A 57,671-nucleotide genomic window follows, 5' to 3' on the forward strand; every position below is an offset into this window, starting at 1 on the left:
GTCCAACAGGTCCAACAGGTCCAACAGGTCCAACAGGTCCAACAGGTCCAACAGGCCCAACAGGTCCAACAGGCCCAACAGGTCTAACAGGTCTAACAGGTCCAACAGGTCTAACGGGTCTAACAGGTCCAACAGGTCCAACAGGCCCAACAGGTCTAACAGGTCCAACAGGTCCAACAGGTCCAACAGGTCCAACAGGTCCAACAGGTCCAACGGGTCCAACAGGTCCAACAGGTCCAACAGGTCTAACAGGTCCAACGGGAGCAACTGAAGGTTGTCTTTGTGATTGCTGTGTTTTCCCTATGCAGGAGGTTTTGCAACAACTTGTCGGGCAGACTGTGATTCTTGCCACTATTGCAGACGCACCAAACGTAGCCCCTCGTTTCTTTTTATTCAATATTACTTCCGTGAATGATTTTTTAGTTACAGTTACAGATCCAGTTAGTACCACAACCTTCGTGGTCAATATTTCTGATGTAATAGGGGTAGGGTTTTCACTAACAGTACCACCTCTAACATTACTTCCACCTGCCGATTTAGGGTGCGAATGTGATTGTCGTGAACGACCAATTAGAGAATTACTAGATACACTGATTGGTTCTACAGTGAATCTTTTAGTAAGTAATGGTTCTATTGCAACAGGCTTTAATGTGGAACAAACAGCTCTTGGTATAGTGATAGGTACTTTGCCAATACCTATAAATCCACCTCCACCTACACTCTTTAGATTCGCTATTTCAACTTGTAAAATTACAGCTGTGGATATAACTCCTACTGGGACATAGTTCATTTCTTTCAAGAGGTCCCGTTGTAATTTTTCTAAACTTGAGGAAAAATATATAATAGAAGAAAAATGAAAAATTCATTAGCTTTGTTATCACCCTGTTGGTAACAACCTCATGCGCTTAATGGCCACAAAAAATATCTATTTCGTCCCATTCGGTCAAGATGCGCCAGAGAAAAAACCGAACTCAATGGTAGCTCGTATGGAGTTACTGGAAGATACAGTATTAGAAGCGCTGCAAGGAAAGCAATTGCAACCGGTGGTCGTAGAAAAATTCAGATATATGAATTAAAAAACGAAAAAAAACGGACAATTTTTGATGAAACCATCATTCTTACTGTAGAATATGATAAAATTAACGTTATTAAGATTAGAAGGGGTATTGTATACTCCTTCTGATTCTAAGTTATAGAAGGATTGGTATCTAGAAAGGGGCATAGTGATGGAAAAGCAAAAAACTTTTCATGTCGCTGTAGTTGGAGCAACCGGCGCAGTTGGTGAACAAATGTTAAATACTTTAGAGAAACGAGAATTTCCAATCGGGAAATTAACGTTACTTTCATCTAAACGATCTGCAGGTAAGAAACTTGTATTTAAAGGCGAAGAATTTACAGTTCAAGAGGCAACTCCTGAAAGCTTTGAAGGAGTAGATATCGCACTATTTAGTGCTGGTGGATCTGTATCGAAACAATTAGCGCCAGAAGCAGCAAAACGCGGTGCGATTGTTGTTGATAATACAAGTGCATTCCGTATGACAGAAAACGTGCCACTTGTTGTACCTGAAGTAAATGAAAACGACTTAAAAGAACATAATGGTATTATTGCAAATCCAAACTGTTCTACAATTCAAATGGTAGTAGCTCTTGAGCCAGTTCGTCAGCAATATGGTTTAAAACGAGTAATCGTTTCCACATATCAAGCTGTATCAGGTGCTGGTGCGGCAGCTATTGAAGAACTTCATGAACAATCACAAGCAATCTTAAATGGCGAAGAAGTTAAGGCAAATGTTCTTCCTGTATCAGGTGATAAGAAGCATTTCCCAATTGCTTTTAATGCGATTCCACAGATTGATAAGTTCCAAGATAATGGATTTACATTTGAAGAAATGAAAATGATTAACGAAACAAAAAAAATTATGCATATGCCTGAATTAGAAGTAGCGGCAACATGTGTACGTTTACCAGTTGTATCAGGACACTCTGAGTCTGTTTACATCGAAGTAGAAAAAGAAGGCGTAACAGTAGCAGAATTAAAGAGCTTACTTGCAAATGCGGAAGGTATTGTTCTGCAAGATAATCCAGAAGAGCAGTTATATCCAATGCCAGCTACTGCAGTAGGTAAAAACGAAGTATTCGTTGGAAGAATCCGTAAAGATTTAAATAACGATAAAGGATTCCATCTTTGGGTCGTATCTGATAACTTATTAAAAGGCGCTGCATGGAATTCTGTTCAAATTGCAGAGCGCTTAGTAAAATTACAATTAGTGTAAACGGCTAAGAGAAGGTGCAAAATATGAAAATAATTGTTCAAAAATTTGGTGGCACATCAGTACGTGATGACAATGGACGTAAGCATGCGCTTCATCATATAAAGAAATCATTAGCTGCTGGTTATAAAGTAGTTACTGTCGTATCTGCTATGGGTCGTAAAGGTGAACCATATGCAACGGATACGTTATTAAGTCTTGTAAATCAAGAGGAATCTACTATTTCTAAACGTGAGCAAGATTTATTATTATCGTGCGGAGAGTTAATCTCTGCAATTGTTTTCTCTAATATGTTGAATGAGAACGGTATAAAAGCAGCAGCATTAAATGGTGCACAAGCTGGTTTTGTAACGAATGATGACTTTACGAATGCAAAGATTATTGAAATGAATTGCGATCGTATACATGAAGAGTTAGAAAATGTAGATGTAATCGTCGTTACAGGATTCCAAGGGCAAACGAAAAAAGGTGATACGACAACACTTGGACGCGGAGGTAGTGATACTTCAGCTTCAGCATTAGGTGTTGCACTTCATGCTGAATACATCGATATATTCACTGATGTAGAAGGTGTTATGACTGCGGATCCTCGTATTGTAAAAGATGCACGTCATCTTCAAACTGTAACGTATAACGAAATTTGTAACATGGCTTATCAAGGTGCGAAAGTCGTTCATCCACGTGCAGTTGAAATTGCGATGCATGCAAAAGTGCCACTTCGTGTACGTTCTACGTATTCTGATAGTGAAGGTACGCTTATTTCAGCATATGACGGTGCTACAAGAGGTCGTGATGTAGAAGAACGACCTGTTACAGGTATCGCCCACGTATCAAACGTAACGCAAATTAAAGTGCTTGCAAAAGAAACGGCATATGATTTGCAACAACATGTGTTTAAAGAGATGGCGAACGAAGGAATAAGTGTCGATTTAATTAATATTTCACCTACTGGTGTAGCATATACGGTGAGTGATAATGTATCAAGTCATGCAGTTAAATTATTAAAGAACCTTGGATATGAGCCAATTGTGACAGAGCATTGTGCGAAAGTATCTATCGTTGGAGCTGGAATGGCAGGATACCCAGGGGTTACTGCGAAAATCGTTACAGCTTTAGCAGAAAAAGGTATTCAAATCCTGCAATCGGCAGATAGTCATACAACAATTTGGGTTCTTGTAAAAGAAACTGATTTAGTGGAGGCTGTAAATGCATTACATAGTGCGTTTGAGCTTTCAAAAGAAAAGCAACTGGAACAATAAGGAGTGAGACCATGATAGATTTTGGGACAATTGCAACCGCGATGGTAACACCGTTTGATATAAACGGGAATATCGATTTTGCAAAGACAACGAAATTGGTAAATTATTTAATTGATAACGGTACAACAGCAATCGTGGTAGGAGGAACGACAGGAGAATCTCCTACATTAACTTCAGAAGAGAAGGTAGCGTTATATCGCCATGTCGTATCTGTTGTCGATAAAAGAGTGCCCGTAATCGCTGGAACAGGTAGCAATAATACGCATGCTTCTATTGACTTAACTAAAAAGGCAACAGAAGTTGGTGTGGATGCAGTAATGCTAGTAGCACCGTATTATAATAAGCCGAGTCAAGAAGGAATGTATCAGCATTTTAAAGCAATTGCTGAAAGTACGCCGCTTCCGGTTATGCTATATAACGTTCCAGGACGATCTATTGTACAAATCTCCGTTGATACAGTTGTTCGTTTATCAGAAATAGAAAACATTGTTGCTATTAAAGATGCCGGCGGCGATGTGTTGACAATGACAGAAATCATTGAAAAAACAGCGGACGACTTTGCGGTATACAGCGGTGATGACGGTTTAACGTTACCGGCTATGGCAGTTGGGGCTAAAGGTATCGTTTCGGTAGCATCTCATGTTATCGGAAATGAAATGCAAGAAATGATTACAGCATTTCAAGCAGGAGAGTTTAAAAAGGCACAAAAATTACATCAATTACTTGTAAGAGTAACTGATTCGTTATTTATGGCGCCAAGTCCAACTCCAGTAAAAACAGCGTTACAAATGGTTGGATTAGATGTAGGTTCTGTACGTTTACCACTTCTTCCATTAACAGAAGAAGAAAGAGTAACGTTACAATCTGTAATGCAATCTATTCCTCGTTAATAAAAATGACCTAGTGTGAAACTAGGTCATTTTTTTATTGATATGAAAATGTTTGAATCTGTTTTAAAGTGAATCTTTTGTAAAATGATTTTAGGATCGCCTTTCTCGTCTGTATATGCCCCTATAATATAGAAAACATTTTATGTTGAAAACGAGTATATTACGCTACGCGTTCTCTACTTGTTAAAGTATGATATTGTTCTTTCATTAATTTGGTTCCAACATCTTTTTCTCGATAATGGCTGTCAAATCCTGCTAAAAATTTAACCTTATTAAATTTCTATTAGATTTTGTAATTCATAGCCTTTTGTCATGTAATGCAATGTTTATAAGAAAAGGATCTTACATCTTTAATTTTGTTGAAAAGTATTTGCTAGTACAGAAAATACTTTCGATTATGTTTTTATAGGAATTGCCTCAAATATGACGTAATCTATAAAAAAGCTTCATTTTATAAGTGTTTTTGTGCAATTCAAGAAAAAAATCTAGGAAATCCATCAAATGAAAGTAATTTAAAGTGTTTAAGTTTTTTTTCAAATAACATGGAGTATAAAAGCAGCGGAAATAAGCCATATACTTTTAGTGCTGTTCCTTTCTTTTACTTTTTCTTTCGCACGATTTAACTTGTGTTCTATTTCTTGTATCAGGTATAATATGGCTAAGTAGCTTAGTACGGGTATGCTTAGCAAAATTGGGAAAAATTATAATTTAATTAAATTTTCATATCATATCGAATAAGATATTTGATTTATATAATGAAAGAGAGGTGAAACCTGGTTTAAAAAATAAACAAGGACATGATATCGCATAACGGTAAGGACATTCGTCTTGGACGGTGAAAATATGGTGGTTGTAGAGTTTCCCCTGGTGTCTCTGCAATTTTAGTGAAATCAGTGTTTGCAAGATTTTTAAACCAGGCAACAACATGAAGAGAAAAGAGAATGAGTCTGTTAAAGTATTTGCTCTTGGTGGAGTAGGTGAAATCGGGAAAAACATGTACTGTGTTGAAATTGATTCTGAAATCTTTATCGTAGATGCGGGGTTAATGTTCCCGGGAGATGAAATGTTTGGAATTGATATCGTTATTCCTGATATTACATATTTAGTGGAAAATGAAGAGCGAGTAAAAGGTTTATTTATTACTCACGGTCATGAAGATCATATTGGTGGAATTGTGTATGTGCTTCGTAAATTATCTATTCCAGTCTATGCAACGAAATTAACAGTAGGACTTATACAAGAAAAACTTGGTGAAGCGGGCATGTTAGGCCGTGTAGACCTAAAAACAATCGATTCAAATTCAACAGTAGAGTTTAACACTACAACAGTGTCATTCTTCGGAACGACACATAGTATTCCGGATTCTGTTGGCGTTTGTTTCCATACATCAAAAGGTGCAATCGTATATACGGGAGACTTTAAATTCGATCAAACTCCAATTGGAAATAGTGGAGCAGATCTTGGGAAAATGGCGCAAATCGGAAATGAAGGTGTACTTTGCCTATTATCTGATAGTACAAATGCAGAGCGTCCAGGGTATACAGGTTCAGAAAAAGAAGTTGGTGTAGAAATTTCTAAAGTGTTCTACGGTGCAGAAGGTCGTATTATCGTTGCTTCATTTGCATCGAATGTACATCGTATTCAACAAGTATTTGATGCAGCTGCCGAAACAGGGCGAAAAGTAGCCGTAGTAGGACGTAGTATGGTGAAAGTAGTAGACATTGCAAGACGTCTTGGTTATTTAGATGTTCCAGAAGGTATGGTTATTTCATTACAAGAAGTAGACAACTTCCCAGAGAAAAAGGTAGCTATTTTAACGACAGGTAGTCAAGGTGAACCGATGGCTGCTCTATCTAGAATGGCAAAACAAGCACATAAACAAATTTCAATTCGTAAAGGTGATACTGTTATCATTGCTGCTTCGCCAATTCCGGGTAATGAAATATCTGTATCAAAAATTATTGATTTGTTATTTAGAGCTGGAGCTGAAGTTGTTTATTACGGCGAAAGAAAAGTTCACGTTTCAGGTCACGGTAGCCAAGAAGAATTAAAATTAATGTTAAATTTAATGAAACCGAAGTACTTTGTACCCGTACATGGCGAGTTTCGTATGCAAAAAGCACATGCGTATTTAGCTGAAGATGTAGGTATTACAAGAGAAAATATCTTTATCGTAGAAAAAGGCGATGTAATTGCTTTTGGTGACGATGAAGCGAACTTAGTCGGTAAAGTACAAGCTGGTAATGTTTTAATTGATGGATTAGGTGTAGGTGACGTTGGTAATATCGTTCTTCGAGATAGAAAGATGTTATCTCAAGATGGAATATTAGTAGTTGTTGTAACACTTGGTAAAGATGAAAAGAAAATTATCTCTGGTCCAGAAATCATTTCACGTGGTTTCGTATATGTTCGTGAATCAGAAGCGTTAATTGAACGATCTACAGAGATTGTACGTATGATTGTTGAGCAGTCAATTAAAGAATATTCGATTGAATGGTCAATGTTAAAACAAAATATTCGTGAATTATTAGGACAGTTCTTGTACGAAGAGACAAAGAGAAAACCTATGATTTTACCGATTATTATGGAAGTATAAAAAAGATCACCCTTATGGGTGATCTTTTTTTCTTTTTAACCCTATCGAATGAAATTTATAACTTAAGAAATAATAGTTATATACGAGTGAAAGGGGATGCGAAATGACAGAACGTGATCGATATACAAATGAAGAAAAAGAAGCTGAGCCAAAAGAAGCTGGAAAAGAGGCTTCAATAGTAGAAAAAATTCAACAGCTTGGACAGACAAATGTACCACAGATGAATGAATCACGTATTCATTGTTTAACGATTATCGGACAAGTGGAAGGTCATGTTCAATTACCGCCGCAAAATAAAACAACAAAATACGAGCATATCATTCCGCAAATTGTTGCGATTGAACAAAATCCAAAAATTGAAGGTTTGCTGTTAATATTAAATACGGTTGGAGGTGACGTTGAAGCTGGACTAGCAATTTCTGAAATGGTAGCTTCACTCTCAAAGCCAACAGTATCTTTAGTTTTAGGTGGGGGACATTCCATTGGTGTACCGATTGCTGTTTCTACTGACTATTCGTTTATTGCGGAAACTGCGACGATGACAATTCATCCAATTCGTTTAACAGGTCTTGTCATAGGTGTGCCACAAACATTTGAGTATTTGGATAAGATGCAAGAAAGAGTCATTCGTTTTGTGACGAAGCACTCGAAAGTAACAGAAGATCGTTTTAAAGAGCTTATGTTTGCGAAAGGAAATTTAACGCGAGATATTGGGACGAATGTAATTGGTGGGGATGCAGTAAAGTACGGTCTTATAGATGATGTTGGTGGTATTGGAAATGCAATTCGAAAATTAAACGAATTAATCGATGTTCGCGCGGAAGGTAGTGCAGAAGGGACAATGTTACAATGATTTTATATACAATTATGCCAGAGCAACTAGTGTATCCGGCCGATTATTCACAATGTGAAAGTCAAAAAGTTGTAAATATAAATGGTGTGGAATTAATGGTTTCTGAAGAGGAACATGGGTGTTATTCTATTGTACGTGTGCTAAGTACGGACCCACTTCACTATTTAGAGTTTGAGCCAGGTCAGAAAATAACCTTTTAGCAAAAAGAAGGATTTTGTTTAGAAGCTATGGTATAATATAAAAAACAAGACGGTTGAGCAGCCATGAGTAGGCTGCTTTCTTCTGTTTATTTAGCATTTTACAAGAAGTGTAAAAATAGAAGATATAAAGACCTGAAAAATAGAGAAAACAGACATATAAATAGAGCGTTTTTAGGAGAGCTTTACTTATATGTAGAACACGAGGTGAAGAAATGGCAAAACAAAAGCAAAGAGGGACGAAGGCAAAGGCAAGACGTACGATAAAGCCAACTTTGTATTATGAAATCGTCGGTTTAACTCTTTTTGCACTTTCAATCATTACGATTTTACAGCTAGGCGTTGTAGGGAAATCGTTTGTGTTATTTTTTCGCTTCTTCTTTGGTGAGTGGTACATAATTGGTGTGTTAGGTGTAATAGCTTTATCGGTTTCCTTTGTTATAAAACGCGGATGGCCGAACCTTTTAAATAAACGGTTAATTGGATTTTATTTAATTGTATTGGCAATATTAATGTTTAGTCATATTACATTATTTAACCTTCTTACAAAAGATGGAGCAGTGCAAAATACTTCTGTTATTGTGAGTACGAAAGATAACTTCTTTCTTGAAATGAAAAAAGGGCCAGATAGCGTTCATTTAGGTGGTGGTATGTTTGGTGCGCTTATGTTCGCGACATGTTACTTCCTATTCGACGAAGTAGGAGCCTATATCATTGGAATTATTTTAGTTATTCTCGGGGTACTCTGTATAACAAATAAACATATTGGAGAAGTGTTAGCTCCAGTTGGTAGAATTCTTAGAAGTCAATTTCAAGTGATACAAGGGGATTATAAAGATTGGAGATCCAAAAGAACGGCTGAACAAACAGAAAAGAAAAAAACAACAAGAAGTACAAGAAGCAAACGTGCTGCAGAACAAGAAGAAGTTATTGAGCCGATGGAAGAAATCCAAATTGATCCGCCAATTATTTCAAATTTCACTGAGAATTATCCTGTAAATGAAGAAGAGGATAAACGAATTGAAGTAGAGCAAGAAGATTTGATCACTTCACCGTTTATTGAAGAGACTCCACCAATTGAAGAATCAAAGAAAAAGCGTGGAGAAAAAATCGTTGAATCGTTAGAGAGTGAAGCGCAAGCACCTCCTATGCAATTTTCAAATGTAGAAAATAAAGATTACAAGCTTCCTTCACTTGATATATTAAAATTTCCAAAGAATAAGCAAGTTACAAATGAAAACGCGGAAATTTATGAGAATGCTCGTAAATTAGAACGTACATTCCAAAGTTTCGGAGTGAAAGCGAAAGTAACCAAAGTGCATAGAGGTCCTGCAGTTACAAAATATGAAGTGTATCCTGATATGGGGGTAAAGGTAAGCAAAATTGTCAGTTTAAGTGATGATTTAGCCCTTGCTTTAGCTGCAAAGGACATTCGTATTGAGGCGCCAATTCCCGGGAAATCAGCTGTAGGGATCGAAGTTCCGAACTCAGAAGTTTCGATGGTAACGCTGAGGGAAGTTCTTGATTCTAAGGCTAATAATCATCCGGAAGAGAAGTTGTTAATTGGTCTTGGCCGAGATATTACAGGTGAAGCTGTATTAGCCCGTTTAAATAAAATGCCCCATTTACTCGTAGCTGGTGCGACAGGTAGCGGGAAAAGTGTATGTATTAATGGTATTATTGTTAGTATTTTAATGCGTGCAAAACCGCATGAAGTAAAATTAATGATGATTGACCCGAAAATGGTAGAGTTAAATGTATATAACGGTGTGCCTCATTTGTTAACGCCAGTTGTAACTGATCCGAAAAAAGCATCGCAAGCATTGAAAAAAGTTGTGAGTGAGATGGAACGTCGTTATGAATTATTTGCTCATAGTGGTACACGTAACATTGAAGGATACAATGATTATATAAAAGAACATAATAGTCAATCAGAAGCGAAACAACCCGAATTACCGTATATTGTAGTAATTGTGGACGAGTTAGCAGATTTAATGATGGTTGCTTCGTCTGATGTAGAGGATGCGATTATGCGTCTAGCGCAAATGGCTCGTGCTGCTGGTATTCATTTAATTATTGCAACGCAACGTCCGTCAGTTGACGTTATTACGGGTGTTATTAAAGCAAATATTCCATCACGTATTGCATTCGCTGTATCTTCTCAAACAGATTCTCGTACAATTCTTGACGGTGGTGGTGCAGAAAAGCTACTAGGTCGTGGCGACATGCTGTTTATACCAATTGGTGCATCGAAACCTGTACGTGTACAAGGCGCATTTTTATCAGATGATGAAGTTGAGAGAGTTGTAGAATATGTTATTGGACAGCAAAAAGCACAATATCAAGAAGATATGATTCCGCAAGATGTTCCTGATACGAAGCAGGAAGTAGAAGATGAATTATATGATGAAGCGGTTCAACTTGTAGTGGAAATGCAAACAGCATCTGTTTCTATGCTACAACGTAGGTTTAGAGTAGGTTATACGCGAGCTGCTCGTCTAATTGATGCAATGGAAATGAATGGTGTAGTAGGTCCATATGAAGGTAGTAAACCGAGAGAAGTACTCATTAATGATGTACAAGAAAAAAGTTCTTAAAAAAAGCCTAATTGTTTTTACAATTAGGCTTTTTTATATAGTGTTTTTGTTATATACTATACTCAGCAATAAAGAAAGGGCTTACATTTATAGGGTCCCTATAGAATACGAATACTTTGAGTATGTTTTATGTAAATGTTCGATATTTAATGCAGAAAAATGTTGGATTTTGTTGACACGTATGAGAGCAAGTGGTAAGATTACTTCGAAAAGAATCACTGCCTCATATAATCTTGGAGATAAGGTCCATAAGTTTCTACCTGGCAACCATGAATTGCTAGACTATGAGGGGAAAAGTGTGTAACAAAGGATGTAAAGGATCTTTGTGCCGAACTTTTTCTCGAAATGAGGAATGTTTATGGTGCAAAGTTTTTTTTATACAGTAAAGAGTGAAAATTTCATCTTAAAAAATTATTATTATTTATTCGACAATTGCGCTTATTTTTAGTAGTTAGTCATTTGTACTATGTTGTAAGTTGAAAAAAGAGAAAAGAAGTCTTACATCAGAGGTCGAATAATTGAAATGCGGGGGAGTCTTATGTCAGTAAAATCCGATAGTCGTCACCTATATTTACGGGTGATTGATCACATCAAAGAAAAAATTAAAGATGGGGCTTATAAAGAACGACAAAAGTTACCATCAGAGTTTGATTTAGCGAAAGAACTTGGCGTAAGTAGAGCGACTTTAAGGGAAGCATTACGTATTTTAGAAGAAGAAAATGTTGTCATTCGTAGACATGGTGTAGGGACATTTGTAAATGCAAAGCCATTATTTTCTTCTGGAATAGAACAACTTTCTAGTATTACAGATATGATTTCTAGTGTGGGGAAAACACCAGGAACAATCTTTTTATCATCATCTACTACAACTTTAACTGAAGAGGAAAAAGAGAAGTTTAATAGTGAAGATGGTTTTAATGCAGTGATGATTGAACGCGTGCGTACAGCAGATGGGGAACCTGTTGTGTATTGTATCGATAAACTTGCAAAAGAAATATTGCCAGATTTATCGGGTTACAATGAGGAATCATTATTAACGGTGATACATAATAACACGCATAAGCGCATAACATATGCGGTTGCTCACATTGAGCCAATTGGCTATCATCCGAAAATCTCACCGATTTTAGAATGTGAGCCTGAAACAGCACTGCTTGTATTAAAACAAATGCACTATGATCAAAATGATGAGCCAATCTTATATTCTATCAATTACTTTAGAGCTGATAAATTTAGCTTCCACGTATTAAGAAAGCGTATGTAGGTAAATTCCTTTTTAGGGAGGTGACAGCAAGAAGTAAGGGACAGCAGCGTAAGAATAAATAAATATATATCATTTTTGGAGGGGTTTCTAGTATGAAGAAAAAAGCAGGCCTTTTATTATCATTAACATTAGCAGCAAGTACAGTTTTAGGTGCATGTGGTAACTCGGATAAGGCGAGCAGTGATAAGAAAGACACGAAAGACAATAAAGACTTCAAGGTTGGTCTCGTAACAGATGTTGGGGGCGTTGATGATAAATCATTTAACCAATCTTCTTGGGAAGGGTTACAAAAGTTTGGTAAAGATAATGGTTTAAAAGAAAAGACAAATTATCGTTACCTTCAGTCTGAAAAAGAAGCTGATTATATTCCGAATTTGAAAAAATTCTCAAAAGATAAATATGATTTAACTTTCGGAATTGGTTATAAATTAGAAGGTGCAATTAAAGAAGTTGCAAAAGAATCTTCAAAACAACAATTTGCAATCGTAGATACTGTTGTAGATGCACCGAACGTAACGAGCATTACATTTAAAGATCATGAAGGATCATTCCTTGTAGGTGCAGTAGCGGCTATGTCAACAAAATCGAATAAAGTAGGATTTGTTGGTGGAATGAAGAGTGATTTAATTAGTAAATTTGAAAATGGATTTAAGGCTGGTGCAAAGGCAGTAAATCCAAACATTGAAATCGTATCTGAATATGCAGAAGCATTCGATAAGCCTGAAAAAGGTACAGTTCTTGCTTCAGCAATGTACGGTCAAGGCGTAGATGTAATTTATCATGCTGCTGGTGGTACAGGTAACGGTGTGTTCACTGAAGCGAAAAACCGTAAGAAAAAAGGTGAAAATGTTTGGGTAATCGGTGTTGACCGTGACCAACATCAAGAAGGTATGCCTGAAAATGTAACATTAACTTCAATGATAAAACGCGTTGATGTAGCTGTAGAAAAAGTAGCTAAAGAAGCAAAAGATGGAAAGTTAAAAGGTGGAAAAATTGAAGCGTTTGGCTTAAAAGATGACGGTATTGGTATTTCAAAAACAACTGATAACGTGAAAAAAGTTAACCCTGAAATTTTAACAAAAGTAGAAGAATTTGAAAAGAAAATTACAGACGGTGAAATTAAAGTACCGGCTACAGATAAAGAGTATAAAGAATATGAAGCTTCTCTAAAAAAATAAATAGAGAAATAGCAAAGGTTAGTTCATAGAACTAACCTTTGTATGTATAAAACTTCCGAATTGCTTAATAAGTTAATAGTGTAATAGGGGAATGTTCCCTGTTAAAAGGAGGAACACAATGGAATACGTAATTGAAATGAATAATATTACGAAAGTATTCCCAGGCATTGTAGCGAATGATGATATTACGCTGCAAGTAAAGCAGGGTGAGATACATGCTTTACTTGGAGAAAATGGTGCAGGGAAATCCACATTGATGAATGTACTATTTGGTTTGTACCAACCAGAACAAGGTGAAATTAAAATTAAAGGAAAGTCTGTAAACATTACCAATCCGAATGTGGCAAATGACCTTGGTATTGGAATGGTTCATCAGCACTTTATGCTTGTTCATAATTTTACAGTTACAGAGAATATTATTCTCGGAAATGAACCGAAGAAAAAAGGGAAAATTGCTGTTGAGGAAGCTGCTAAAGAAATTCAAAAGCTGTCTGAACAATACGGCTTAGCTGTAGATCCATATGCGAAAATACAGGATATTTCAGTTGGTATGCAACAGCGTGTTGAGATTTTGAAAACTCTTTACCGCGGTGCAGAAATTTTAATATTTGATGAACCGACAGCTGTGTTAACACCACAAGAAATTCATGAGCTAATTCAAATTATGAAAAAGCTTGTGCAAGAAGGAAAATCTATTGTTCTTATTACACATAAGTTGAAAGAAATTATGGAAGTTTGCGATCGTTGTACGATTATTCGTAAAGGAAAAGGGATTGGAACGGTTGACGTTGCAAATACGGATGAAAATAAACTTGCAGAATTAATGGTCGGACGTCAAGTGAATTTTAAAACAGAAAAAATAGACGCGAAGCCAAAAGAAGAGGTACTTTCAATTGCAAACCTTGTTGTTCACGATGCACGTCAACTACCTGCTGTAAAAGGCCTTGACTTAACTGTTCGTGCGGGGGAAATTGTTGGGATTGCAGGAATTGATGGAAACGGACAAAGTGAATTAATAGAAGCAATTACTGGTTTACGAAAAGTTGAGTCAGGTTCTATTGCAATTAGAGGAAAAGAAATAACAAATTGGCCTGTTAGAAGAATAACAGAAGAGGGAATTGGTCATATTCCAGAAGATCGTCATAAACACGGACTCGTTCTTGATTTTTCTGTTAGAGATAATATAGTTCTGCAAACGTACTATAAAAATCCGTTTTCAAAGAAAGGGATTTTAAATTTCAGCAAAATTACAGAAAAAGCAAAGGCTCTTATTGAACAGTTTGATGTACGTACACCTAGTGAGCAAACGTTAGCACGCGCTCTATCTGGGGGGAATCAACAAAAAGCAATTATTGCACGTGAAGTAGACCGTGATCCAGATTTATTAATCGCGGCACAGCCAACACGTGGTTTAGATGTAGGAGCAATTGAATTTATTCATAAGAGATTAATAGAGCAAAGGGATAAAGGAAAAGGTGTACTACTTTTATCACTAGAGTTAGATGAAATCTTAAATGTTAGCGATCGAATTGCTGTTATTTATGAAGGGAAAATTGTAGCAATAGTTGATGCGAAAGAAACGAATGAACAACAGCTTGGATTGTTAATGGCTGGAGGAACAAAGAAGGAGCAGGTGGGTACCAATGGCTAAAAAACTTTTAACAGAGCGAACGATAAATATTTTAGTCCCAGTACTATCCGTTATTTTCGGCTTACTTGTAGGAGCAATTGTAATGCTAGTTAGTGGCTATGACCCAATTGTTGGTTATAGTGCACTTTGGACAGGTATGTTCGGTAGCGCAAGTGCGATTGGTGAAACGCTTCGTACAATGATACCGCTTATTCTTGCTGGTTTATCGGTGGCGTTTGCATTTCGTACAGGTTTATTTAATATCGGGGTAGAGGGTCAATTGTTAGTTGGTTGGCTTGCGGCGGTTTGGTTCGGTTATGCAGTCTCACTACCAGCTTTCCTTCATATTCCATTATCTATTTTATTCGCAGCATTGGTGGGCGGAATTTGGGGCTTCATTCCGGGATATTTAAAAGGAAAGTTTCAAGTGAATGAAGTTATTGTAACCATTATGATGAACTATATCGCGTTGTATGTAACATATGACATTATTAAGCGTTTCTTACATGCGGGTAATGACAAAACGTATGATATTAAAGAGAGTGCGTCACTATCTTCAGACTGGCTTGCTTCTATTACTGATGGTTCACGTCTACACTGGGGAATTATTGTAGCAATTTTAATCGCTATTTTAATGTGGTTCTTATTAGATAGAACAACTTTAGGTTACGAATTAAAGTCGGTAGGATTTAATCAGCATGCTTCTCAATATGCGGGTATGAAAGTTTCTCGTAATGTAGTATTTTCCATGACAATTGCTGGTGCATTTGCGGGGATTGGTGGAGCGATGGAAGGGTTAGGAACATTCCAGAGTATGACAGCGATGTCTTCGTTTACAGGAGTAGGATTTGACGGGATTGCTGTAGCATTACTTGGAGGGAATAATCCGTTTGGTATAATCCTTTCAGCTTTATTATTTGGTGGTTTGAAAAGTGCTTCCCCTCAAATGAACTTTGAGGCAGATGTACCATCAGAGCTTATTAATGTAATTATTGCATGTATCATCTTCTTTGTTGCATGTAGTTATGTGTTAAGATGGGCGCTTACACGCATGAGCAAGGAGGGGAAATAAATGAGCTTTTTAGATATATTAGCCATTCTTGTGACGGGTACGTTATATACATCAGCACCTATAATTTTCACAGCATTAGGTGGTGTATTTAGTGAAAGATCGGGTGTTGTAAATATCGGATTAGAAGGACTAATGCTATTTGGTGCATTTATTGGAGTAGTTACAAACTTATTAATGGGTGATACTTGGGGAACGATGACTCCATGGATTGCGTTATTATTTGCGGCAATTGGTAGTGGATTATTTGCATTACTTCATGCGGTAGCCTCTATTACATTCCGAGCGGATCAAGTTGTAAGTGGTGTAGCAATTAACTTCTTATCTCTTGGTTTAACAGTATTTGCAATTAAGAAGATTTTTGATAAAGGGCAGACTGACTTTATTCAGTATCGTATTGAAAAGATTGATATTCCAGGCCTTTCGGATATTCCGGTTTTAGGGAAAATATTTTTCTCGAACGTACCAATAACTTCGTATATTGCCATTATTTTAGCATTCGTTGTTTGGTATGTTATTTATAAAACACCGTTCGGTCTTCGTCTACGTGCTGTTGGTGAACACCCCATGGCAGCGGATACGATGGGGATTAACGTATATAAAATGCGCTATATTGGAGTCTGTATATCAGGAGTGTTTGCTGGAATTGGTGGAGCGATATTTGCAATGTCAATTTCTAATAACTTCTCAGGGGCAACTATTACAGGACAAGGTTTCTTAGCTTTAGCGGCTATGATTTTTGGAAAATGGAATCCACTAGGCGCACTAGGTGCAGCTCTATTCTTTGGTTTTGCGCAATCTCTTAGTGTAACGGGCGGAACAATTCCTGTATTAGATCAAATTCCAAGTGTTTTATTAACGATATTACCATATGTATTCACAATATTAGCACTTGTCGGTTTTGTAGGCCGTTCTGAAGCTCCGAAAGCATTAGGAACTCCTTATGAAAAAGGAAAACGATAAGTATTTTATAAGTATAAAAAAGCTCGCACATTAGTGTGGGCTTTTTTACATAGAATATATTTAATACGGAATTTTACTATGTTCCTTACATATTAAAGTTTTTAGAAAGATCATATGTAAGCATAATAAGGAAGAAAAGTTGATTTTTCATTTCTAAAAACTGTATATTGAAGAGGAATATTCCTATATACGTAAAGGAGGGCTATAAATGAAACTAATGGAACAACAACTACATGAGTTAGGTGGTTTACGCGTACATATTATTCCGACTGATAAATATAAAACGAATACGTTTGTATTTCGTTTTAAAGCGCCTTTAAATGAAGAGACGGTGACAGAGCGTGCCCTATTGCCATACGTATTGCAAAGTGCGACAGAAAAATTACCTTCTGTAATTCGTCTTCGTCAATATTTAGAAGAATTATACGGGTCTTCTTTAGCGGTAGATGTAAGTAAAAAAGGAGAAGACCATATCATCTCCATTTATGTAGACATTGCAAATGAAGTATATTTACATGATGCACCACCGTTATTTGAAAAAGCGCTTTCTATGTTATCGGATATTGTGTTACATCCAGCAACGGAGGGGAACGGTTTCCTACCTTCTATCGTAGAAAGTGAAAAAAGAGCACTTTTACAGCGCATTGAAGCTACTTATGATGATAAAATGCGTTATGCAAACGAACGTTTAATTGAAGAAATGTGCAAAGTAGAACCGTATCGTTTAAGTGCAAATGGAAAAAAAGAGAGTGTTACTTCTATTACAAATGAAAGTCTGTATCAATATTATCAAAAGGTGTTAGCGGAAGATGAAATGGATCTATATATTATTGGTGATATTTCAGAAAATGCTGTTGATCTTGTAAGTAAGTATTTTTCTATTTCAGCTCGTCCAGTGAGAGAAAGAAATGTACTCCTTCATAGACGAAATAATGAAGAAAAAGAAGTTGTTGAAAAACAAGAATTAAAACAAAGTAAATTACACATCGGTTATCGTACATTTGTCACATATAAAGATGAAGATTATTTTGCATTGCAATTGTTCAATGGATTGTTTGGTGGTTTTTCTCATTCGAAGTTATTCGTAAATGTGCGTGAAAAAAATAGTTTAGCGTACTATGCAGCATCGCGCTTTGAAAGTCATAAAGGTTTATTATTTGTTATGTCAGGAATTGAAGCGAAAAATTATGAAAAAGCAGTTGAAATTATTAAAGAACAAATGCTTGCGATGCAAAACGGAGAGTTTTCTGAAGAAGAAATACATCAAACAAAAAGTGTCATCCAAAATCAAATATTAGAGGCGATTGATACACCGCGTGGATTTGTAGAAATGCTATATCATGGTATTATTTCAGATCGTACACGTCCAGTTGAAGAATGGCTTACAGGTATAGAAAGTGTGACAAAAGAAGAAATTGTAAAAGTTGCTAAAAATATTGAACTAGATACAATTTACTTTTTACAAGGAACGGAGGGAGAGTAAATGGAGAAAATTGTTTATGAGCAATTAAAAGAAACACTCTATTATGAAAAACTTCCTAATGGATTAGATGTATATGTTTTACCGAAACAAGGATTTAATAAAACATTTGCGACGTTTACGACGAAATATGGTTCAGTAGATAATACATTTGTACCATTAGGGAAAGAAGAAATGATTCGTGTACCTGATGGGATTGCACATTTTCTTGAGCATAAATTATTTGAAAAAGAAGATCACGATGCTTTCCAATTGTTTAGTAAACAAGGAGCATCGGCAAATGCTTTTACATCCTTCACACGAACAGCTTACCTTTTTTCATGTACTTCAAACGTAGAACAAAATTTAAATACATTGCTAAACTTTGTGCAAGAGCCTTATTTCTCTGAAAAAACAGTTGAAAAAGAGAAGGGGATTATTGGGCAAGAAATTCAAATGTATCAAGATAACCCAGATTGGCGTTTGTACTTTGGGTTAATTGATAGCTTGTTTGTAAAACACCCAATTAAAATTGATATTGCAGGGACAATCGAATCTATTAGTAAAATTACGAAAGATTTATTATATGAATGTTATGAAACATTTTATCATCCGAGCAATATGTTATTATTTGTTGTGGGTGCAATTGATCCAGAGAAAACAATGGATTTAGTACGTGAAAATCAAGCGAAAAAAGATTATAAAAACCAGCCAGAAATTGTGCGTTCATTTGAAGAGGAACCAAATGAGGTAAATGAAAAGAAAAAAATTATTTCAATGCCTGTGCAAACACCGAAATGTTTAGTTGGTATTAAAGCGACTAATTTAAAAGAAAAAGGGCAAGCGCTTTTAAAACAAGAAATTGCGCTTACGTTACTTTTAGATTATTTATTTGGAAAAAGTTCTGTTCATTACGAAGCTTTATATAATGAAGGGCTTATTGATGATTCATTCTCGTATGATTATACAGAAGAAAATAACTTCGGTTTTGCAATGGTTGGCGGTGATACGAAACAACCTGATGAATTGGCAGATCGTTTAAAAGATATTTTATTAAAAACAGATTATGATCAATTAGATGCGGTGGCATTAGAACGAGTGAAGAAAAAGAAAATTGGTGGTTTTTTACGCTCGTTGAATTCACCAGAATATATTGCAAATCAATTTACACGATATGCGTTTAATGAATCTAGTCTATTTGATGCATTGACTGTATTGGAAGGGCTAACCGTTCAAGACTTACAAGAAGTAGCAAAATTGTTGTTATCAGAAGAAAAAATGAGTGTTTGTCAGGTGTTACCGAAAAAATAACATTTTAAAGATACCCTCATCTTATCATTGAAAAATTGTAAGATGAGGGTATTATTTAGTTGTGTGAAAATTGAACTTGTAGAGATAAGAGAGGGAATTTATGAAAAAGTATGCGTTAGTAACTGGAGGGAGCGGGGGGATTGGCTCTGCTATTTCGAAACAATTAATTCAAGATGGATATACAGTTTATGTACATTACAATAACAGTGAAGGAAAGGTATTGGAATTGCAGAAGGAATGGGGGGAAGTTATCCCTGTTCAAGCGAATTTGGCTTCTAGTGATGGACCAGAGCAATTGTGGGGACAAATTGAACAGCCTATTGATGTTATTGTATATGCAGCTGGGAAGAGTATTTTTGGACTAGTAACAGATGTAACAAACGATGAATTGGATTATATGGTAGAACTTCAAGTGAAGAACGTATATAAATTACTTTCAATGGCACTTCCGCCTATGATTGGGAGGAGAAGTGGTAATATTGTAATTGTTTCATCTATATGGGGACAAATAGGGGCTTCTTGTGAAGTGCTTTATTCAATGGTAAAAGGGGCGCAAAATTCATATGTGAAAGCTTTAGCGAAAGAAGTGTCTTTAAGTGGATTACGTGTGAATGCGGTAGCACCAGGAGCAATTGAAACGGAAATGTTAAGTGTTTTTTCTGAAGAAGATAAAATGGGAATTGCTGAAGATATACCATTAGGTAGAATAGGGTTACCAGAAGAAGTAGCAAAAACAGTTGCATTCCTCGTATCACCAGGAGCATCTTACATAACTGGACAAATCATCGGAGTGAATGGCGGTTGGCATTGTTAAAAATTTCTTACATAAAAAATGAATAGTTGCACAAATTAAGCATGATTTTATTACTCAATAGTGAGGTGCTTAATTATGTCAGTATTAGATAATTTTGATCAGTGGAAGAGCTTTTTAGGAGATCGTTTAGAGCAAGCGCAAGGAAAAGGTTTAGACGGCGGTGCGGTATCAGATATGGCATTTCGTGTTGGCGACTACCTTGCTAATGAAGTAGAAGGACGCAATGACCAAGAGAAATTATTAGCTGAGCTTTGGAAAGTTGCTGATGAACAGGAGCAACATACAATCGCAAACTTAATGGTTAAGTTTGTACAACATAAGTAAAAGTAGAGAGGAGATTCTCCTCTCTACTTTTTTTGTATAATAATTACACAGGATAGATTATACATTTAGCTTCCCTATTAAGGTGAAATCATATAATATAGTACGTAGGTGTAAAGTAAGCAAGGGGAGTGATCTTGGATGATTGAATGGTATTTTGAATATGAAATACATAAAAACCGACCTGGCTTGCTTGGTGACGTTTCTTCGTTAATCGGTATGCTCGGCATTAATATTGTCACAATTAATGGTGTAGATAATGCACGACGTGGGTTACTTCTTATGTGTGATAATCAAGAGCAAATCTCTAGACTTGAATCAATTTTAAATACGATGGATAACATAACGGTAACGAAATATCGTCCGCCCAAGCTAAGAGATAAGCTAGCAGTTAGGCATGGTAGGTACATACAACGAGATGCAGATGATAAGAAAACATTTCGATTTGTGCGTGATGAATTAGGCTTACTGGTAGACTTTATGGCAGAAATTATGAAAAAAGAAGGCCATAAACTAATTGGGATACGCGGAATGCCTCGTGTCGGAAAAACAGAATCCATTGTTGCTGCAAGTGTTTGTGCAAATAAAAGGTGGTTATTTGTATCATCTACTCTTATTAAGCAAACTGTTCGTAGTCAATTAATTGAAGATGAGTATAGCGATGACAATATTTTCATCCTAGATGGAATTGTGTCAACGAAGCGTGCTAACGAAAGACATTGGCAGCTCGTTCGTGAAATTATGAGATTGCCTGCAACGAAAGTTGTAGAACATCCTGATGTATTTGTGAGTCAGTCAGAATACACATTGGATGATTTTGATTATATTATCGAGTTGCGTAACGATTATGATGAAGAAATTCAATATAATTTAGTAGATGAAATTGAGCAAGGTACGCAAAATAATTTCTCTATGTTTGACTTTTAAAGAAATATTGAGGTGTTAGTAGTGACGGAATTGGGACAAAAGCTGAAAGAAGCAAGAGAAGCAAAAGGCTTGACTATTGATCAGCTGCATGAGATTACAAAAATTCAAAAACGCCATTTAGTGGCAATTGAAGAAGGCAATTATGATGTATTGCCAGGAGCTTTTTATGCGCGTGCATTCATTAAACAATACGCAGATGCGGTTGGATTACATGGAGAGGAACTGCTTGTAGAACATCAGAGTACGATACCACAATCTGAAAAGCGTGAAGTTCCACAAGTATCAACGGGACAAAAAACACAAGAAACAATGCAAAAATCTTCATCATGGCCAGTTGCAGATCACATGCCGAAAATCTTAGTTGCGCTGTTAGTAATCGCAGTTGGAGTCGTAATCTGGTTTGTGTTTCAAGCGTTAACTGGAAAAGATGATGAAAAAGTTCCGAGTGCTCAAAGTGAGAAAATTGAAGTTCAAAAAGCAAAAGATTCTCCGTTAGATACGAAGAAAGATGAAGCGAAAGCGGAAGAGCCGAAAAAAGAGGAACCAAAGAAAGAAGAACCAAAGAAAGAGGAGCAACCAGCACCACCAACTGGACAGCAAGAAGTGAAAGTAGTTGGAACAACTGGTAAGGTATCTACTTTGGAAATTCATAATAATAAAACGTTAGAATTGGAAATTTCAGCGAAGGGTGCAAGTTATGTAGATGTTAAGGATGATGCGGGTAACGAAATTCTAAACACTACAGTACAAAGCGGTCAAACAGAAAAACGCGATGTATCAACATTAAAAGAAGTACGACTTAATATTGGAAGTGCACCGAATGTTGAAATTAAACTGAATGGCCAAGTGCTTGCTTTCCCGTTAGATCCACAAAAAGAATATCACCAAAGATTGGTGATTAAAAACCAAGGGATAGAGCAACCTGCACAATAACAGTCATCGCTTCGATGACTTTTTTTCGATGAACAAATGTTTTTGATATGATGGAGGAATAGCTGTGAATTTACCAAATAAAATTACAATATCTAGAATCTTCTTAATTCCAATTTTTATGGTAATTATGTTAGCGCCCTTTGATTGGGGTTCATACAAAATTGGTGATGTTGATTTGCCAATTCAACATTTAGTAGGGGCACTTATCTTTATCATTGCTTCAGCTACAGATTGGATTGATGGACATTACGCAAGAAAGTATAATCTTGTAACGAATTTAGGGAAGTTTCTTGACCCGTTAGCTGATAAATTACTTGTTTCGGCAGCACTTATTACATTGGTAGAGATGCAATATGTACCGGCTTGGATTGTTATTGTAATTATCAGTCGTGAGTTTGCTGTAACAGGTTTACGTCTTGTACTTGCTGGAACAGGGGAAGTAGTTGCGGCAAATCAGCTAGGGAAAATTAAGACATGGACACAAATTATTGCGATTGCAGCATATTTATTACACGATGTACCTTTAAATTTAATCCATATTCCAGTTGCTGATATCTTCATATGGATTGCATTAATCTTTACTGTTATTTCAGGATGGGATTATTTCTGGAAAAATAGAGCTGCTTTTGTAAACTCAAAATAGAAGTTTATGGGGGAATTGGGATGAATGCTGAGATTATTGCGGTTGGAACTGAATTATTACTTGGACAAATTGCAAATACAAATGCCCAGTTTTTATCTGAAAAGTTAGCTTCAATCGGAATTAACGTGTATTATCATACTGTTGTTGGTGATAATAATAAGCGACTGCAAAAGGCGATTGAAGCTGCGGAAGAACGTGCTGATATACTTATTTTCACAGGTGGATTAGGACCGACAAAAGATGATTTAACGAAAGAAACGATAGCTGCTAGTTTAGATGAAGAGCTTGTGTATGATGAAAAGGCATTAGCCTTAATAAGTAATTACTTTAAGCGTACAGGCCGTGAATTTACGGAGAATAATAAAAAGCAAGCGCTCGTTTTAAATGGAGCAACAGTATTTGCAAATGACCACGGTATGGCGCCGGGTATGGGGGTAAATAAGAACGGAAAAGTTTATATTTTATTACCAGGGCCGCCAAAAGAAATGAAACCAATGTATGTAAGTTACGTAGAGCCTTTTTTACGTAATTTTACAACAGGAGAAAACATTTATTCACGTGTGCTTCGTTTCTTCGGTATTGGGGAGTCCCAATTAGAGGTGAAAGTTCAAGATTTAATTGATGGACAAACAAACCCAACAATTGCCCCGCTAGCAAATGATGGAGAAGTGACATTACGTTTAACCGCTAAGCATCAAAATGTTAGAGAAGCGGAGAAACTAATTCAACATGTGGAAGATTTGATTTTAGAAAGAGTAGGAGAATTTTTCTACGGATATGACCAAGAATTTTTGCATTATAAGGCAATCGAGTTATTGAAGAGAAAAGGGTTAACTTTAGCATGTGCAGAAAGTTTAACAGGTGGTCTTTTTGGAAATCAAGTAACTGAAAATGCTGGTGTTTCTTCTGTATTTAAGGGCGGTGTCATTTGTTATCATAATGATGTGAAGCAACATGTTTTACGTGTGCCTGAAGAAGTATTGCATACTGATGGTGCAGTTAGTAAGGAATGTGCTCGTTATCTTGCTGAAAATGTTAAGGATTTATTAAAAGCGGATATCGGAATTAGTTTCACTGGGGTAGCAGGGCCAGATGCTTCAGAACAGAAAGAGCCAGGAACAGTATTTGTTGGATTAGCGATTAAAGGTGAACAAACTGCAGTCTTTCCTCTTAATTTAAGTGGAAGTCGTCAACAAATTAGAGAACGATCAGCAAAATATGGATTTTATCATTTATATAAAAAGCTAGAAGAGATATAAGTTTCTTCTAGCTTTTTTTATAGTTAAATTCCGTATTTGTGTGATGGAAAATAAAAAAATCGAATAAATGTTCGATTTTTGTTGGCAAATTGAATTGAAAATAGGTATAATAAGATTAGCAATTCAGTTAAGGAGGAATTTTGAATGAGTGATCGTCAAGCGGCATTAGATATGGCGTTAAAACAAATAGAGAAGCAATTCGGTAAAGGTTCAATTATGAAATTAGGAGAACAAGCGGAACGTAGAATTTCTACAATTTCAAGTGGTTCTTTAGCACTTGATGTGGCGCTAGGGGTAGGCGGATACCCACGTGGCCGTATTATCGAAATTTACGGACCTGAAAGTTCAGGTAAAACGACAGTTTCATTACATGCAATTGCAGAAGTACAGCGTCAAGGTGGACAAGCAGCATTCATCGATGCGGAGCACGCAATGGATCCTGTATATGCACAAAAATTAGGCGTTAACATAGATGAATTACTATTATCACAGCCTGATACAGGGGAGCAAGGATTAGAAATCGCAGAAGCACTTGTACGAAGTGGTGCGGTTGACATTATCGTAATTGACTCTGTAGCAGCTCTTGTACCGAAAGCAGAGATTGAAGGAGACATGGGTGACTCACACGTAGGTTTACAAGCACGTTTAATGTCACAAGCACTTCGTAAGCTTTCAGGAGCAATCAACAAATCAAAAACAATTGCAATCTTTATTAACCAAATTCGTGAAAAAGTTGGGGTTATGTTCGGAAACCCAGAAACAACTCCAGGTGGTCGTGCGTTGAAATTCTATTCAACTGTCCGTCTTGAAGTGCGTCGTGCGGAGCAATTAAAGCAAGGTAACGACATCGTTGGTAATAAAACAAAAGTAAAAGTAGTGAAAAATAAAGTAGCGCCACCATTCCGTGTTGCTGAAGTTGATATTATGTACGGAGAAGGTATTTCAAGAGAAGGTGAAATCTTGGATATGGCTTCTGAGCTTGATATCGTTCAAAAGAGCGGTGCTTGGTATTCTTATAATGAAGAACGTTTAGGACAAGGTCGTGAAAATTCGAAGCAATTCTTAAAAGAGAATACGGACTTAAGAGAGGAAATTGCCTTCTTTGTTCGTGATCATCACGGAATTGGTGAAGATTCTGGTGTGGAAGACACGGAAGATTCAACTCTTCAAGATTAAAAAATAAAAGACACGGGTCCCGTGTCTTTTATTTTTTACCTTCTATTAAAGGGGTATCTATCGTAGTGGTTAAAATATTTTTTTGACTCAAATGGGATGTGTAAAGAGGAATATTCATGCGTTTTAAGGGAATAAAATGGTATTTACTAAGGTTTTCCAGGATAATATGCTATCAATTTTTCAAATTCAGATAACATTCAGGACTGAAGGTAAAGAAAGTAAAAGTAGACAACGCTTGACAATGAAAATTACGATAGATACAATGAGAATGTATATTTTTTCTTATATACGATATACTCTTCTCAAGAAGAGAAGTAATATTCGGAGTAAGGTTTAAAACTTACCGAAATAATAATATGACATTTTAATTGTGAAATGAAGAAAGTCCCTTAAAAAAGCGGGACGACGGTCTTTGCTGTATGTTGTAATTTAATGTACATGCCGACAGTCTTTTTTCATTCATAGCAAGGGGAGGTGAAATCATGAGTAGTACAGTTTGGATACTCATCTCCATTTTGCTTGCAACAACAGTCGGTGCAGTTGTTGGCTTTTTTGTTCGAAAGTCTATTGCTGAAGCGAAGATTAATGGTGCGGCTAATGAAGCGAAACGTATTCTAGACGAAGCGAATCGTGAGGCTGAAGCACTTAAGAAAGAAGCGCTTTTAGAAGCAAAGGATGAAATTCATACACTTCGTACAGAAGCTGAATTAGAAATTCGTGACCGTAGAAGCGAATTACAAAAACAAGAAAATCGTTTAATGCAAAAAGAAGAGAACCTTGATCGTAAAGACGAAACGCTCGATAAACGCGAGCAGCAGTTAGAGAAGAAAGAGGATTCTCTTGTAGCGAGACAACAACAGATTGAAGAGTTGGAAAGCAAAGTGGGAGAGTTAGTTCAAAAGCAACAAACAGAATTAGAGCGCATTTCCAATCTGACACGCGAACAAGCGAAAGCAATTATTCTTGGTAAAGTAGAAAATGAAGTTTCTCATGAAATCGCTGTTATGGTAAAAGAAAGTGAAGTTCGCGCGAAAGAAGAAGCGGATAAGAAAGCAAAAGAGATTTTATCTCTTGCAATGCAAAGATGTGCAGCTGATCATGTTGCTGAAACAACCGTTTCGGTTGTAAATCTTCCAAATGACGAAATGAAGGGACGTATTATCGGGCGTGAAGGTCGTAATATTCGTACGTTAGAAACGTTAACGGGTATTGACTTAATTATCGATGATACACCAGAGGCGGTAATCCTTTCTGGATTCGATCCAATTCGTCGTGAAACAGCTCGTATCGCTCTTGATAAACTAGTACAGGACGGACGTATTCACCCAGCGCGTATTGAAGAGATGGTCGAAAAATCAAGACGTGAAGTGGACGAGTATATTCGTGAAGTCGGAGAGCAAACAACGTTTGAAGTGGGTGTTCATGGATTACACCCAGATTTAATTAAAATTTTAGGTCGTTTAAAATACCGTACAAGTTATGGACAAAACGTCTTAAAACACTCTATGGAAGTTGCATATTTAACTGGACTTATGGCAGCAGAGCTTGGCGAGGATGAAAAACTAGCAAGACGTGCTGGTCTATTACATGATATCGGAAAAGCGATTGACCATGAAGTAGAAGGTAGCCACGTTGAAATTGGTGTTGAACTCGCAACGAAATATAAAGAGCATCCTGTAGTTATAAACAGTATCGCATCTCACCATGGTGACACAGAACCAACTTCTATCATTGCAGTTTTAGTTGCAGCAGCAGATGCTTTATCAGCTGCAAGACCGGGAGCTCGTAGTGAAACGCTTGAAAACTACATTCGTCGTCTTGAAAAGTTAGAAGAGATTTCAGAGTCTTATGAAGGCGTTGAAAAATCATTTGCAATTCAAGCAGGACGTGAAGTTCGTATTTTGGTAAAACCAGATACAATCGATGATTTAGAAGCTCATCGTTTAGCTCGTGATATCCGAAAACGTATTGAAAATGAACTGGATTACCCAGGACATATTAAAGTAACTGTTATTCGTGAAACACGTGCAGTGGAATACGCAAAATAAAGTGGTGAAATACCACTTTATTTTTTTGTGTTGGAATTGGATAAAATAAAGACAGTTAGTTATATAGCGTAAAAGTGAAACAAACTTATAATAAACATATTATAAGGAATTTCCTTAATGCTATAGCAATAAAAAATGCAGTACATAGAAAGGGTAAGACATATGAGAATATTATTTGTTGGGGATGTAGTAGGATCTCCTGGTAGAGGTATGATTCAACAATACGTACCGGCATTAAAGAAAAAATATACACCTACAGTAACAATCATTAATGGAGAAAACGCAGCAGGTGGCCGTGGGATTACAGAAAAAATATATCGAAACTTTTTAGAATGTGGGGCGCAAGCAGTTACACTTGGAAACCACGCTTGGGATAATCGTGAAGTATTTGAATTCATCGATGATGCAAAATATCTTGCAAGACCAGCTAACTTCCCAGAAGGAACTCCAGGAAAAGGACTTATCTTTGTGAACTGTAATGGAACAGAAGTTGCAGTTATTAACTTACAAGGACGTACTTTCCTTCCTCCGATTGATTGTCCATTCCGTAAAGTGGATGAATTAATTAATATTGCGAAAAAACGTACGAATATTATCTTTGTTGATTTCCATGCGGAGACTACAAGTGAAAAACAAGCGCTAGGTTGGTATGTAGATGGGCGTGCTACAGCAGTAGTAGGTACGCATACGCATGTCCCTACAGCAGATAACCGTATTTTACCAAGCGGAACAGCATACATTACAGATGTTGGGATGACAGGGCCATATGACGGAATATTAGGTATGGACAGAGAAGCAGTATTGAAGAAGTTTTTAACAAACTTACCAGTACGATTTGAAGTAACAAATGGCAGAACGCAATTAAGTGCAGTGTTAATTGATGTGGATCCAAATACAGGAAAAGCAAAGAAAATTGAGCGCATTTTAATTAATGACGATCAACCATTTTTTGAGTAAATTTCCGTTAAATTTTAGATAAGTTATTATATTTTAATTTTTTAGAAAAATTACGAAAATTTAGCAGGAATACGCGCCATTCCTCGTGAATATAAGTTAAAGTGAAATAATTGCTAATACTTTTTAAAGAAACGAGGAGGAAACGCGGAATGGAAATATTAAAAGTTAAAGCAACGTCGGTCCCTAATTCTGTAGCTGGTGCACTTGCAGGTGTTATTCGCGAACGCGGAACAGCAGAAATTCAAGCTATTGGTGCAGGTGCATTGAACCAAGCGGTAAAGGCAGTAGCAATCGCAAGAGGATTTGTAGCGCCTAGTGGTTTGGACCTGATTTGTATCCCAGCGTTTACAGATATTATGATTGATGGCGAAGAGCGTACAGCAATAAAATTAATTGTAGAACCTCGTTAAGTTTTAAACAACCTGTTTGCAGTATGCAAACAGGTTGTTTTTATAATGGAGGAATGAAAATGAAAATTTTTGATGCTCATTGTGACGTGCTTCTTCAGTTATGGAGTGCACAAGGGAAAAGGAATTTTAACGATGATTCACAATTACATATTACATTTGAACAGTTAAAGAGAAGAAAAGGAAGTATACAATGTTTTGCTATATATGTACCAGAAACAGTGGCATATGAAAACCGATTTGAAGCAGCATTACAAATGGTAGATATTTTTTATAATGAAATTTTATCCCTATCGGGTGTAAAGTTTATTCAGACAAAAGAGGATATTAACATGTTAAAACAGGACGAGGTTGGAGCGATATTAACACTAGAAGGATGCGAAGCAATTGGAAAAGAAGCAATGAAATTACGGTTGTTGTATCGCCTAGGAGTACGTTCTTTTGGACTAACATGGAATTATGCCAATCTCTTAGCTGATGGTGCGCTAGAGACACGTCGGGCGGGTTTAACGAATTTTGGTAAACAGGTTGTACAAGAACTGAATGCGCTACATGTATGGACTGATGTGTCTCATCTGAATGAAAGAAGTTTTTGGGATGTTATAGAGATTGCAAAAAATCCTATTGCTTCCCACTCAAATTGTATGAAACTTTGCGAGCACCCACGTAATTTAAACGATGAACAACTTAAAGCTCTTATAAAGAAAAATGGCATGATCGGTGTCACTTTTGTACCGCAGTTTCTAACGAATGAAAATGAAGCAAATATAACAGATATAGTAAGACATATCGAATATATTTGTTCATTAGGTGGAGAGTACAATATAGGATTTGGTTCAGATTTTGATGGGATTTTAGAAACAGTTGTAAATGTATCAGCTTATCGAGATTATGAAAATGTAATGAATGAGCTTTGTAAACACTATTCTGCATCTACTGTAGAGCGATTTTTATATGAAAATTTTGTTGAACATATAAGCTTTTAAGATTTTTGTTTTAAAAATACAGAAAACTCGGAATTAATTCATTTGATTTTATTGCTTTTTTTAAGACCTAATACTAGAATGAAAAACAAAATAGCTTTATACTAAAGATTCAGGGAAATCAGAAGAGGCATAATTTGCGTCCGTTGTAGTTTATTTGCATAAAAAATGCTAAACTATTACTGTAAAAAAATACACTACAATGAATGCAGCCAAAAGGGGTGTAGGAGATGATTAGTCAACTTTCATGGAAAGTTGGAGGCCAACAAGGTGAAGGAATTGAAAGTACAGGAGAAATCTTCTGTATTGCATTAAACCGATTAGGATATTACCTATACGGTTACCGCCACTTCTCATCACGTATAAAAGGCGGCCATACAAATAATAAAATTCGTGTAAGTACAACAGAAGTACGCGCGATCTCAGATGATTTAGATATTTTAATTGCTTTTGACCAAGAAACAATTGATTTTAACTTCCACGAACTACGTCCAGGTGGAATTGTAGTTGCGGATGCGAAATTTAATCCAACAATACCCGACAATACAGATGTAAATCTATATGTGATACCGTTTACAGATATTGCTTCAGAATTAGGCACATCATTAATGAAAAACATGGTTGCTGTTGGAGCATCAAGTGCAGTATTAGGATTAGACGAAACAGCTTATTTAGATGTTGTTGAAGAAATCTTTGGTCGTAAAGGAGAGCAAGTCGTTCAAAAGAATATGGACGCAATTAAACGCGGCTCTCAATATATGAAAGAATTACTAGGTGAGAAAGTAAACATGATGCAGCTTGAAAAAGCTGATGGTAAAAAACGCATGTTTATGATTGGAAACGATGCAATCGCATTTGGTGCGGTAGCTGGTGGTGCTCGTTTTATGTCAGCATACCCAATCACACCTGCATCAGAAATTATGGAATACTTAATTAAAAAATTACCGAAAGTCGGCGGAACAGTAATTCAAACTGAGGATGAAATTGCAGCTTGTACAATGGCAATCGGCGCAAACTATGCTGGTGTTCGTACATTAACTGCATCTGCTGGTCCTGGTCTGTCATTAATGATGGAAGCAATCGGTTTAGCAGGTATTACAGAAACCCCATTAGTAATTGTTGATACACAACGTGGTGGTCCAAGTACGGGATTACCAACGAAACAAGAACAGTCTGACTTAATGGCGATGATTTACGGTACGCATGGTGAAATTCCAAAAATCGTAATGGCGCCAAGTACAGTTGAAGAAGCTTTCTATGACATTGTAGAAGCATTTAACTTATCTGAAGAATATCAAGTTCCTGTTATTTTCTTAACAGATTTACAGCTTTCGTTAGGAAAACAAACAGTAGAACCACTTAAATTAGATAAAGTGGAAATCCGTCGTGGTAAGCTTGATTTAGAAGCAGAATTACCAGAACGTGAAAATAAAGCATACTTCAAGCGTTATGAAGTAACTGAAGACGGCGTTTCGCCGCGTGTTTTACCTGGTATGAAAAATGGTGTTCACCATGTTACAGGTGTAGAACATGATGAAACTGGAAAGCCATCGGAATCAGCAATAAACCGTAAAGATCAAATGGACAAACGTTTCCGTAAAATGGAGAACTTGAAGTTTAATACCCCTGTTTATAAAAATGTTAAGCATGAAGAAGCAGATGTATTGCTTGTTGGATTTAACTCAACTCGTGGTGCGATCGAAGAGGCAATGACGCGTTTAGAACAAGAGGGTATGAAAGTAAACCATGCTCATGTGCGTTTAATTCACCCGTTCCCAACAGCTGAAATCGATCCACTTGTGAAAAAGGCGAAGCGTGTTGTAGTAGTAGAAAACAATGCAACAGGTCAGCTTGCTAACATTATGAAAATGAATCTTGGTAATGGTGAGAAAATTTCTAGTCTTTTAAAATATGATGGAAACCCATTCTTGCCGAAAGAGATTTACAACGAATGCAAAAAAGGGGTTGTATTAAATGGCAACATTTAAGGACTTTCGTAACAGTGTAAAGCCAAACTGGTGCCCAGGTTGCGGAGACTTCTCAGTGCAAGCTGCAATTCAACGTGCAGCAGCTAACGTTGGCTTAAATCCAGATGAACTTGCTGTTATTTCTGGTATCGGCTGTTCAGGCCGTATTTCAGGTTATATTAATTCATATGGTGTGCATAGTATTCATGGTCGTGCCCTTCCAATTGCACAAGGTGTGAAAATGGCAAATCGTGATTTAACAGTTATCGCTTCAGGTGGTGACGGTGATGGATTTGCGATTGGTATGGGACATACAATCCATTCTATTCGTCGTAATATCGACATTACGTACATCGTAATGGATAACCAAATTTACGGGTTAACAAAAGGGCAAACTTCACCACGTAGTGAAGCGGGATTTAAAACGAAAAGCACACCACAAGGTTCAATTGAACCATCACTAAATGTAATGGAAATGACTTTAACAGCTGGTGCGACATTTGTGGCGCAAAGCTTTTCGAGTGATTTAAAAGAATTAACACAAATTATTGAAGCTGGTATTAACCATAAAGGATTTTCATTAATTAACGTATTCAGTCCATGTGTTACTTATAATAAAGTAAATACTTACGATTGGTTTAAAGAGAACTTAACGAAACTAAGCACAGTAGAGGGATATGATTCATCTAATCGCATGATGGCTATGCAAACGTTAATGGAAAATAACGGTTTAGTAACAGGTTTGATTTATCAAAATACTAAGCAACCATCATATCAAGAACTTGTTAAAGGCTATAGTGAAGAGCCTTTAGTGAAATCTGATTTAAATATGGATCAGAAAATGTTTGATGAGCTTGTTGCTGAATTTATGTAATGTAAGAAGAGGAGGTTGCCGATTTGGCAACCTTTTTATGTGCAAAAAATATAGGGTAGTTTTATTTACTTAGAAAATTCAGAATGGTAAAATAATATGTAAATCGTTGTATGAAAATGGCAAGTTCATTGCTTATGAAATGTAAGATAATAAAGGGCCTCTGAATTGTTAAAATTGGCGAAACACGTCATACTATGGTAATGTTTATAGGGATAAAGCAATATGCTTTTGGGTAGGACAACAAGAAATGATAAAAAGGGAATGTCTATTTGCGTGGGGAAGACTTCATTCTTATGAATGATTAGATTGATTACTCAAGTTTCAAAGGACAAGTTATCTCCAAGCTATCTAACCATTTTTGAGGTGAGTCTAAGCGCATTAAAATGGACTATAGAGTGTGTATAGTTAAGGGTGAAAGGAGATTACCGATGAACGAGCAACAACGATTAGCAAGTCAACAAGCAAATTCCTCTACGAAAAAAGAAGAGAAAGATTATAGTAAATACTTTGAAAGTGTATATCAACCACCTTCCTTAAAGGATGCGAAAAAGCGCGGGAAAGAAGAAGTTAAAATTGAACGGGATTTTGGATTACCTGAAGAGTTTCGCAATTTTGGTACAGGCCGAAAGTTCTATATTCGTACATATGGTTGTCAAATGAATGAGCATGATACGGAAGTAATGGCAGGTATTTTCACAACACTTGGATATGAACCAACTTTTTCAACTGAGGATGCAGATGTAGTTTTATTAAATACTTGTGCGATTCGTGAAAATGCTGAAAATAAAGTGTTTGGTGAACTAGGCCATTTAAAGTCACTCAAACGAAGAAATCCGGACCTTTTAATTGGTGTATGTGGTTGTATGTCTCAAGAAGAATCTGTTGTAAATAAAATTATGCAAAAAAATCAGCATGTAGATATGGTGTTTGGAACGCATAATATTCATAGATTACCGTACATTCTAAAAGATGCGATGTTCTCGAAGGAAACGGTAGTTGAAGTATGGTCAAAGGAAGGCGACGTAATTGAAAACCTTCCGAAAGTACGTCGTGGTGATATTAAAGCTTGGGTAAATATTATGTATGGCTGTGATAAGTTCTGTACGTATTGTATTGTACCGTATACACGCGGAAAAGAGCGAAGTAGACGTCCAGAAGATATTATCCAAGAGATTCGTCATTTAGCTGCAAATGGTTATAAAGAAATTACGTTACTTGGACAAAACGTAAATGCATATGGTAAAGACTTTGAAGATATAGAATACGGTCTTGGCGATTTAATGGACGAACTTCGTAAAGTTGATATTGCCCGTATTCGTTTTACAACGAGCCATCCACGTGATTTCGATGATCACTTAATTGAAGTGCTTGGCAAAGGTGGCAACCTAGTAGAACATATCCATTTACCAGTTCAATCTGGAAGTACAGATATGTTGAAAATTATGGCGCGTAAATATTCACGTGAGCATTATTTAGAACTTGTAAGAAAAATTAAAGAAGCAATTCCAGATGCAGTATTAACAACAGATATTATCGTTGGTTTCCCAAATGAAACAGATGAGCAATTTGAAGAAACGATGTCGTTATATCGTGAAGTAGGATTTGATACTGCCTTTACATTTATTTATTCTCCTCGCGAAGGTACACCAGCTGCAAAAATGAAAGATAATGTACCGATGGAAGTAAAGAAAGAACGTCTTCAACGCTTAAATACACTAGTAAATACGTTGGCAATTGAAAAGAATAGTCGTTATAAAGGTCAAATTGTAGAAGTGTTAGTTGATGGGGAAAGTAAAAATAATCCGGAAGTACTTGCAGGTTATACTCGTACGAATAAACTTGTAAACTTCGTCGCTTCAAAATCTTTAATTGGTCAGCTTGTGAAAGTAAAAGTAACGGAAGCAAAAACTTGGTCTCTTAACGGGGAATTAGTTGAAGAGCCGATTGAGGTGAAATAATAGATGAAAGTATATTCGAAAGATGACATTGTTGAACAAGCGAAAGAATTAGCAAAAATGATTTCTGAAACAGAAGAAGTTGATTTTTTTAAGAAAGCAGAGGCGCAAATTCATAAAAATGAAAATGTAAAGCGCGCAATCGATGAAATTAAAGCACTGCAAAAACAAGCAGTAAACTTGCAGCATTACGGGAAGTGGGAAGCTTTAAAAAAGGTAGAAGCTGAAATTGATGCATTGCAAGATAAGTTAGACAGTATTCCAGTCGTACAAGAATTTAAATCTTCACAAACATACGTAAATGACTTATTACAGTTAGTTGCTAGTACAATTTCTAACAACGTAACAGATGAAATATTAATTTCAACTGGTGGCGATGTACTTAAGGGTGAAACTGGCGCAGCGGTAGAAAGTAAAAAAGGAAATTGTGGTTGTTAAAGAGATGTCATATTGACATCTCTTTTTTTTTAGTTGATTAAACGTAAGTTCTTCTCAAAAAAAGAATGACACATTCCGCTATTGTCACGCATATGATTAAGTGAATAGTGATTGAGGAGGGTTACGAATGTCCGAATTTAGAGAGATTATTACAAAAGCAGTGGTTGGAAAAGGACGTAAGTATACAAAGTCAACGCATACATGTGAATCGAATAATGAACCAACAAGTATTTTAGGGTGCTGGGTAATTAACCACTCGTACGAAGCAAGAAAGAATGGGAAGCATGTGGAAATTGAAGGTTTCTATGATGTGAACACTTGGTATTCATTTGATGGAAATACAAAGACTGAAGTTGTAACAGAACGCGTGAACTACACGGACGAAGTCAGCATTGGTTATCGTGATAAAAACTTTTCTGGTGACGATTTAGAAATTATTGCTCGTGTTATTCAGCCACCAAATTGTTTAGAAGCGCTTGTATCACCAAACGGTAATAAAATTGTTGTAACTGTAGAACGTGAATTTGTAACAGAAGTAGTTGGAGAAACGAAAATTTGTGTAAGTGTAAATCCTGAAGGCTGCGTAGAATCAGATGATGATTTCCAAATTGCTGATGATGAATTTGAAGAATTAGATCCGAACTTTATCGTTGATGCAGAAGAAGAGTAATAGAAAGCTAGGGAGAAGTTCTTCCTAGCTTTTTACTTTACATAAGTGGCGCTGAATGAACATGATTCTTTATGAAATATGTTATAATGAAGATAGACTCCTGAAATAGGAGATATGGATGTCCGTGAAATGTGACATATATGAAAATTGATTACTATGTAAGAATTATGGAGGAAAAGTATGACGCAATATACCCCTATGATACAGCAATATTTAAAGGTTAAGGCAGACTATCAAGATGCCTTTTTATTTTTCCGATTAGGCGATTTTTATGAAATGTTCTTTGAAGATGCCGTTAAAGCAGCTCATGAGCTTGAGATTACATTAACGAGCCGAGATGGTGGCAGTAGTGATCGTATACCGATGTGCGGTGTACCCCATCATGCAGCTAAAAACTATATTGAACAACTTGTTGAAAAAGGATATAAAGTTGCTGTTTGTGAGCAAGTGGAAGATCCAAAAACAGCTAAAGGTGTAGTGCGCCGTGAAGTAGTACAACTAATTACGCCAGGAACGATGATGGAAGGGCGTACAATTGATGAGAAAGAAAACAACTTCTTAGCCGCATTAACACATTTTGAAGATGGATCATATGCTTTAGCTTGTAATGATTTAACGACTGGACAAAATACAGTAACGTTATTGACTGGTTCAGTAGAAGATATTTTATTGGAAGTGTATGCAACTGGTTCGAAAGAAATTGTTGTAGATTCTTCATTTTCTAAAGATGAATTAAATAAATTAACTGAAACGTTAAAAATGACAATTTCATATGAAGATGCAACGGCAATTCCTGAAGGATTAGAACATCTTGTGAAAAATGTTTCGCAAGCAAAGTTAATTAAAGCAATTGGACGCTTATTTAACTATGTGATAAGAACGCAAAAACGTTCATTAGATCATTTACAACCTGTAGAAATTTATTATACGAATCAATTTATGAAAATTGATGTGCATTCAAAGCGAAATTTAGAGCTGACGGAAACACTTCGAACGAAAGAAAAAACAGGATCATTATTATGGCTATTGGATAAAACAAAAACAGCTATGGGTGGTCGTATGTTAAAACAGTGGATGGAACGTCCACTTATTCAGAAAGAAAAAGTTGAAGAGCGTTTAGAAATGGTTGAAACATTTGTAAATGATTACTTCTTACGTGAAGATTTAAAAGAAAAATTAAAAGAAGTATATGATTTAGAACGTTTAGCAGGAAAAGTTGCATTTGGTAATGTTAATGCAAGGGACTTATTACAGTTAAGACGATCTTTACTTCAAGTGCCAGCTATTTTAGAAGCGATTAGTTTGTTAGATAATGCTTATGCAGCAAGGTTAATTCAAGGGGCGGATCCATGTGAGAGCTTAACTGAATTACTAGGAAGAAGTATTCAAGAAAACCCACCGCTTTCTATTAAAGATGGAGATATTATTAAAGACGGTTATAATGACAAGCTTGATCAATATCGTTACGTTAGTAAAAACGGAAAAACGTGGATCGCTGAGCTTGAAAAACGAGAGCGTGATATTACAGGAGTTAAATCGTTAAAAATCGGGTACAATCGTATTTTCGGCTACTACATTGAAGTGACGAAGGCGAATCTTGCAGCACTTCCAGAAGGCCGCTACGAACGAAAACAAACGCTTGCTAATGCTGAACGTTTCATTACAGATGAACTGAAAGAAAAAGAAACGTTAATTTTAGAAGCAGAAGAAAAAATTGTACAACTAGAATACGATTTATTTACAGCGCTTCGTGAAGAAGTAAAAGTATTTATTCCGAAATTACAACATTTAGCAAAAGTAATTAGTGAATTAGACGTACTGCAAAGTTTTGCGACAGTTAGTGAAGAAGAACAGTTTGTAAAACCTGTACTAACAACGAAGCGTGAAATCTTTATTAAAGATGGTCGTCATCCTGTCGTTGAAAAAGTATTGAACGGGAAATTGTATGTACCGAATGATTGTATTATGCCAGAGAAGATGGATGTCTTTTTAATTACAGGACCGAACATGTCTGGTAAAAGTACGTATATGAGACAATTAGCACTTGTAACTGTTATGTCGCAAATCGGTTGTTTCGTACCAGCAACAGAAGCAGTATTACCTGTATTTGATCAAATCTTTACGAGAATTGGTGCAGCGGATGATTTAATATCAGGTCAAAGTACATTTATGGTCGAAATGTTAGAAGCGAAAAATGCAATTGCAAACGCATCAGAAAGAAGTTTAATTTTATTCGATGAAATTGGACGAGGTACATCTACGTATGATGGTATGGCACTTGCACAAGCAATCATTGAACATATTCATGACCAAATTGGTGCAAAAACGTTATTCTCTACGCATTATCATGAATTGACTGTGTTAGAAGAGAGTTTAGATCAACTGAAAAATGTACACGTTTCAGCAATTGAAGAGAATGGAAAAGTAGTATTCCTTCATAAAATTCAAGATGGAGCAGCTGATAAAAGTTACGGAATTCACGTTGCGCAACTTGCAGAGCTTCCAGATAGCTTAATCGCCCGCGCGAAAGAAGTGTTAGCACAACTAGAAGGACAGGAAGAAATTATTATTCCAAAGCGTGTAGAAGTAAAGGTACAAGAAGTTGTTCCAGAACCTGTAGTTGTAAAAGAAGAACCGGCAGAAATACAAGAAAAGAAAGAAGAGACTGAAGAAGAGTCACAACTATCTTTCTTTGGAGGAGACCAATCTTCAAAAAAACAAGACAAGCCTGTGCTTGATCAAAAAGAAAGCGCAGTACTTGCGCAAATTAAAAAAATTGATTTACTTGATATGACACCTTTAGAAGCGATGAACGAATTGTATCGCTTACAGAAGAAGTTAAAGAAAGGATGAGTAAGTAGATGGGGAAAATTCGCAAACTCGATGACCAACTCTCTAACTTAATTGCGGCAGGGGAAGTAGTAGAGCGCCCTGCTTCAGTCGTAAAAGAACTTGTGGAAAATTCTATCGATGCGAATAGTACATCTATTGAAATCCACTTAGAAGAAGCTGGGTTATCGAAAATTCGTATCATTGATAACGGTGATGGTATTGCAGAAGAAGACTGTATCGTCGCTTTTGAACGCCATGCGACGAGTAAAATTAAAGATGAAAACGATCTGTTTCGCATAAGAACACTCGGTTTCCGCGGTGAGGCATTGCCGAGTATTGCCTCTGTTAGTGAATTAGAATTAATTACTAGCACAGGTGATGCGCCTGGTACACACCTCATAATTAAAGGTGGAGACATTATAAAACAAGAGAAAACTGCGAGCCGAAAAGGAACAGATATTACAGTACAAAACTTATTCTTTAATACACCAGCGCGTCTTAAATATATGAAAACCATTCATACGGAGCTCGGGAATATTACAGATATCGTGTATCGTATTGCAATGTCACATCCAGAAGTATCGTTAAAACTGTTTCATAATGAAAAGAAATTGCTTCATACATCAGGTAACGGTGATGTAAGGCAAGTACTTGCATCGATTTACAGTATTCAAGTTGCGAAGAAGCTTGTTCCAATTGAAGCTGAATCTTTAGACTTTACAATTAAAGGCTATGTAACATTACCAGAAGTAACAAGAGCATCTCGTAATTATATGTCAACGATCGTAAATGGTCGTTACGTTCGAAACTTTGTACTAATGAAAGCAATTCAGCAAGGATACCATACATTACTGCCAGTCGGCCGGTATCCAATTGGCTTCTTATCGATTGAAATGGATCCAATGCTAGTTGACGTTAACGTACATCCAGCGAAGTTAGAGGTTCGTTTTAGTAAAGAACAAGAATTGCTAAAGCTGATCGAAGAAACATTGCAAGCTGCATTTAAAAAAATACAGCTCATTCCAGATGCAGGCGTAACAACGAAGAAAAAAGAAAAAGACGAAAGTGTGCAAGAACAGTTCCAGTTTGAGCATGCAAAGCCGAAAGAACCATCTATGCCGGACATTGTTTTACCAACTGGCATGGATGCAAAACAAGAAGAACCGCAGGCTGTGAAACAGCCACCACAACTGTGGCAACCGCCGAAACAAGAATGGCAACCACCACAGTCGCTCATAAAAGAAGAACAAAGTTGGCAGCCATCTACTAGACCGATAATTGAAGAACCAATTCGAGAAGAGAAATCGTGGGACAGTAATGAAGAGGACTTTGAACTAGAGGAATTAGAAGAAGAAGTTCGGGAAATAAAAGAGATTGAAATGAATGGGAATGACTTACCACCGCTTTATCCAATTGGACAAATGCACGGAACATATATTTTCGCTCAAAATGATAAAGGCTTATATATGATTGACCAGCATGCCGCGCAGGAACGTATTAATTATGAATACTTCCGTGATAAAGTAGGAAGAGTAGCGCAAGAAGTACAAGAGTTACTTGTACCGTACCGTATTGATCTATCTCTTACTGAATTTTTACGTGTCGAAGAGCAGTTAGAAGAACTAAAAAAAGTCGGGCTATTTTTAGAACAATTCGGCCATCAATCCTTTATCGTCCGCTCGCATCCAACATGGTTCCCGAAAGGACAAGAAACAGAAATTATCGATGAAATGATGGAGCAAGTCGTTAAACTAAAAAAAGTTGATATTAAAAAGTTACGTGAAGAAGCAGCCATCATGATGAGCTGTAAAGCATCCATTAAAGCGAATCAATATTTAACGAACGATCAAATATTTGCCTTACTGGAAGAATTACGTACAACAACAAACCCATACACATGCCCACACGGAAGACCGATTCTTGTGCATCATTCTACTTATGAGTTGGAGAAGATGTTTAAGAGGGTTATGTAGAGTGAATAAAATTACTTTTCAAAAGGGAGCAACATTTACTGTTGCTCCCTTTTAATATGTAGATTTAATTGTTAAACGAAAATAAGGTGGAGTAATTTTGCAGTTTATTTCTTGGTTGCGTTAGCTTAAATTTATCTATGTATAAAAAAGCGCTGTATACAGCACTTTTTAAAAGGTGCATGAATTGTATAATAAAGATTTCTACATTACTAACCAAATAACTATGCATGGCCAAATGTTGCTTCTTATTTGGCTAATTGTTATAAGGATCTATACAATTATTTATTTTTATTATTATTGATTTTTTCAGTGTATAGAACTTGCTCTTTATAGTGCTTCTTAATTGGAAAGTTATGTGTACCTGTCCCGTTCTTGAATTTTTTGTCAATGGGGTTCTTTAGAGGAACTGTTGTAGTTTCAGTAAATTCATATGGGTAATTTATTTTAGATTTATCTTCAAACATGAAAATGCCTCCTTTTAGGATCTCCTAAATTCTTTACTATAACATGATATGCATATAGATATTTTTTGGACTAGTTATTTATATAGGTTAATGGAATTTAATTACATAACTACTGAAACATTTTAAAGGAAAACAATTTGAGAAAGAAATGGTATGAATAGCTGTTGGCTCTTATTGTTGTTTTTTTGTTTGACAGCACAGTGAATTATGTATATAAATTCAATATAGATTGTTTTTATAATATGGTTTATATGGGATTTTCCTGATAATATAATGTGGAATATTATAGTGTTATTAGGTTATTAGGAACATTTAATGCTGTTTCATAACTGAAAGGGAATTGAAAAAAAACTGAAACTTTTCTCATAAAAATTCAATCTAACTTGAAAAATGAAAGGAAAATGAAATTTTCCAAAAGATATTCTTTGTTAAGATAAAAAGCATACATACAAAAAGTATTGACATATCTTAAAAATGTATTTTCAAGATATAGTGGGGGAAAAGATGAGATTAGAAAAACAATTAATAAAAAAAATGTATTATGAAACATTCCTAATGGAGAATGAAACAAAACCAACTCTTGACGTACTTGGACAAGCTTATGTAAACGAAGAAAAAAATGAGATTTCTGATGGGTCTTATATTCGTTTTGCACAAGGTGAATTTTATTATCGTCATCAAGATTTTGAATCAGCTATTTTTAAATGGGAGAAGGTTAGTAATGAATTAGCACCATGGGCACAAAAAAATATTGCGGATGCTTATTTCGAACTTAATCAGTTATCATTTGCTGAAAATATTTATACTTCTATTACCACTGATAATAAAATATTGATGACCGAAATTAGACTACAATTACTTTCTCTTTACATTGAGCAAAATAATTTTGAATCAGCTTTCGGTGTTATTAAAGAAGCAGTTTCTTTAAATCCTGATTATCCGAATGTCACAAAAATTGCCCGTTCCTTTTATGAGGAACAGCAAGATTTTGATAGTGCAGTAGAGCTTGCTGTGAATGAGTTAATTCGCATAGAATCGTATCCTTGGTTTGAGGTGTTAAAAGGATATATCGATAAAGGGTTTACTAAACATATTTCACCAGACTATTTTTATGATGCATTAGCTACATTAAATAATGTAGATCAAGTACAATTTACGCAAATGGTTTCATCACTCTGGAACAGTTATAAAAATGAAAAAAATTACTTATTGTGGCTTAACACAATAAATGAATTTTTCTTACATATTGAAATACATTCGTCCGATATATGGAACAAAGTTTCTGCTCTTTACGAAGAAACGTACTTTGCATTAATTCAAGGTCAATATACGCTTAGACAATTAAATGATATCATACCAAATCTGTTAGCAAATTGGTTAAAGGTAGTCAATCCATCTTATGCTGTATTTCCATCTGCAGCTGTATTGGCATGGGATGAGATTTTCCCTTCCAAAATAGATTCAGCAAATATAGAACATGCGGAAAACTTACTGTCACATTCTATTAATCATGTAAATGGCTTAGAGTACAGCTTACACCTTTTTGAATCTATTACACAATGGGCACAAAAGCACAATATAGAAATAGGTCACCGATTTAAATGGCTAGTTGACGAGCTCGCAGATTTAAGAACAAATCGTATTTTAGTAACGGGAACTTCAGGAAATGGAAAAACTACATTTATTAACTCTATATTAGGAGAAAATATATTAGAAAAATCAATTTCAAATATAGTAGTTTTAAAAAATGATGCTCATATAGAAATAAACGCTATAACAGACTCAGCAATTACAACAACGGAAGATGTCTCTGATTACCATAATATGATGTCTCAGCACCATCAAACATATAGAGATAGAGCGTGTGTTGAATTTAAATTACCATGCAGATTTTTAAATGAAAATAAACTTACATTTGTAGTGACACCTGGCTTTAATAGGAATAACGACACTAGAGATGAAATATTCGAATATTTAAATTCTGTAGACGAATTACTATTCGTATTGAATGCGGATTCACCTTTTACTGATAAAGAACGTGACATTCTATTAAGTATTCAAGAACATACGCCAAATTTACAAATTCATTTCTTATTAAATAAAATCGATAACATTTACAGTGAAGCAGAAGTGAAAAGGGTATTACATGATACGGCAACGAGAATAAACACATATTTCCCGCATGCGAGAATTTTCCCTTATTCTTCGTTATATACAAGTAGTCAACAATTAAATGATTTAACTGAGTTTATTCATTTTAACTTTAATCATAAACATATAGATGCAGAACGTACTGAAAAGTTATTATATTTCATTCGAAAAACAATTACATATCTTTTGGATAAACGTGTTGAGAAAGAAAACAATCTAGTGGATGCTATTAATTGGAATGAAGATATGCTAGTGAAACTAAACGGTAGCATTAATAACCTTACTGCATTTGAGCGGGAAAAAATTCATCTCATTACACAATCATATCGTTCAATGAAAACTGAAATTACAAATGATCTTACTGAAAATATTCCGAAGATATTAAAGAGCTGTTCTAATTTAATTAGTGAAGAAAGTGATTTCGGGCACATGGATACGGAACTAAATAAAGCAATGAATGAAAGAGTGCATAAATATTTAGAACAAACTGTATTACCTAATCTTGCTCTTTCTATGCAAAATTGGATTGCAACTTCTAATAATGAGCTTCTTCAAAGTCAAACGTATTTAGAAGAACTTAGTGAAGGGCTTAATTCACTATTTGGAGAAAATAGAATACAGTTAGAATGTGACTTTAAAGTGCTTGATGACTGGCGCAGAGATACTGACAGGATGACGACTAGAATACAAATGGATGAAGTAAATATTTTACGTCGATTTACGCCAGCACAATTTTTACTGAAAAGTGCCGGTAAATTATTTGGAGTTCTTCCTAAAAATAAATCTATGCTATATAACAAATACAAACAGTATGTAGAAAATGAAGATTATACTGAGGTAACGGCTTCTATTATGAAGAAATTTTTCTTGCAATTTGAGCTGTTTGAAAACACACAAGAGCGAGATATTAATATATTCTTTAGGAATCCATTTAACTCCTTAAAGCAAGCTGTAGAAAACACGCATATAGAAATACAAGAAAAACAAGAGATATTACATAAGATGAAATCAAATCCTGAAATCTATCATGATTCTATCATGCTCTTTGAATTGAGATTGCGTCAATGTGAAGTAATTTTAAATATTGGTAATGATAATACCTATACGGATGTAGCTTTAGAAACAAGCGTAGAATAAAAGAAAAAGGGAGCAACTGTAATAAGTTGCTCCCTTTTTCATATATAGATTATTTTTCTGTTTCTTTAATTTTAGTTTGTACTTCGCCAGTTTTAATTTTATTGCTTTCTGAGAAGCGTAATAAATCGCCTTCAATAATTTTGTCAGACATTCGTAATTCATTTTGGGCACGTTTAATGAGGGCTTGAGCTTCTTTTTTTGGTAAATCTACAATTTCACCTGTTATACGGTCGTAGAAAGTGTTGTTTTTGTATGCATACTTATCTGTAACGAAGCTACCATCACGTAAAACAACAAAGCCAGTATATTCATCTGAAAACATATCATGGCCAAAACGAATATCATTCGTAGAATCAACACCTAATAAATTTAGAATAGTAGGTTTCATATCGATTTGTCCCGTAGGCTTTGAAATAGTTTGACCTTCTGTTTGTCCAGGAATATGAATATATAAAGGCGTACGTTGTAAATTTAAAGTATCAAATTCTGTTATTTGCTCTTTTTCTAAAAACTGTGCCATTGCACGATTATGTTTTTCGGAAATACCATAATGATCACCGTATAACACAATAATAGAATCATCGTAAAGCCCCTCGGCCTTTAGACGTTCAATAAATTTTTTAATTGATTCGTCTAAGTAACGTGCTGTTACGAAGTAACGATCAAATACGCCATTACCAGAGTTGTATGGTTCAATGAATTTTGTATCTTCATCATACGTAAATGGATAATGGTTTGTTAAAGTGAGGAAACGAGCATAGAATGGTTGATTAACAGTTTTTAATATATCTACTGATTGATCAAAGTATTCGATATCTTTTAATCCCCAATTTAAATTTGTTTCTGGTGTAATTTTGTAATCAAGCTCATTATAGTAACGATCATAACCAAGAGCAGAGTACATGATATTACGATTCCAAAATGTTGCGTTATTCGCATGGAATACAGAAGTGAAATAACCTTGCTGACGTAAAATTTCTGGAGTCGCAGTATAATCATTGTTACCGTGTGTGAAGAATACAGCCCCTCGATTTAATGGATACAACGACGTATCGATTAGAAATTCAGAATCGGATGTTTTCCCTTGACCAGTTTGATGGAAAAAGTTATCAAAGTAATAACTTTCATTTATGAATTCATTTAGGAATGGTGTAACTTCTTGCCCATTGACTGATGCTCCTATTAAGAAGGTTTGCAAGGATTCAAGAGTGACTACAATTACGTTTTTTCCTTTCGCTACACCAAACATATTAGGGTTTGGCTCGCTTTGGTTTGCTTTTACGTAGTTTTCAGTTTCTTGTAATTTACTACTATCAGCAAGCGCTTTTTGTGAACCGGCTTTTACTTGCAGTGTTAAGTCATATACTTGGTGAGTATATAAGCCTAAATTTTTGACAAGCATTACTCGGTCGAATGATCTCGTTAATAATTCGGGGCGCTCTTTTTCTGCAAGATGTAGATTCGCAAAGAATACACCAATTGTTAAAAGAAAGTATAACAAGCGTGTAGAATGAGTTACACGTTCGGTTTTAAAGACCAATGATTTCTTTTTTAATAAAATAAAGAAGAAAACAATGTCTACGAATGCGAGTATAATTTTGTAGTTTAATATTTCTATAATACTGCCGCCTAATTGTCCAAAGTTTGAGGTTTGTCCAAGTACTGGTAATGTAACGAAATCACTATAAAAATCATAGAACATTACATTTCCAACGAGTACGATTGTTAATAAGAAATTAATACATAGCGCTATATAATTTCGCTTTTCACCAGTTGAAAATAATGCTAATCCAACAAATGCTAATGATGCGGCTAGAGGACTAATAAACAAAATAAGCTCTTGCGTTGAAGACTCGATTTTTAAATCAAAACTGAATCGCGTAATAAGATATGTTTTTAACCATACTGCTAAAGCCATTATTATAACAAAGCTTATATTTTGCATTTGTAAATTTATTTTATTCTTCATTTTTACACCTTCTTTATACAATTTATTTAACTGAAGTTATATATTATGTTTTTATAACTATTAGAGTGTAATGAACCATTTAGACTCTGTTTTTTAAAGGGAATAATTTGAAGTATTCATATACATACAATGGGGATTTTTAAAGCGTAGTAGCATAAATATAACTCTTTTTGAGAAACGGGCAGAACAAGTCATAGTTGTAGTGAAATTGACTTATAGACATCCTACCATATTAAACACTATGATGATGTTACAAAATATCGAACAAATGAAAGTGAAAATGGATAGAGACTTTTAAAACTGTTGACATTCAATTTATTAGAATTGAATACCAACAGTTTTAAATATGTAGTTATATTACATATGTATCTTGTAAAATTCCGATTTTTTGTCGGTTAATCATTAGCCGGGAAGGATAGGAGGGCTTATTAATATATTTTTACTATATAAGTAAAGTGTTTTGAAATTAGGAATATTTGACTAGAATCTTAATGATAGAAATTAAATGTCAGATAAGTACTTTCCAACATACAGACCACTTGCAGCTGCTTGAGATAATGAGTGCGTAACGCCTGAACAATCTCCAATTAAAAATAGCCCATGTATACTAGTTTCAAAATGATTATTAATTTTTATCGTAGGAGCATAGAACTTTCCATCAATTCCATATAGTAAAGTATGTTGATCAATAGGTTCTTGTATAAATTGTTCTAAACATAATAAAAATTCTTTGAGCCCTTCAATATATAATTGAGGAATTTCTTGATTCAAATCTCCATAATCCCCCTGTAGTGTAGGCTGTATACGGCTATGTTCCATGCTGTTTTCCGCCGTAGGTTGTTTCTTTAGTAAGTCCTCTAAGCGCTGTATAACAATCCGATCTCGTCCTTGGTTAATGCCTTTAATAATTGAACTTGCGTATACATTTGCTTCTTTGAGAGTTGGAAAATAGCGAGGAATAAATAAAGTGAAATTTAAATTAGAAGTGCCAGTTCCTTGCTCTCGAAAATTTTGACCGTCAGGCATAACTAAACCTTCTTCGTACTTTCGAATGATGCGTCCTTTTGGATTCATACAGTAAGTAGTTGCTGTGAAATGCTCACCTTGATAAGAAAGTTTTGTTTCAAAAGTATCTTTTAATATAGAACGTAATTGATGTTCTTTCATTTCTACTCTAATCCCTAAATCTACACGTGTTTGCTCCTGAGAAATATTTAGGGAACTGCACATTTCTTTTAACCAATCGGCCCCAGAGCGCCCAGTTGCAAATACTAGTTGCTTAGTTTGAACTGTTCCTTGATTTGTATCTATTGTAAAATGATCTTCCTGTTTCAGAATATGTTGTACATCTATATGAAATTGGATCTTTATTTTCGTCAGTAAAAATTCATAGAGCTGCTGAAAAATGTTACTGGAAAGTGTAGTACCAAGATGTCTTACTTCTGTTGTTAGCATTTGTAAACCACACGCTTCAGCTCTCTTAGTGAGACTTGAATTTTCAGTAGAATATTTTGAAACCGAACTTCCACCAAACTGACATAGAATTTCATCTACTTCAGCCATGAGTTGTATAAAACCCTCTTTACCGACTTTTTTCTCAAGTTCTCCGCCAAATCCGTTTGTATAATTAAATTTCCCTTCAGATTTGCCTAAACCACCAAACCCGAAATATTTATCACATGTAGTACAATTACACACTTTTCCTTCGTCTAAAGGACAATGGCGATCTTCTAGCGCTTTACCTTTATCAAGAATTAAAACTTTTTTGTTACTTTTAGCTAGTGAATAAGCCATAAAAATGCTACTTACTCCAGCGCCGATAATCGTAACATCATACATATTCTTCCACCTGCTAACGAATAGTTTGTTTTTTATTTTTCTAGTGTATAACAATTTTATGAAGTTAAGAAATAGCTTTTATTAATAAAGTGGGAGTTTTTGAACTTGATGCTTTATTAATTTCTACGAGTGGTGGAGTAAATACAAAAATTTTTATTTGAAAGAAGAAACAGTTAAAAAAATAACTATGTCATATGATTAATAACATCTTACATAGAAAAAAACAGACCTTTTAAGTGAAGAGGTCTGTTAATGATTTTAAATCTTATTTAGCAAACACATGATTACCAATTACTGCTACTGTTTGACGTGTCGTAATCCACTTGTCCGTTGATGTTTTTGGATTGTAGAAATAAATCCAGTCTGAATCTACTCCATTTGTGGAGATAGCCTCTTCTACAGCCATTTTTGCTTCTGCACTTGCAGGTTGATTAATTCTTCCATCTGTAACAGGAGTAAATGCATATCCGTATTTAATAGGTTCATAAATAACGCCTGTTATTGTATTTGGAAAACCTTTTGCATTTACACGATTTAGTATAACTTTGGCTACTGCTACTTTTCCTTTATAGGATTCGCCACCTGCTTCAGCGGTAACTAAGCGTGCCATTAAGTCTTTTTCTTTTTGTGAAATACTTGAGTTGATTTTTAAATGTTGTCCTGTATAAAGCTTGTTTCCGACTGTATTGTTAATTTGTTTTATAGATTGGACAGTGACATTGTAACGCTTTGCTATCGTTTCTAATGAATCTCCCGGTTGTACTTGATAAATAATTTGTTCAGAAATGTTCGCAGGCTTGGCGTTTTGAGGAACAGTGATTTCATTTGATTTCACGGACCCTGGAATATGTAACTGTTCGCCAATAAAGGTTTTATCGTTTCCTTTATTATTAGCCTGTTTAATAGATTGTATTGAAACTCCGTATTGTTTACTAATGCCCCAAAGTGTATCGTTCTTTTTTACTGTATGAATGGTAGAAGCTTCAGCTGTACTTTGACTACATACGAATGTAATTGCGGCCGCAGATAAAGGAATTATATGTTTTATTTTTAGTAATTTCATTGTAAATCCTCCTAAGAAAAAATTAAGGTGAAACGATTAAGTAATGTAGTTTGAAATGTGTATATGCGTAATATATTAATGTAAGTATATTAGCACATATAAAATAAATAATCACTATAAGTTTCATATTCATTTAGTGTAGAGTCAGAATATGAAATATTGCATATGAAAATACATTGAAGTTCATATTTCTGATTACTATAATCTATTTAGTAGAAAGGGAATACGTTATAGAATTAATCATTATAGATTAATATAATGATTAATAATTATTAATAGGAGGATTGATGTAATGAAAATATTTCAAAAAATGTGTGCGTCAACTGTAATCATTACAACACTTTTAGGAACAGGAGGCACTATCAATAGTGTATATGCTGATTCTATAGAACAGCAGAGTAAATTAGGGATAGAACAAGAAACAGATAAGCAAATCATTGTAAAATTTAAAGCGAATTTGGATTTGCCATATGAAGATGGTATTGAAAAACAAATACAATCTCAAACGAATGATAAAGTAATAAAAGATCTTTTGACAGAATATCCAGATGTAACATTTACTCGTTTATTCACATCTGTAAGCCCGGAACAAATACAAAACCTTGAAGTGAAAGCACCTAATCATGTATCTACAAGTCTATTAAACTACTATATTCTTCAAAATCAAAATAGTGGGTATGAAGAAGAAATAGTAGATAAGTTAAAGGCATCTTCTTTAATAGAAGATGCGTATATGAAGAAACAAGAGAAAATAATGCCACCTGAAGTGCAATCATCAAGTGTAGCTCTTAATCCTAATAACAATCCTAGATTTAAAAAACAAGGTTATCTTGAAGCAGCCCCATACGGTATTAATGCGCCTTTCGCCTGGGGAATTCAAGGCGGTAATGGAAATGGTATTACTTTTGTTGATATGGAATACGGATGGCTATTAAATCATGAGGATTTATTACATCAAAATATTGAATTAATGTCTGGAAGAAATATAAATCAGCATGTCGGTCATGGGACGTCTGTACTAGGAATTGTATCCTCTGAGGACAATGAAGTCGGGAATATTGGGATTGCGCCAAAAGCGAAAGCAAAGGTTATCTCTCAAATAAGAGATAACGGACAGTATAATACGGCTGATGCAATATTAAGCGCTGTAAATCAGTTAGAAGCTGGGGATGTTTTATTATTAGAGGCGCAAGCATCCTTTGATGGATATGGTGATAAATATTTACCTGTTGAAGTACAACCAGATATTTTTGATGCAATTCGTGCTGGTACAGATAAGGGAATTGTAATTATAGAGGCTGGAGCAAATGGGTGGAATGATTTAGATCAGTTCAAAGATAGAAAGGGTAAGCAAGTCTTAAATCGTAATAGTAAAGATTTTAAAGATTCGGGTGCAATTATGGTAGGAGCTGGCTCTTCATCTTTCCCTCATGAACGTATGTGGTTTTCGAATTATGGAAGCCGTATTGATGTGTACGGATGGGGAGAAAATGTAGATACAACTACAGCCGAGCAAAGTAGAAGTGCTGTAAATCTTTATACTTCAAGCTTTAGCGGAACATCTAGTGCTTCGCCAATTATTGCTGGGGCAGCGACTTTAGTACAAAGCATTGCTAAAGAACATTTAGGACAACCATATAGACCAAGTGAACTAAGAGCAATATTAAGCAACCAGAGCACAGGAACAAAATCTAAAGATCCATATGCAGATAAAATTGGTGTTTTACCAGATTTGAAGTCTATACTAGTAAACTTAGGTTATGAACAAAGAAAATCAAACGGTGGAAATGAGTTACAAGTAACAGAAAATGAACCAAACAATGAGCCTAGACAGGCAAATAAAGTTAACTTTCATACACCGGTGAAAGGAACGCTACATACTAGTGATAGAGTAGATGTATTTACTTTCCAAATTGACTCGCCGGAAAATATTAATATTTCTCTACTAAATGAACAAAATATCGGAATGACATGGGTACTTCATCATGAATCAGATTTAAATAACTATGTAGCATATGGTGAAAATGAAGGAAATGTAGTTAAAGGAACTTATAATGCAAAGCCAGGGAAATATTATTTATACGTCTATAAATATGAGAATAAAGATGGTTCATATGTATTGAACATAAAATAAGCAAAAGGAACTTCAGATGAAGTTCCTTTAAATTTTTCTAATTTAGTATATGTGAATGATTTTTTAACTTTACTTCTATGCAATATTTCATATTGATGAAATGTTATTTATTTTTTATGAACTAGCTTATATTATATTCAATAAGTTTGATGTAAAAACAGAAAAAGTGAGGGATAATAATGAGCAATAAGAAGTTAATTTTGAAATTATTCATATGTAGTACAATATTTATCACATTTGTATTTGCTTTACATGATAAGAGAGTAGTTGCAGCTAGCTCTGTTAATGAGCTTGAAAATTGGTCAAAATGGATGCAACCTATACCTGATAATATCCCGTTAGCACGAATTTCAATTCCAGGAACACACGATAGTGGGACGTTCAAGTTGCAAAATCCGATTAAGCAAGTGTGGGGAATGACGCAAGAATATGATTTTCGCTATCAAATGGACCATGGAGCTCGCATTTTTGATATAAGAGGACGTTTAACAGATGATAATACGATAGTTCTTCATCATGGGCCATTATATCTTTACGTAACACTGCATGAATTCATAAATGAAGCGAAACAATTTTTAAAAGATAACCCGAGTGAAACAATTATTATGTCTTTAAAAAAAGAGTATGAGGATATGAAAGGGGCAGAAGGTTCATTTAGTAGTACGTTTGAAAAAAATTATTTTGTTGATCCTATCTTTTTAAAAACAGAAGGAAATATAAAACTTGGAGATGCTCGTGGGAAAATTGTACTACTAAAAAGATATAGTGGTAGTAATGAATCTGGAGGATATAATAATTTTTATTGGCCAGATAATGAGACGTTTACCACAACTGTAAACCAAAATGTAAATGTAACAGTACAAGATAAATATAAAGTGAATTATGATGAGAAAGTAAAATCTATTAAAGATACGATGGATGAAACGATGAACAATAGCGAGGATTTAAATCATCTATATATTAATTTTACAAGCTTGTCTTCTGGTGGTACAGCATGGAATAGTCCATATTACTACGCTTCTTATATAAATCCTGAAATTGCAAACGATATAAAACAAAAGAATCCTACAAGAGTAGGCTGGGTAATTCAAGACTACATAAATGAAAAGTGGTCACCATTATTGTATCAAGAAGTTATAAGAGCGAATAAGTCATTAATAAAAGAATAAAGATGATGAGAGTAAGAAGCGATAAAATATATCGCTTCTTTTTCTTTTCCAATAACCAACAATAGAAATTGTACTTTTATAATAGAAAAAAATAAAAACATAAGATATAATCATACATATAAAATTTGTACCTATAAATTTTATATATGTGAATGAATTTGATTTGTTGTAATGAAATGGAGGTATATACTATGAAGTTTCCACATGATTTTTTATTCGGAGCTGCTTCAGCTTCTTATCAAGTAGAAGGTGCATGGAATGAAGATGGAAAAGGTGTTACGAATTGGGACGAGTTTTCAAAAATTCCTGGCAAAACATACAATGGAACAAATGGTGATGTAGCTGTTGATCATTATCATCGATATAAGGAAGATGTTCGCTTAATGGCTGAGATGGGATTAGAATCGTATCGTTTTTCTATTTCTTGGGCGAGAATATTGCCGACTGGAGATGGAAAGGTAAATGAAAAAGGGATTGAATTTTATAACAACTTAATTGATGAATGCTTAAAATACGGGATTGTGCCGTTTGTCACTTTATATCATTGGGATTTACCATTACCGTTAGAAAAAGATGGTGGATGGACGAATAAAAGAACAGCAGAGGCTTTCGTAAAATATGCAGAAACTTGTTTTAAGGCATTTGGTGACAGAGTTAAGCATTGGATTACTTTTAATGAGACAGTAATGTTTTGTGGATTAGGTTATTTAAAAGGTGCACATCCACCAGGAATCCAAAATGATGTTCCAAAGTATTTTCAAGCGACTCATTATGTATTTTATGCACATGCGAAAACAGTTGCGGTGTACAAGCAGCTGAAACAATATGGTGAGATTGGGATTACACATGTTTTCTTACCTGCTTATAGTGTGGATGATCAAAAAGAAAATATACGAGCAGCAAATCATGCGAATGAATATGAAACGTATTGGTATTATGATCCAATTTTAAAAGGCGAGTATCCGTCTTATGTTGTACAACAATTAAAGGAAAAAGGATGGACTCCTAATTGGACGGTTGAAGAATTAGAAATCATTAAACAAAATGCAGAAGAAAATGATTTTATTGGCTTGAATTATTATCAACCAATACGAGTAGAAAGATACGATATGGATATAAAGAGTGAGGAACATTCTCGAGAAAACTCAACGCTTGCTCCAGGTAACCCTTCTTTTGATGGTTTTTATCGAACAGTTAAAATGGATGATAAAACATATACAAAATGGGGATGGGAAATATCTCCCGAAGGTTTCTTAGAGGGATTGCATATGTTGAAAGCGCGTTACGGTGACATAAAGATGTATGTAACGGAAAATGGACTTGGTGATGAAGATCCAATCATTGACGGAGAAATTGTAGATGTTCCGAGAATTAAATTTATTGAAGCGCATTTAAAAGTAATGAAGCGTGCAATTGAAGAGGGAATTAACTTAAAAGGTTATTATGCATGGTCAGTGATTGATCTTTTAAGTTGGTTAAATGGATATAAAAAGCAATATGGCTTTATTTTTGTCGATCATAATGATAACTTAAAACGTAAGAAGAAACTTTCGTTTCATTGGTATAAACGTGTGATCGAAACGAGAGGGGAAGAGTTATAACAGATAAAAGAGTATTTTAGGAGAAAGTGTATGAGTGCAAAGTATAAACAAATTGCAGATGTGTTAGAGCAAAACATTCGAGATGGGCTTTTTAATGAAACGAAAAAACTACCTACAGAAGAAGTGTTGATGAATCGATTTGAAGTAAGCCGTAATACGATACGTAAAGTAATTAGTCAGCTTGTGAATAGAGGTTATATTTTTCAAGTGCAAGGTAGTGGCATGTTTTTACGCGAAACTTCTGTAACAGATTACATTAATTTAGGAAGTTTACGTGGATTAACGAAAAATCTTGTTTCACAAAATATTGAAACGAAAGTGTTAGAGCTGGAAGTAATAGATGCGGACGAAGAGATAGCAAAGCGGATGCAATGCGAAGCTGGAACTAGGTTGTATTTTTTGAAGCGCTTAAGAATTGTAGATGCTAAACCATTCTCTATTGAAGTAAGTTATTTCAAAAAGGATATTATTCCATATTTGAACGAAGAAATAGCATTAAGCTCTGTATACAGTTATTTCATTAAAGATTTACGATTAAATATTGGTTTTGCTGATAAAGTTATTAGTTGTGAAAAAGTAAATAAAGAAAATGCACAGCTTTTAGAATTAAATGAAGGTGATCCGGCGCTTCTTATTGAAAATACAGTGTATCTTGTAAATGGAACAATTTTTGAGTTATCTCAGTCGATGTTTCATTATGAAAAGGCGAAACTTTTAAATCGAATTAATTTTAAATGAAAAATTATCGTGTGAAAAAAGCAACTGGTCCTAAGTGATCAGTTGCTTTTTATTTTTTTAAGTGGATGAGCAAAAAAACACGAAAGTGGTTGGTCCGCTTTTTGCAAACATCTATTATGATAAGAGAAGAAAGGTAGTATGTTATCAACGTTTTAAAGAGGAAGGTTTTTATGTAAGTTCTTTAATTAAAATAGATGGGTCTTAGAGAGGTGAAAAGACAATGAGTTTTGCAATTTCACTAGTCGTTATTATTGTAATTGTATCGCTATTTGGGACTGTACTAGTTGCAAGAAACGTGGAGGAGAATTACGGTAAGTCTACAAAAAGAAATGTGAAAAACTTATCTGCAATCTATATTCTTCTTCTTTTTGTTCTACTGGCCGGGGTAACATGGTACGCGGTAATGATTTAATAGTTTGTAAAAGAACTGAAATGAGAGTATGAAGTTGGAATTTCAGAAGCTATTGAGTAATCAGAAAAAGAACCATTTTGGATATATCCATTTACGGATAAGAAAATGTGACTAATTAATACTATTTTTACGGTGAATACTGTTAGTGAAAAATGAGGATAGTTCGTTTTGAAAGGAGGAAACTAGATGGAATGGAAACCAAATCGTGCAGATAAGACACCTGTATATAAACAAATTGCTGATTATATTGAAAGAGGCATTTCTTCAGGTGAATTTCCTTCTGATAGTAAGTTACCTTCTGAGCGTATATTGGCAAAGGAATTACAGGTGAACCGGAGTACAATAGTAGCTGCGTATGAAGAATTAAAATCACTTGGAGTAGTAGAACGGCAAAAGGGAAGCGGAACACGGGTTAATACAGACATATGGGGTGTCTCACATAAACGAATACCGAACTGGGGTAGGTACGTGGAGGATGGATCGTTCTTACCTAACGTACCACTCGTTCAACAAATTCGAACGGAAACACAAAAAGATGATTTAATTAATTTAGCGAGTGGTGAACTGTCACCAGAATTAATTCCGAGTGATAGATTTCGAACAATTTTGGCGGAGAAAACATTTATGGAAAATCTCGGCTATGACCATCCACTTGGAAATGAGATGTTGAGAAAAACAATTGCAGCACATGTTCAGCAATATAAACAAATTGAAGCAGATTCAAGCTCTATTCTTATTACGTCTGGAGCACAACAGGCGCTTAATCTTATCGTTCAATGTTTATTAAAACCTGGCGATGCGATTGCGATTGAAGATCCGTCATATTGTTTTTCGCTTCCAATGTTTAAATCGGCCGGTTTAAACATATTTCATTTACCTGTTGATGAGCATGGAATGAATCCAGATGACTTAATCGATTTGCACAAAAAGCATCGCATTCGTATGGTCTTTTTGAATCCAGATTATCAAAATCCAACAGGTACTGTGCTTTCATTAGCGAGACGTAAAAAAATTTTAGAACTGTCTTCTGAGTTCGGTATACCAATTGTAGAAGATGATCCGTATAGTTTAATTTCTTTTAATGGAGAAGTGAACCCGACATTAAAATCAATGGACCAAAATGGAAATGTTCTTTATATAAGTTCATTATCAAAAATTGTTGCATCAGGATTACGTATTGGATGGATAATTGGTCCTACACGTGTAATTGAGCGTTTAGCAGATGCAAAGCAACAAGTTGATTTTGGCCATAGTGTATTTACGCAGTGGGTAGCAAATCAATTTTTAGAATCAAAGGATTTTCATACACATATTACGATACTTCGTGGACAATTGAAGCAAAGAAGAGATGAATTAATTGCAGAGCTTGAAGGAACATTGGGAGACCGAGTTGAATGTTTCGTGCCAGAGGGTGGAATACATGTATGGTGTAAAGTGAAAGGAAAGTTTGATGAATATCACTTATTAGGTGAATCTATACGGAATGGTGTCGCATTTGTTCCGGGCAGTGTTTTAGGTTCGAAAAATGAATATATACGATTTACGTTTGGTAGAGCGAATATAGAACAAATTCAACTTGGAATTAAACGGTTTGCCGACACGCTAAATGAAATTTCATAATATGGATGTGTGATAGTGAAATGAGGGAAAGAAATGAAGTACGTGATGCTTTTACTTCAAGTAGGCGTGCTATATATATTTAGCTTAGTGGGTACGTGGATTCAGGAAATATTCCATCTATCAATACCGGGAAGTTTAATAGGGATGTTAATGCTGTTCCTGCTCCTTTCCACTCGCATTTTACCGTTAAAATGGTTTGAGTTAGGTGCGGAAAAGTTAATCGTATTTTTACCGTTATTTTTAATCCCTTCGACAACAGGGCTGATGGAATACGGGTCTTTTCTTTTAAGTAAGGGGAGTATTATATTCCTTTTAGTAGTTGCAAGTACTGTAGTAACTTTGATTGTTTCAGGGTATATAAGTCAATTATTAATAACAACAAAAAAATAAAATCGACAAGGTGCACGATTCAAATGGTCTTAAGTATTATTACTGTAGCAATTTATTTCTTGGCGACAAAGCTATATAAAAAATTTACGTTTGCATTTACGTTACCGGTGTTAACAGTTACGGCAATTATGATTTGTTTATTTTTCATTTTTGGTATTTCTCATCATGAGTATAGGGAACATGGAGGAGACATTCTTTCAAGCTTATTGAGCCCTGCAATTGTAGCATTAGCCATACCTCTATTTAAAGAGCGAAAGATACTTATGAAAAA

The 57,671-nt window shown here is 35.3% G+C and carries 46 protein-coding genes, 1 pseudogene and 1 riboswitch (1 of these 48 running past the window's edge); of the genes and pseudogenes, 43 read left to right on the top strand and 4 right to left on the bottom strand.

The genetic code is table 11. From position 1 onward, the window contains the following. The 34 genes and pseudogenes from CQ064_RS25050 to mutL all read left to right on the top strand — a co-directional run. The coding region (locus CQ064_RS25050) for a bclA protein (RefSeq protein ID WP_105559703.1) at window positions 1-785 on the top strand (785 nt) is incomplete at its 5' end. Between the two features lie 102 nt (window positions 786-887). Then, window positions 888-1,076: pseudogene (gene spoVFB / locus CQ064_RS25055) on the top strand (dipicolinate synthase subunit B); the annotation flags it as partial. Between the two features lie 150 nt (window positions 1,077-1,226). Then, window positions 1,227-2,273 (top strand): aspartate-semialdehyde dehydrogenase, encoded by a 1,047-nt coding sequence (gene asd / locus CQ064_RS25060; RefSeq protein WP_000414846.1) that lies wholly within the window; start codon window positions 1,227-1,229, stop codon window positions 2,271-2,273. 23 nt (window positions 2,274-2,296) lie between these two features. Then, window positions 2,297-3,529, top strand: coding sequence for an aspartate kinase (gene dapG, locus CQ064_RS25065; RefSeq protein WP_000692450.1), 1,233 nt, complete (start codon window positions 2,297-2,299; stop codon window positions 3,527-3,529). Window positions 3,530-3,540: 11 nt separating this feature from the next. Beyond that, window positions 3,541-4,419 carry a 4-hydroxy-tetrahydrodipicolinate synthase gene (gene dapA, locus CQ064_RS25070; RefSeq protein WP_000564763.1) on the top strand — a complete coding sequence of 293 codons (879 nt, stop codon included), beginning with the start codon at window positions 3,541-3,543 and terminating at the stop codon, window positions 4,417-4,419. 925 nt (window positions 4,420-5,344) lie between these two features. Beyond that, window positions 5,345-7,015, top strand: coding sequence for a ribonuclease J (locus tag CQ064_RS25075; RefSeq protein ID WP_000823071.1), 1,671 nt, complete (start codon window positions 5,345-5,347; stop codon window positions 7,013-7,015). A gap of 103 nt (window positions 7,016-7,118) precedes the next feature. Continuing rightward, the gene (gene tepA / locus CQ064_RS25080) at window positions 7,119-7,868 is read left to right on the top strand and encodes a translocation-enhancing protein TepA (protein ID WP_000139807.1); all 750 of its coding nucleotides are present in this window, start codon (window positions 7,119-7,121) and stop codon (window positions 7,866-7,868) included. Next, entirely contained in the window at window positions 7,865-8,068 is a 204-nt protein-coding gene (locus CQ064_RS25085) for a YlzJ-like family protein (protein ID WP_000605020.1), read from the top strand. The genes tepA and CQ064_RS25085 overlap by 4 nt, the downstream gene beginning before the upstream one ends. A 212-nt stretch (window positions 8,069-8,280) precedes the next feature. After that, entirely contained in the window at window positions 8,281-10,662 is a 2,382-nt protein-coding gene (locus CQ064_RS25090) for a DNA translocase FtsK (protein WP_001118792.1), read from the top strand. 203 nt (window positions 10,663-10,865) lie between these two features. Further along, window positions 10,866-10,967: riboswitch (purine riboswitch) on the top strand. 233 nt (window positions 10,968-11,200) lie between these two features. Then, a complete protein-coding gene (locus CQ064_RS25100) occupies window positions 11,201-11,926 on the top strand; it encodes a GntR family transcriptional regulator (RefSeq protein ID WP_000114182.1) in 726 nt (241 codons plus the stop codon). Between the two features lie 92 nt (window positions 11,927-12,018). Beyond that, window positions 12,019-13,104 carry a BMP family lipoprotein gene (locus tag CQ064_RS25105; RefSeq protein ID WP_000725769.1) on the top strand — a complete coding sequence of 362 codons (1,086 nt, stop codon included), beginning with the start codon at window positions 12,019-12,021 and terminating at the stop codon, window positions 13,102-13,104. Window positions 13,105-13,222: 118 nt separating this feature from the next. Then, window positions 13,223-14,755 carry an ABC transporter ATP-binding protein gene (locus tag CQ064_RS25110; RefSeq protein WP_000456926.1) on the top strand — a complete coding sequence of 511 codons (1,533 nt, stop codon included), beginning with the start codon at window positions 13,223-13,225 and terminating at the stop codon, window positions 14,753-14,755. Further along, window positions 14,748-15,806, top strand: a complete 1,059-nt coding sequence (locus CQ064_RS25115; protein ID WP_001085254.1) for an ABC transporter permease — start codon at window positions 14,748-14,750, stop codon at window positions 15,804-15,806. Before CQ064_RS25110 ends, CQ064_RS25115 begins: the two co-directional genes overlap by 8 nt. Continuing rightward, window positions 15,807-16,766, top strand: a complete 960-nt coding sequence (locus CQ064_RS25120; protein WP_000008857.1) for an ABC transporter permease — start codon at window positions 15,807-15,809, stop codon at window positions 16,764-16,766. It abuts the gene before it with no gap. Between the two features lie 208 nt (window positions 16,767-16,974). Then, a complete protein-coding gene (gene yfmF, locus CQ064_RS25125) occupies window positions 16,975-18,249 on the top strand; it encodes an EF-P 5-aminopentanol modification-associated protein YfmF (protein ID WP_000772415.1) in 1,275 nt (424 codons plus the stop codon). Further along, window positions 18,250-19,536: an EF-P 5-aminopentanol modification-associated protein YfmH gene (gene yfmH, locus CQ064_RS25130; protein WP_000411974.1), complete on the top strand. Its 1,287-nt coding sequence runs from the start codon at window positions 18,250-18,252 to the stop codon at window positions 19,534-19,536. It abuts the gene before it with no gap. A gap of 100 nt (window positions 19,537-19,636) precedes the next feature. Next, window positions 19,637-20,350, top strand: a complete 714-nt coding sequence (gene ymfI, locus CQ064_RS25135) for an elongation factor P 5-aminopentanone reductase (RefSeq protein ID WP_000759628.1) — start codon at window positions 19,637-19,639, stop codon at window positions 20,348-20,350. A 75-nt stretch (window positions 20,351-20,425) separates the two neighbouring features. After that, on the top strand, window positions 20,426-20,674 hold the full coding sequence (locus tag CQ064_RS25140; protein WP_000114444.1) for a DUF3243 domain-containing protein: 249 nt from the start codon (window positions 20,426-20,428) through the stop codon (window positions 20,672-20,674). Window positions 20,675-20,812: 138 nt separating this feature from the next. Next, window positions 20,813-21,598: a DUF3388 domain-containing protein gene (locus tag CQ064_RS25145; RefSeq protein WP_000574107.1), complete on the top strand. Its 786-nt coding sequence runs from the start codon at window positions 20,813-20,815 to the stop codon at window positions 21,596-21,598. 21 nt (window positions 21,599-21,619) lie between these two features. Beyond that, window positions 21,620-22,531, top strand: a complete 912-nt coding sequence (locus CQ064_RS25150; RefSeq protein ID WP_000137473.1) for a helix-turn-helix domain-containing protein — start codon at window positions 21,620-21,622, stop codon at window positions 22,529-22,531. Window positions 22,532-22,595: 64 nt separating this feature from the next. Next, window positions 22,596-23,174, top strand: a complete 579-nt coding sequence (pgsA, locus tag CQ064_RS25155) for a CDP-diacylglycerol--glycerol-3-phosphate 3-phosphatidyltransferase (RefSeq protein ID WP_001052967.1) — start codon at window positions 22,596-22,598, stop codon at window positions 23,172-23,174. 20 nt (window positions 23,175-23,194) lie between these two features. Next, window positions 23,195-24,433 (top strand): competence/damage-inducible protein CinA, encoded by a 1,239-nt coding sequence (gene cinA / locus CQ064_RS25160; protein ID WP_000990687.1) that lies wholly within the window; start codon window positions 23,195-23,197, stop codon window positions 24,431-24,433. Window positions 24,434-24,577: 144 nt separating this feature from the next. Further along, entirely contained in the window at window positions 24,578-25,609 is a 1,032-nt protein-coding gene (recA, locus tag CQ064_RS25165) for a recombinase RecA (RefSeq protein WP_001283854.1), read from the top strand. Between the two features lie 482 nt (window positions 25,610-26,091). Further along, the gene (gene rny, locus CQ064_RS25175; protein WP_000099769.1) at window positions 26,092-27,657 is read left to right on the top strand and encodes a ribonuclease Y; all 1,566 of its coding nucleotides are present in this window, start codon (window positions 26,092-26,094) and stop codon (window positions 27,655-27,657) included. Between the two features lie 162 nt (window positions 27,658-27,819). Beyond that, entirely contained in the window at window positions 27,820-28,614 is a 795-nt protein-coding gene (locus CQ064_RS25180) for a TIGR00282 family metallophosphoesterase (protein ID WP_001221095.1), read from the top strand. Between the two features lie 149 nt (window positions 28,615-28,763). Beyond that, on the top strand, window positions 28,764-29,024 hold the full coding sequence (gene spoVS / locus CQ064_RS25185; RefSeq protein WP_000404341.1) for a stage V sporulation protein SpoVS: 261 nt from the start codon (window positions 28,764-28,766) through the stop codon (window positions 29,022-29,024). 59 nt (window positions 29,025-29,083) lie between these two features. Next, on the top strand, window positions 29,084-30,007 hold the full coding sequence (locus CQ064_RS25190; protein WP_000688049.1) for a dipeptidase: 924 nt from the start codon (window positions 29,084-29,086) through the stop codon (window positions 30,005-30,007). A 227-nt stretch (window positions 30,008-30,234) separates the two neighbouring features. After that, complete coding sequence (locus tag CQ064_RS25195; protein WP_000625417.1) at window positions 30,235-31,992, top strand: 2-oxoacid:acceptor oxidoreductase subunit alpha; 1,758 nt, start codon at window positions 30,235-30,237, stop codon at window positions 31,990-31,992. Continuing rightward, window positions 31,979-32,845, top strand: a complete 867-nt coding sequence (locus CQ064_RS25200; protein WP_000190159.1) for a 2-oxoacid:ferredoxin oxidoreductase subunit beta — start codon at window positions 31,979-31,981, stop codon at window positions 32,843-32,845. Before CQ064_RS25195 ends, CQ064_RS25200 begins: the two co-directional genes overlap by 14 nt. Before the next feature lie 428 nt (window positions 32,846-33,273). Continuing rightward, window positions 33,274-34,803 carry a tRNA (N6-isopentenyl adenosine(37)-C2)-methylthiotransferase MiaB gene (miaB, locus tag CQ064_RS25205; RefSeq protein WP_001005391.1) on the top strand — a complete coding sequence of 510 codons (1,530 nt, stop codon included), beginning with the start codon at window positions 33,274-33,276 and terminating at the stop codon, window positions 34,801-34,803. Between the two features lie 3 nt (window positions 34,804-34,806). Continuing rightward, entirely contained in the window at window positions 34,807-35,238 is a 432-nt protein-coding gene (locus CQ064_RS25210; protein WP_000870460.1) for a YlbF/YmcA family competence regulator, read from the top strand. A 127-nt stretch (window positions 35,239-35,365) separates the two neighbouring features. Beyond that, complete coding sequence (cotE, locus tag CQ064_RS25215) at window positions 35,366-35,908, top strand: outer spore coat protein CotE (RefSeq protein ID WP_001288799.1); 543 nt, start codon at window positions 35,366-35,368, stop codon at window positions 35,906-35,908. A 180-nt stretch (window positions 35,909-36,088) separates the two neighbouring features. Beyond that, complete coding sequence (gene mutS, locus CQ064_RS25220) at window positions 36,089-38,761, top strand: DNA mismatch repair protein MutS (protein WP_000195993.1); 2,673 nt, start codon at window positions 36,089-36,091, stop codon at window positions 38,759-38,761. An 8-nt stretch (window positions 38,762-38,769) separates the two neighbouring features. Beyond that, window positions 38,770-40,713 (top strand): DNA mismatch repair endonuclease MutL, encoded by a 1,944-nt coding sequence (mutL, locus tag CQ064_RS25225; protein ID WP_000516464.1) that lies wholly within the window; start codon window positions 38,770-38,772, stop codon window positions 40,711-40,713. A gap of 278 nt (window positions 40,714-40,991) precedes the next feature. Here the strand turns inward: mutL and CQ064_RS25230 are convergent, their stop codons facing one another. After that, window positions 40,992-41,177: a hypothetical protein gene (locus CQ064_RS25230; RefSeq protein WP_000461138.1), complete on the bottom strand. Its 186-nt coding sequence runs from the start codon at window positions 41,175-41,177 to the stop codon at window positions 40,992-40,994. Window positions 41,178-41,681: 504 nt separating this feature from the next. On the opposite strand from CQ064_RS25230, the gene CQ064_RS25235 reads away from it, so the two are divergent. Beyond that, window positions 41,682-44,465: a dynamin family protein gene (locus tag CQ064_RS25235; protein WP_001235332.1), complete on the top strand. Its 2,784-nt coding sequence runs from the start codon at window positions 41,682-41,684 to the stop codon at window positions 44,463-44,465. A 49-nt stretch (window positions 44,466-44,514) separates the two neighbouring features. On the opposite strand, the gene CQ064_RS25240 is transcribed toward CQ064_RS25235, so the two are convergent. The 3 genes from CQ064_RS25240 to CQ064_RS25255 form a co-directional block, all read right to left on the bottom strand. After that, window positions 44,515-46,434 (bottom strand): LTA synthase family protein, encoded by a 1,920-nt coding sequence (locus tag CQ064_RS25240; RefSeq protein WP_000791042.1) that lies wholly within the window; start codon window positions 46,432-46,434, stop codon window positions 44,515-44,517. 501 nt (window positions 46,435-46,935) lie between these two features. Further along, window positions 46,936-48,273: an NAD(P)/FAD-dependent oxidoreductase gene (locus tag CQ064_RS25250; protein ID WP_000272398.1), complete on the bottom strand. Its 1,338-nt coding sequence runs from the start codon at window positions 48,271-48,273 to the stop codon at window positions 46,936-46,938. Window positions 48,274-48,538: 265 nt separating this feature from the next. Further along, on the bottom strand, window positions 48,539-49,336 hold the full coding sequence (locus CQ064_RS25255; RefSeq protein WP_000771003.1) for a cell wall hydrolase: 798 nt from the start codon (window positions 49,334-49,336) through the stop codon (window positions 48,539-48,541). 292 nt (window positions 49,337-49,628) lie between these two features. Between CQ064_RS25255 and CQ064_RS25260 the strand changes: the two genes are divergently transcribed. The 8 genes from CQ064_RS25260 to CQ064_RS25295 form a co-directional block, all read left to right on the top strand. After that, complete coding sequence (locus tag CQ064_RS25260; protein WP_000689202.1) at window positions 49,629-51,470, top strand: S8 family peptidase; 1,842 nt, start codon at window positions 49,629-49,631, stop codon at window positions 51,468-51,470. Between the two features lie 179 nt (window positions 51,471-51,649). After that, window positions 51,650-52,639, top strand: a complete 990-nt coding sequence (plcA, locus tag CQ064_RS25265; RefSeq protein WP_000066296.1) for a phosphatidylinositol diacylglycerol-lyase — start codon at window positions 51,650-51,652, stop codon at window positions 52,637-52,639. Window positions 52,640-52,830: 191 nt separating this feature from the next. Continuing rightward, window positions 52,831-54,240: a glycoside hydrolase family 1 protein gene (locus tag CQ064_RS25270; protein WP_000671631.1), complete on the top strand. Its 1,410-nt coding sequence runs from the start codon at window positions 52,831-52,833 to the stop codon at window positions 54,238-54,240. Between the two features lie 30 nt (window positions 54,241-54,270). Further along, window positions 54,271-54,978, top strand: a complete 708-nt coding sequence (locus tag CQ064_RS25275) for a GntR family transcriptional regulator (RefSeq protein ID WP_001274919.1) — start codon at window positions 54,271-54,273, stop codon at window positions 54,976-54,978. A 220-nt stretch (window positions 54,979-55,198) separates the two neighbouring features. Next, window positions 55,199-55,390 (top strand): hypothetical protein, encoded by a 192-nt coding sequence (locus CQ064_RS25280; RefSeq protein ID WP_000006458.1) that lies wholly within the window; start codon window positions 55,199-55,201, stop codon window positions 55,388-55,390. 186 nt (window positions 55,391-55,576) lie between these two features. Further along, entirely contained in the window at window positions 55,577-57,010 is a 1,434-nt protein-coding gene (pdxR, locus tag CQ064_RS25285) for a MocR-like pyridoxine biosynthesis transcription factor PdxR (protein ID WP_000454956.1), read from the top strand. A gap of 33 nt (window positions 57,011-57,043) precedes the next feature. After that, entirely contained in the window at window positions 57,044-57,400 is a 357-nt protein-coding gene (locus CQ064_RS25290) for a CidA/LrgA family holin-like protein (RefSeq protein ID WP_000878380.1), read from the top strand. Window positions 57,401-57,423: 23 nt separating this feature from the next. After that, window positions 57,424-57,671, top strand: the 5' end (the start) of a protein-coding gene (locus CQ064_RS25295; protein WP_000244407.1) for an LrgB family protein. The gene runs 424 nt beyond the window's last position; only the first 248 of its 672 coding nucleotides appear in the window; the start codon lies at window positions 57,424-57,426; the stop codon falls past the right edge of the window.

The sequence above is a fragment of the Bacillus sp. MYb78 genome, assembly GCF_002975115.1.
GTDB lineage: Bacteria > Bacillota > Bacilli > Bacillales > Bacillaceae_G > Bacillus_A > Bacillus_A cereus.

Bases quoted from the DNA above. Each gene is read 5' to 3' on its own strand.
- asd (WP_000414846.1), top strand. From the start codon at position 1,227: ATGGAAAAGCAAAAAACTTTTCATGTCGCTGTAGTTGGAGCAACCGGC.
- dapG (WP_000692450.1), top strand. From the start codon at position 2,297: ATGAAAATAATTGTTCAAAAATTTGGTGGCACATCAGTACGTGATGAC.
- dapA (WP_000564763.1), top strand. From the start codon at position 3,541: ATGATAGATTTTGGGACAATTGCAACCGCGATGGTAACACCGTTTGAT.
- CQ064_RS25075 (WP_000823071.1), top strand. From the start codon at position 5,345: ATGAAGAGAAAAGAGAATGAGTCTGTTAAAGTATTTGCTCTTGGTGGA.
- tepA (WP_000139807.1), top strand. From the start codon at position 7,119: ATGACAGAACGTGATCGATATACAAATGAAGAAAAAGAAGCTGAGCCA.
- CQ064_RS25085 (WP_000605020.1), top strand. From the start codon at position 7,865: ATGATTTTATATACAATTATGCCAGAGCAACTAGTGTATCCGGCCGAT.
- CQ064_RS25090 (WP_001118792.1), top strand. From the start codon at position 8,281: ATGGCAAAACAAAAGCAAAGAGGGACGAAGGCAAAGGCAAGACGTACG.
- CQ064_RS25100 (WP_000114182.1), top strand. From the start codon at position 11,201: ATGTCAGTAAAATCCGATAGTCGTCACCTATATTTACGGGTGATTGAT.
- CQ064_RS25105 (WP_000725769.1), top strand. From the start codon at position 12,019: ATGAAGAAAAAAGCAGGCCTTTTATTATCATTAACATTAGCAGCAAGT.
- CQ064_RS25110 (WP_000456926.1), top strand. From the start codon at position 13,223: ATGGAATACGTAATTGAAATGAATAATATTACGAAAGTATTCCCAGGC.
- CQ064_RS25115 (WP_001085254.1), top strand. From the start codon at position 14,748: ATGGCTAAAAAACTTTTAACAGAGCGAACGATAAATATTTTAGTCCCA.
- CQ064_RS25120 (WP_000008857.1), top strand. From the start codon at position 15,807: ATGAGCTTTTTAGATATATTAGCCATTCTTGTGACGGGTACGTTATAT.
- yfmF (WP_000772415.1), top strand. From the start codon at position 16,975: ATGAAACTAATGGAACAACAACTACATGAGTTAGGTGGTTTACGCGTA.
- yfmH (WP_000411974.1), top strand. From the start codon at position 18,250: ATGGAGAAAATTGTTTATGAGCAATTAAAAGAAACACTCTATTATGAA.
- ymfI (WP_000759628.1), top strand. From the start codon at position 19,637: ATGAAAAAGTATGCGTTAGTAACTGGAGGGAGCGGGGGGATTGGCTCT.
- CQ064_RS25140 (WP_000114444.1), top strand. From the start codon at position 20,426: ATGTCAGTATTAGATAATTTTGATCAGTGGAAGAGCTTTTTAGGAGAT.
- CQ064_RS25145 (WP_000574107.1), top strand. From the start codon at position 20,813: ATGATTGAATGGTATTTTGAATATGAAATACATAAAAACCGACCTGGC.
- cinA (WP_000990687.1), top strand. From the start codon at position 23,195: ATGAATGCTGAGATTATTGCGGTTGGAACTGAATTATTACTTGGACAA.
- recA (WP_001283854.1), top strand. From the start codon at position 24,578: ATGAGTGATCGTCAAGCGGCATTAGATATGGCGTTAAAACAAATAGAG.
- rny (WP_000099769.1), top strand. From the start codon at position 26,092: ATGAGTAGTACAGTTTGGATACTCATCTCCATTTTGCTTGCAACAACA.
- CQ064_RS25180 (WP_001221095.1), top strand. From the start codon at position 27,820: ATGAGAATATTATTTGTTGGGGATGTAGTAGGATCTCCTGGTAGAGGT.
- spoVS (WP_000404341.1), top strand. From the start codon at position 28,764: ATGGAAATATTAAAAGTTAAAGCAACGTCGGTCCCTAATTCTGTAGCT.
- CQ064_RS25190 (WP_000688049.1), top strand. From the start codon at position 29,084: ATGAAAATTTTTGATGCTCATTGTGACGTGCTTCTTCAGTTATGGAGT.
- CQ064_RS25195 (WP_000625417.1), top strand. From the start codon at position 30,235: ATGATTAGTCAACTTTCATGGAAAGTTGGAGGCCAACAAGGTGAAGGA.
- CQ064_RS25200 (WP_000190159.1), top strand. From the start codon at position 31,979: ATGGCAACATTTAAGGACTTTCGTAACAGTGTAAAGCCAAACTGGTGC.
- miaB (WP_001005391.1), top strand. From the start codon at position 33,274: ATGAACGAGCAACAACGATTAGCAAGTCAACAAGCAAATTCCTCTACG.
- CQ064_RS25210 (WP_000870460.1), top strand. From the start codon at position 34,807: ATGAAAGTATATTCGAAAGATGACATTGTTGAACAAGCGAAAGAATTA.
- cotE (WP_001288799.1), top strand. From the start codon at position 35,366: ATGTCCGAATTTAGAGAGATTATTACAAAAGCAGTGGTTGGAAAAGGA.
- mutS (WP_000195993.1), top strand. From the start codon at position 36,089: ATGACGCAATATACCCCTATGATACAGCAATATTTAAAGGTTAAGGCA.
- mutL (WP_000516464.1), top strand. From the start codon at position 38,770: ATGGGGAAAATTCGCAAACTCGATGACCAACTCTCTAACTTAATTGCG.
- CQ064_RS25230 (WP_000461138.1), bottom strand. From the start codon at position 41,177: ATGTTTGAAGATAAATCTAAAATAAATTACCCATATGAATTTACTGAA.
- CQ064_RS25235 (WP_001235332.1), top strand. From the start codon at position 41,682: ATGAGATTAGAAAAACAATTAATAAAAAAAATGTATTATGAAACATTC.
- CQ064_RS25240 (WP_000791042.1), bottom strand. From the start codon at position 46,434: ATGAAGAATAAAATAAATTTACAAATGCAAAATATAAGCTTTGTTATA.
- CQ064_RS25250 (WP_000272398.1), bottom strand. From the start codon at position 48,273: ATGTATGATGTTACGATTATCGGCGCTGGAGTAAGTAGCATTTTTATG.
- CQ064_RS25255 (WP_000771003.1), bottom strand. From the start codon at position 49,336: ATGAAATTACTAAAAATAAAACATATAATTCCTTTATCTGCGGCCGCA.
- CQ064_RS25260 (WP_000689202.1), top strand. From the start codon at position 49,629: ATGAAAATATTTCAAAAAATGTGTGCGTCAACTGTAATCATTACAACA.
- plcA (WP_000066296.1), top strand. From the start codon at position 51,650: ATGAGCAATAAGAAGTTAATTTTGAAATTATTCATATGTAGTACAATA.
- CQ064_RS25270 (WP_000671631.1), top strand. From the start codon at position 52,831: ATGAAGTTTCCACATGATTTTTTATTCGGAGCTGCTTCAGCTTCTTAT.
- CQ064_RS25275 (WP_001274919.1), top strand. From the start codon at position 54,271: ATGAGTGCAAAGTATAAACAAATTGCAGATGTGTTAGAGCAAAACATT.
- CQ064_RS25280 (WP_000006458.1), top strand. From the start codon at position 55,199: ATGAGTTTTGCAATTTCACTAGTCGTTATTATTGTAATTGTATCGCTA.
- pdxR (WP_000454956.1), top strand. From the start codon at position 55,577: ATGGAATGGAAACCAAATCGTGCAGATAAGACACCTGTATATAAACAA.
- CQ064_RS25290 (WP_000878380.1), top strand. From the start codon at position 57,044: ATGAAGTACGTGATGCTTTTACTTCAAGTAGGCGTGCTATATATATTT.